The organism is Microbacterium sp. NPDC059771, assembly GCF_042732495.1.
Lineage (GTDB): Bacteria > Actinomycetota > Actinomycetes > Actinomycetales > Microbacteriaceae > Microbacterium > Microbacterium sufflavum.
The window spans coordinates 220,131-269,280 of record NZ_JBHWHK010000002.1; the positions used below are offsets into that span (position 1 = coordinate 220,131).

Here is a 49,150-nt window from a genome sequence, read left to right on the forward strand (position 1 = left end):
CGCGGCCCGTGAAAACTCGAAATCGGCGCGGAGCGGGGTGACGCGCGGGTGAACGGCCTGGAGGAACCGCACAATGATATTCACGGTTCGTGCGCCGCTGGCTACGATCGTCCCTCGTGAACGTGATCTGGCGGACCCTCCTCGTGATCCTCGGCGCGCGGCGTCGCGTGCGGCAGGGGAAGACCCTCGACCCGACCGCGGTGAGCAGCGTCACCGTCACGACCCTCCCCACCGACCTCGACATCCTCCGGCACATGAACAACGGCCGCTATCTGTCGCTGTTCGACCTCGGCCGCTGGGATCACCTGATCCGCACCGGGCTGTTCGACGTGATGAAGCAGCGCGGCTGGTACGCGGTCGTCTCGAGCGAGACCATCACGTTCCGCAAGTCGCTGCAGCTGTGGCAGCGCTTCGAGGTGCAGTCGCGGTTCATCGGCCACGACGACAGGGCGCTGTTCCTGGAGCACCGGGCCGTGGTCGACGGCGAGGTGTACGCCAGGGCCATCGTGCGGGCGCGCGTGCTGCGGCGCACGGGCGGCACCGTGAGCAACGAGGAGCTGTTCGCCGCGGTTGGCAAGCCGGAGGGCGTGCCGGAGATCGACGCCTGGGTGCACGACTGGGCGGCGGCGTCCGCCCTCCCGCCCGTGCGCACGCCCGCCCCCAGCGTCTGGAACTGATCAGGCGCGCGGCGGGCGCACTGCCGATATATTGACGCTGTGCTGGCCATCCTGACGACCGCCGGGCGCGTGCTGCTGCGGCACTGGCCCGCGCTCATGGCGTGGTACCTGGCCGGGGTCCTCGTGCACTACGTGATCACCGAGATCGCCGGTTTCATGGGTGCCACCTCGGCCACGCTGGGCTTCCTGGTGCTGCCCATCGCGATCCTCGCCCGGCTCGTCAGCCTGGTGGCCATGTTCCTGGTGCTGCGCGACGGGCTGCGCAACCTGCAGGAGGTCGCCCCGCTCCCGGAGTCCGCCGCTGACCGGCGCCGGACGTTCCTCACCGCGCTGCTCGCCGGGATCCTCCCCTTCTTCGCCGTGTACTGGGCGCAGGGCCTGCTCGGCGAGGACGTGCGCACCTACTCGGCCCGTGCCCTCGAGGTGCGCTCCGGGATCATCTGGACGGCGAGCGTCAACGGCGAACCGGCCGTCGGCTCCGAGGACACGGTGCTCAACCTGCCCCTCAACGTCTGGACGATCGCGATCATCGTCGTCGCGTTCGCCGGGCGATGGGCGTGGTCGAAGTGGTCGCCGAAACTCGCCGCCTGGCTCTCGCCCGTGGCGGTGTACTTCGAGGTCGTCTGGGTGTTCTTCTCGGTCATGGTGCTCGGCGACGTGTTCGACGCGATCAAGGCCTGGGTAGACAGCCGAGCCGCGATGGCGGTCCTGGAAGACGTGCGCGAGGGACTGCTGGACGCGGTCGCGCCGCTGCGGTGGCTGTGGGACGGGGTCGGCTGGGTGCTGTCGGAGGCCGGTCCGGTGCTGCTGGCGCCGCTGGCGTGGCTCACGATCGCCGGCGTCGTGTTCGGGCAGGCGATCGTGGCCGAGAAGCTGCGCGTCGAGAGCCGGTTCCTGTCGCGGTTCCGTCAGCACGCCGAGGCCATCCCCAACCCGCTCGTGCGCCGGCTCAGAGACCTCGGCGACGAACTCGGCGCCCGGTTCCGCCCGATCGGTCGCGCGCTGCTGCTGATGTGGCGGGCCGGCCCGCTCCTGGTCGCGTCCTACGCCCTGCTGTACGTGGTGGTGAAGGCGCTCGAGTCGTACCTGGCCTTCGGTCTCACCCGCCTGATCGGTCCGCACGACTTCGTCTTCTGGGCGGTCGCGACGCCCCTCGTGTCCCTCGTCCCGATGCTGCTGATCGAGCCCGTGCGCATCGCCGTGATCAGCGGCGCGTACGACGCCACGCTCGGGCGACTGCGACGCAAGCAGCAGGAGCGCTCCGACACCACCACCGGTTCCGCGGCCGAGGCGGAGATGCGCGCCGTCGCCGATGCCGCGGGGCTGCTGCCCTCCTCGGTCGACGCGGTCGCCGCGGCCGTCGTCGCCGCCCCGCCGCGCGATGCCGTGGGGGGTCAGAGCTCGAACGCGAACCTGAGGAACGAGCCGCCCGCGTCGTAGGGTCGCACGTCCACCCAGAACGGGCCCTCCGCGTCGTCCGGCACCACGAACGGCACGACCAGCTCGTACTCCCCGGCCTCTGCGCTCAGGCACGTCTCCGGCTCGTCCGGGTCGGACAGCAGCCCGATCTCCAGACGCACGGGGCGCCACTCGCGGCCCGTCGCCCGCTCCACCAGCTTCGGGGTCTCGCAGCCGATGCCCGCGGTGCTCGCGTCGACCGGCACCGCCACGGCGATCAGCCGCGTGCCGTCGGGGACGTCGAGGCCGCTCACGTCGTCGATCTCGCCCCCGCGCACCGGACCCCACTCGGCTCCGGCGAGGTCGGCCGAGGCGTCTTCGTCGACCGTGATCGCGGTGACCGCCCTGGCTCCGAACCCGAAGTACTGATACCACTCCTGCCAGCCGACGGCCGCGGCGGTGACCGGGGCGAGCACCGCGAGGGCGACGAGCGCGACGGCGTTGCGACGCCACCACGACGGCCGACGCGGCGCCGGTGCGGGCTCGACCGTGGGCGCGGGCGGGAGCGGCGGAGGCGGGATCGTCATCGGCGGGCCCACCCGTTCTCGTCGAGGAGGATCGCGGACTCGACCGGGAGGTCGGCGAGGTCGAGCGGCAGGTCGACGACCCCGTCGAGCAGCACCTTGCCGATGCCGGCGCCCGCGACCCCGAGGCGCAGGGTGGCGCGGGCGTCCGTGACGTCGTCTGGCAGCTCGAAGGCCAGGCTCCCCGCGCGGGGGACGCCGGTCACCAGCCGCTGCTGCGAGAACGTCGTCCCGCGATCGGTGGCGCTGAACGTGCGGTCGCCGATGGTGAGCTGCGCGAGCGAGAGGGTGCTGAGGTCCTGCGTCACGGCGGACGCGGCCTCCAGGTCGACCACCAGCCAGGTGCCGTCGGCCGACCAGCCGTCCGCGTCTTCGACCCGGTCGGCCAGGCGCACGTCGGTGATCGTCACGACGAGGTTGCGCACGGCGGCCTCCTCGCCGATCCGCGTGACCCGGGGGAACGCGGCCGTCGCGGCGTCGTCCGGAAGCGTGACCTTCGACACCACCCACGCGCCGGCGAGCAGCGCCGCGGTGAGCAGCCACACGAGGACGTGCTTCTTCACGGTGCCGTCCCCTCGCCGATCCGCGCCGTGAGGGTCGCGCCGACCCGCACGTCGGTCCAGTAGTCCCCGCGGATCACCCGCGAGCCGACCGCGTGCGTGGAGTCCGGCAGGGTGAGCGTGAGCTCCTCGCCCTCCCGGTAGTCGTCCGGCCCCACGAGCCAGGCGAGCAGCAGTCGTGCGGGGACGTCGGGCTGCAGCGTCGGGGCCCCGCGTCCGTCGTCGGCCCGCGACACCTGCCCCTTCTCGTCGAGGCCCTCGATGCGGATGCCGTCGACCACCGCCGACTCGGGGACGCCCGAGGTCGAGCCGCGCGGGGCGTGGAAGGTGTTCACCGCGTCGACCGTGACCACCAGCACGCGCTCGCCCTTCTCCTCGTCGGGGAACACCCACGTCTGCCCGCGGTCGTCGCGCAGCTCCACCGCCACGACCGTCAGCTCCAGGTCGGACCCCGCGTACGTCTCACCCACCGCGACCTCGGGGATCGGGTCGACCGCGGCCGCCTCCAGCCCGCCGAACACCGCGGTGCCGGCGAGGAGCAGCGCCCCCGCGCCGGTGAGCAGCCACGGGGTCGGGATCAGGTCGATGCTGCGCCGCGCCCACCCCAGCACCCTGGCCCGGGCGGCGGACGCGTCGCTGCGGCCCTGCGGCGCCGTCCCCTCCGGCGGTGTCGTGGTCACGGCAACAGCATAGGGGCGAGGTCGTGCGGCCCGGGCTCCCGCCGAAACAGGGGCCCGGTCATAGGCTGAGGATCATGGCCGAGCTCCCGCCAGATGCCGCGTCGTCCGCCCCCCTCTCCGACCGTGCGATCGACCTCGCGCGCCGCTGGGTGATCGAGGCCGCGGCGGCCGACGTCGACCCCGCGGCCGCACGCCTGGCCGGGGTGCTGCGCGACGCGAACGGCCTGCCCTTCACGCTCGGCTTCGTCGACGGTGTGATGCGCCCGGAGAGCCTGACCGCGGCCGCCGCCCGCCTGCACCGCATCGCGCCGATCGTGCCCGAGTTCCTGCCCTGGTACCTGCGCTCGGCCGTGCGTCTGGGCGGGGGTGTCGCGCCCGTGCTGCCGACCCCGGTCGTGCCGATCGCGCGGCGGGCGCTGCGCGACATGGTCGGGCACCTCGTGGTCGACGCGCGTCCCGCCAAGCTCGGCCCCGCGATCGAGCGGCTGCGTGCCTCGGGCTCGCGGCTCAACCTCAACCTGCTGGGCGAGGCGGTGCTGGGCGAGGCCGAGGCGCAGCGCCGGCTCGACGGCATCCACGAGCTCATCCGCCGCGCCGACGTGGACTACGTGTCGGTCAAGGTGTCGGCCATCATGAGCCGCATCTCGATGTGGGGGTTCGACGCCGTCGTCGACCGCGTGGTGCAGCGTCTGCTGCCGCTGTACCTGACCGCGGCGGACGACGGCACCTTCATCAACCTCGACATGGAGGAGTACCGCGACCTCGACCTCACGATCGCGGTGTTCACGCGGCTGCTGGAGGATCCGCGGCTGGCGCGGCTGGAGGCCGGCATCGTGCTGCAGGCCTACCTGCCCGACGCGCTGCCCGCGCTGCAGGAGCTGACCGCGTGGGCGCAGGACCGCGTGGCCCACGGGGGTGCCCGCATCAAGGTGCGGCTCGTGAAGGGCGCGAACCTCGCCATGGAGCACGTCGAGGCGCGGCTGCACGGCTGGACCCCCGCGACCTACGACACCAAGCTCGACACCGACGCGAACTACCTCCGCTGCCTGGACTGGGCGCTCACGCCCGCGCACACCTCCGCCGTGAAGCTGGGGATCGCCGGGCACAACCTGTTCGGCATCGCCTACGCCTGGCTGCTCGCGGGCGAGCGCGGCGTGCGCGATGCGATCGAGTTCGAGATGCTGCTCGGGATGGCGCAGGGCCAGGTGCGGGCCGTGTCGCGCGAGGTCGGGCCGGTGCTGCTGTACGTGCCCGTGGTCGCCCCGGCCGAGTTCGACGTGGCCATCAGCTACCTGGTGCGGCGGCTGGAGGAGAACGCGTCGTCCGACAACTTCCTGTCCGCGGCCTTCCGGCTGCACGAGGACGAGGGGCTGTTCGCCCGGGAGCGCGACCGGTTCCTCGACGCCCTCGACCGCTCCACGGACGCGACCCTGCTCCGCGGACCGCGCCGCACGCAGGACCGGCTCGCACCCGTGCACGAGTCGGTCCGCCCGACCGCCGCGGCCCCGATCCCCGAGGCCGACCTGACGCAGGCGGTGCTGGGCATCGCCCGCGGCACCGACGGCGCGGACACCGGGGCTTTCCTGGAGACGGCGGTGTACGCGGCCCGCGAGCGCGGTGAGGACACGGGCGGCGCTCCGGGCTTCGCCAACGCGCAGGACACCGACCTCGCGCTGCCCGCCAACCGGGAGTGGGCCGACGGGATCCGTGGTCGCCTGGCCGACTCGACCGTGGGGGAGGCCGTGCTCGCCGCCGCCCGCGTGGACGACGCCGACGAGCTCGGGCGCCTCGTGCGGGGCGTGCGCGCCGCGGCCGCGTCGTGGGGCTCGCGTCCGGCGGCGGAGCGCGCGGAGGTGCTGCTGCGGGCCGCCGCCGCGCTCGACGGTCGGCGCGGGGAGCTGATCGAGGTGGCCGCGGCGGAGACCGGAAAGGTGCTCGCCGAGGCCGACGTGGAGGTCAGCGAGGCCGTCGACTTCGCCCGCTACTACGCCTCCACGTGCCGCGAGCTCGACGCGATCTCCGGTGCCGTGTTCGTGCCGGCGCGCGTGACCGTGGTCGCGCCGCCCTGGAACTTCCCGCTCGCGATCCCGGCCGGAGGGGTGCTCGCCGCGCTCGCCGCCGGCTCGGGGGTCGTGCTCAAGCCCGCCCCGCAGGCGCGACGCTGCGCCGCCGCGCTCGCCGAGGCCCTGTGGGAGGGCGGCGTGCCGCGCGAGGTGCTCGCCCTGGTCGACATCGAGGAGGGCGAGCTCGGACGGGCGCTGATCACCGACGAGGCCGTGGACCGCGTGATCCTCACCGGCTCGTGGGAGACGGCGGCGTTGTTCCGCTCGTGGCGCCCCGACCTGCCGCTGCTCGCCGAGACCAGCGGCAAGAACGCCATGATCATCACGCCGTCCGCCGACCTCGATCTGGCCGTCGCCGACCTGGTCAAGAGCGCCTTCGGGCACGCGGGGCAGAAGTGCTCCGCCGCCTCCCTCGCGATCCTCGTCGGCCCGGTCGGCCGTTCGCAGCGCTTCGCCCGGCAGCTCGCCGACGCGGTCCGCTCCCTGCGCGTGGGCTGGCCGGCGGATCCGTCGGCCGAGGTGGGCCCCGTGATCGAGCAGCCGCAGGGCAAGCTCGCCTGGGCGCTCACCGAGCTGGAGGGCGACGAGCGGTGGCTGATCGAGCCCGCCCCCGTGGACGGCGACGAGAGCGGACGACTGTGGCGGCCCGGCGTGCGCGTGGGCGTGCAGCCGGGGTCGCGCTTCCACCTCGAGGAGTTCTTCGGCCCGGTGCTCGGCATCATGCACGCGCCCACGCTCGCGCGCGCGATCGAGCTGCAGAACGCGGTCGCGTACGGCCTCACGGCCGGGCTCCACACGCAGGACCCCGACGACCTGTCGCTCTGGCTCGACCGGGTGCAGGCGGGCAACCTCTACGTCAACCGCGGCACCACGGGGGCGATCGTGCAGCGGCAGCCCTTCGGCGGCTGGAAGCGGTCGTCGGTCGGCCCCGGTGCGAAGCCGGGCGGCCCGAACCACCTGATCGGCCTCGGCACGTGGCGCTCGCAGCCCGGGGGCGCGGCATCGAGCACCCTGCACCTGCGGGGACTCGACTCGCGCATCACGGCGCTCATCGAGTCGGCGCAGCCGTCGCTGGCGTACGAGGCCTTCGAGTGGCTGCGGCGCGCGGCCCTGTCGGATGCCCTGGCCTGGGACCGAGAGTTCGGGCGGGTGCGCGACGTGTCGCGGCTGGAGGTGGAGCGCAACCTGTTCCGCTACCGCCCGGGGCACGTGGAGATCAGGGCGACCGAGGACGCACGGCTGCAGGACGTGCTGCGGGTCGTGATCGCGGGGGTCCGCGCGGGGGCGGGCTTCGTGCTCTCCACCCCGGTGGGGCTGCCGGCCGGGGTGCGGCACGCGCTGGGCGACCTCGACGCGGTGGTCTTCCTGGAGTCGGACGAGGAGTGGATGCAGCGCCTGCTGTCCGCGGAGGAGGAGCCGGCGGAGGGCGCGAGCGCGGGCGCGCGGTACGACCGGGTGCGTCTGGTGGGCGGCCGGGAGGCGGTCGCGACGCTGCGGGCGTCGCTGGCGGCGGCGACCGCGGGCGACCCCGACCTGGCGGTGTACGACGCGGAGGTGACCGCGGCCGCCCGCATCGAGCTGCTCCCGTTCGTGCACGAGCAGTCGATCTCCATCACGGCGCACCGCTACGGCAACCTCGACCCCTGGAGTGCTCCCGTCATCTGACCCCGGGTGTGTAAAAGATTCTTGACACGGTGATCCGCCGCGCGTAGCCTCATGTCAAGAATCCTTTACATTCGGAGGGCGTCATGGTCTACGAGGAACGCAATGTCTGGGCGGGGCTCATCATCAGCCCGATCGTGCTCGTCGCCTACGTGGTGCTCGTGCTGCAGCAGGCGGCGGGCGGGCCGCTCACCGCGGTCGACTGGTTCCCGCTCATGCTCTGGAGCATCGGCGGCGGCATCGTCGGCACCATCCTGCTCAGCGTCGCCTGGGGCATCCTGGCCGGGATGCGCGACCCCGACGGCGTCGGCCGCTCCGACATCCGCGACCGCGACATCGGCCGCATGGGCGCCCGCGTGGAGCAGGCGTTCGTGGCGATCGCCGGACTCGGCGTGATCGTGCTGTGCGGGATCGGAGCCGACGTCTTCTGGATCGCGAACACGATGTTCCTCGGGTTCTTCGTGGCCGCGGTGGTCGGCGGCATCGCCCGGGTGATCGCCTACCGGCGGGGGCTCGTGTGATGGTCAAGCCCACCCTCGTCTCCAACAGCATCCGCGCCCACCGCGAGCGGGCAGGGCTCACCCAGGCCGAGCTCGCCAAGACCGTCGGCGTGACGCGCCAGACGCTCATCGCGATCGAGCAGCAGAAATACTCGCCCACGCTCGAGCTCGCGTTCCAGATCGCTCGCGCCTTCGGCGTCGGGCTCGACGAGCTGTTCTCCTATCCGAGCGCCCCCGGAGGTGCCGCATGACCGCCCGCATGGCTGCCTGGCGTCGCGAGACCTACGGCCCCGCCGACGGAGTCGCGCTCGAACGCCTCCCCCTGCCGCAGCCGCACCACGGCGAGGTGCTGCTCCGCGTGCGGGCCACCGCGCTCAATGCGGGCGACGTGCGGCTGCTGCTCGGCGATCCGCTGCTCGTGCGACCGGCGTTCGGGCTCACCCGGCCGAAGCATCCTGTGCGCGGCATGGAGGTCGTCGGCACGGTCGTGGGCGTCGGGCCCGACGTGGTGGGCGCCGAGCTCGACGAGCACGTGGTCGGGGAGCTCGTGGGCGGCGGAGGTCTCGCGGAGTACGTGCGGGTGCCGGCCGCCCGGCTCGTGCCGCTGCCGCCGGGCGTGGAGCCCGAGGTCGCCGCCACGCTCCCGGTCGCCGGGGGCACGGCGTGGCAGGCGCTCGACCTCGGCGGGGTCGGACTGCACGGCGGCACCCCGCGGGTGCTGGTGATCGGGGCGTCGGGCGGGGTCGGCACGTTCGCGGTGCAGCTCGCCGCGCTGCGCGGGGCCGAGGTGTGGGCGTCGTGCCGCGACCGCAACCAGCCGCTGATCGAACGCCTCGGGGCCGTGCGCACGTTCGACCACCGGGTCACGCCCCTGCGCGAGCTGCCCGCGGGGCACTTCGACGCGATCATCGACGTCGCGGGCGGCATCCCGCTGCGGCAGCTGCAGCGACTGGTGGTGCCCGGCGGTCGCGTGGTGCTGGTCACCGGCGACGGCGGGCCCGTGCTGGGTCCGATCCCGCGCATGCTGAGGGCGGTCGTGCTGTCGCTCGGGTCGCGGCGCATCCGCCCGCTCGCGGCGACGCCCCGGCCCGAGGTGCTCGCCCGGCTGCTCGAGCTCGTGGCGGATGGCAGCCTCGTGCCGGTGATCGCCGAGACCTACGACTTCGCCGGGGCCGGGGCCGCGCTCGCCCGGCTGCAGGAGGGGCACGTGGTCGGAAAGCTGGTCGTGCGCGGCACCTGAGCGCGGCGGCGCGGGATCTGGCGGGCGGTCAGGCGCGGGTGGCACAATGGTCACCGGCGTGCCCGAGTCGCATCTTCCCCGCACCCGCTCCCGCGCGAGCGACGGGTCGAAGGACCGCCGGGCCCCTGGACAGCGTCCGCCGCGCCCGTTCACACGAGGAGCATCCATGTCGACGCCGGAGACCGCCGTCACCACCGCCCCTGCGCGCACCGCGCACCGCCGCCACTACCTGATGTGCCGTCCAGAGCACTTCACGGTGAACTACTCGATCAACCCGTGGATGGAGCCGGCCAAGCCGACCGACACGGCCCGTGCGGTCGAGCAGTGGCAGAAGCTGTACGACCTGTACGTCGAGCTGGGCCACGAGGTCGAGCTGATCGAGCCGCTCGCCGGATACCCCGACATGGTCTACACGGCCAACGGCGGCTTCCTGATCGACGGCCGCGCGTACGTGCCCGAGTTCCGCTTCGTCGAGCGTCAGGGCGAGGCCCCGGCGTTCGCCGACTGGTTCCGCGCCAACGGCTACGACACGGTGCTGCCCGAAGAGGTCAACGAGGGTGAGGGCGACTTCCTGCTGGTGGGTGACGTGATCCTCGCCGGCACCGGTTTCCGCTCCACGGGCGACAGCCACCGCGAGGTGGGTGAGGTGTTCGGCCGCGAGGTCGTGTCGCTCAACCTCGTCGACCCGCGCTTCTACCACCTCGACACCGCCATCGCGGTGCTCGACCCGGTGCAGGGCGTGGAGAACGGCGGCCCGGAGCGCGCCAACATCGCCTACCTGCCCGGTGCCTTCGACGACGCCAGCCGGGCCGAGCTCGAGCGGCGCTTCCCGGACGCGATCCTGGTGTCCGACGAGGACGGCGCGGTGTTCGGCCTCAACTCGTCCAGCGACGGCTACAACGTGATCATCTCGCCGCGCGCGAAGGGCTTCGAGCAGCAGCTGCGCGAGCGCGGGTACAACCCGATCACGGTCGACCTGTCCGAGCTGCTGCTCGGCGGCGGCGGCATCAAGTGCTGCACGCTCGAACTGCGCGGTGCGAAGTGACCGCGGTCGAGCCGGTGACCGCGGCGGCCGCTGAGGCCACGGCGCACGCGGAGCCGCACGTCGCGCACAACTACCACCCGCTGCCGGTCATGATCGCGCGGGGCGAGGGCGCGTGGGTCACCGACGTGGAGGGCAAGCGCTACCTCGACCTGCTCGCCGCCTACTCGGCCGTGAACTTCGGTCACCGCCACCCCGCCCTGGTCGCCGCCCTCACGGAGCAGCTCGGCCGCGTGACCCTGGTGAGCCGGGCGTTCCAGAGCGACACGCTCGAGCCCTTCGCCGCGGCGCTCGCCGAGCTGTGCGGTAAGGAGCTCGTGCTCCCGATGAACACCGGCGCCGAGGCCGTGGAGACCGGCATCAAGGTCGCCCGCGCCTGGGGCTACCGCGTGAAGGGCATCCCCGAGGGTGAGGCGCGCATCGTGGTGGCCAACGGCAACTTCCACGGGCGCACCACCACCATCGTGAGCTTCAGCGACGACGAGACCGCGCACGACGACTTCGGCCCCTACACGCCGGGCTTCGATCGGGTGCCGTTCGCCGACGCCGAGGCCATCGAGGCCGCGATCACGGAGAACACCGCGGCCGTGCTGGTCGAGCCGATCCAGGGCGAGGCCGGGGTCGTGATCCCGCCGGAGGGCTACCTGCGCCGCATCCGCGAGATCTGCGACGCGAAGAACGTGCTGTTCATCGCCGACGAGATCCAGGCGGGACTGGGCCGGGTGGGCGAGACGTTCGCGTGCGACCGCGAGGGCGTCGTGCCCGACCTGTACCTGCTCGGCAAGGCGCTCGGCGGCGGCATCCTCCCGGTGTCGGCCGTGGTGGGCGACCGCGACGTGCTGGGCGTGATCCGCCCGGGCGAGCACGGGTCGACGTTCGGCGGCAACCCGCTCGCGGCGGCGGTCGGGCTGCGCGTGGTGGAGATGATGCAGACGGGCGAGTTCCAGGAGCGCGCACGGGCTCTGGGTGCGCACCTGGAGGCCGCGCTGCAGCCGCTCATCGGCCACGGCGTGACCGCGGTGCGCATCGCGGGGCTGTGGGCCGGCGTCGACATCGACCCGGCGATCGGGACGGGCCGGGCGGTCGCGGAGAAGCTGTCCGAGCGGGGTGTGCTCGTGAAGGACACGCACGGCCAGACCATCCGCATCGCCCCGCCGCTCGTGATCCGCGCGACCGAGCTCGACTGGGCGGTCGAGCAGCTCAAGCTCGTGCTGGCGGGCTGAGCCCCTCATACGCACGCGAAGGATCCGCGGACGGGCACCGGTCTCCGGTCGTCCCGTCCGCGGTTCCGTCTGCGGGAGCGCTCAGGCCGGCGGGTTGTCCGGGTCGAGCGTCTTCAGGGTGTCCTCCTCGGCGGGGTTGTCCGCGTCGAGGCCGTCCTCCGTGTTCTCCGAGCCGCCGAGCGGGGCGTGACCGGGGCCGGAGCTGCCCTGGATCGCGCCGCCGGTCGACTCGCCGCGGGAGCTGTCGCCCTGGATCGCGCCGCCGGTGCCGTCGCCCTGGCCGTCCTCCTGGGGCACGTCGACGTCGGGCGCGCCCTCGGCCGGGTCCTGGGGATGGGGGGTGCTCATGTTGTCGTCCATGGCCCGACCGTACGGCGTGGGGCGGGTGACACGGAGGGCGTTGACAAAACGCCGCGGTCGTCACTCGCCGTCGTCGCGGCGCACCGTGCGGATCGGCGTGGTCACGGTCGCCTTCTCGGTGAAGTCGACCGGTTCGACGGGCTGCACGACCCGCAGCGGCCGCGTCTCGTCGAGGGTGAGCAGGAAGCGGCTGGTCTCGTGCCGGTGCAGGCGCCCGGAGGTGAGCACCCACAGCACGCCGATCGCGCACGCGACGAAGCCCGCCGTGCCGCCCAGCATGATCGCGGCGCGCGGGCCGAACGTGTCGGCGACCCACCCGGCGATCGGCGCGCCGACCGGGGTCGAACCCATGATCACGGCCATGTACAGCGCCAGCACGCGTCCGCGCAGCGCCGGGTCGGTCGTGATCTGCACGTACCCGTTCGCCGTGGTCAGCAGCGTCACGATCATGAAGCCCGTGAAGGTGAGGGTCACGGCGTAGGCGAGGTAGCTCGGCATGGCGGCCGACACGAACGCGGCGATGCCGAACCCGCCCGCGGCGAGGATCACGACCCGCACGCGCGCGGTGTCGCGGCGGGCGGCGAGCAGCGCGCCGATCAGCGAGCCGATCGCGAGCACCGAGCTGAGCACCCCGTAGCCGTCGGCTCCCGCACCGAACTCGAGGGCCATGGTGGAGGCGAAGATCGGGAAGTTCATGCCGAACGCGCCGATCAGGAACACCGTCACGAACACGACCTTGAGGTCGCTGCGCGCCCACACGTAGCGGAAGCCCTCGGCCAGCCCGCCCCGGTTGCGGTGCTTGGGCCGCGGGGCGAGCAGGTTCGCGCGCATCAGCAGCAGGGCCAGGATCATCGCGAGGAAGGTGGCGGCGTTGGCGATGAACACCCACCCGGAGCCGATCGCGACGATGAGGAGTCCGCCCACGGCCGGGCCCACCATGCGGGCGAGGTTGAACGAGGCGGAGTTGAGGGCGACCGCGTTCGAGGTGTCGGCGGCGGAGACCATGTCGGACACGAAGGCCTGGCGGGCCGGGGCGTCGAACGCGTTGACGATGCCGAAGCCGAGCGCGAAGGCGAACATCATCGGCAGTGTCATGACGCCGGCCAGCAGCAGCGAGCCGACGGCGATCGCGAGCGCGAGCAGCGAGCCCTGCGTGGCGAGCAGGATGCGGCGGCGGTCGAAGCGGTCGGCCACCCAGCCGGTGAGGCTCACGAGCACGAGGGGTGGCCCGAACTGGAGGGCCATCGTGATGCCCATCGCGGTCGCGTCGTTGTCGGTGAGCTCGGTCAGCACGACCCAGTCCTGCGCGGTGGCCTGCATCCAGCCGCCGACGTTGGAGACCAGGGCGCCCGCGAACCAGATGCGGTAGTTGATGTTCGCGAACGAGCGGAACATGGCGCTCATCGTTCGACCACCCTCCGCATCAGGGCGCTCGCATCGCGCAGGATCGCGAGCTCGGCCTCGGTGTAGTCGACCTCGCGGAGCATGTCGGCCAGCAGTTCGTCGCGGCGGCGGATGGTCTCGACCACGATCTCGGCGCCGGCGGGCGTGATGTCGACCTGCACGCGCCGGCGGTCGTCCTCGTCGGGCGTGCGGGCGACGTAGCCCTGCTCCTCGAGCCCGTTGACGATGCTGGTCATGGAGGGGGCGGTCACGCGCTCGCGCTCGGCGAGGGTGGAGATCGTGCGCCGGCCGTTCATGCGCAGATCGGCGAGCACGGCGAGCTGGGTGTCGCTCATGGTGTCTGCGGCGCGGGCGCAGCGGAGGCGGCGGGCGAGCCGGAACGTGGCCAGGCGCAGGTCTGTGGCGGTGAGGGCGAGGAGATCATCGGGCGCAGACATACTTAGTTAGTCTATCTAATATTCGGGCGTCGTGGGCGGGCCGTCGCGCATCCACCCGGCAGAATGGACGGGTGACCCGTACCCTCGCTCTCGAACTCGCCGTCCAGGACCCCGCCGGAGTGCGCATCGCCGCAGAGATCGGCGCCGCCCGTGTCGAGCTCGCCACGGCCCTCGCGCTCGGCGGCCTCACCCCCTCGCCCGGGACCGTGGAGCTCGCGCTCGCCGCCGCCGCCGACGGCCCCGAGGTGCACGTGCTGATCCGTCCGCGCGCCGGCGACTTCCACTATGACGCCGACGAGCTCGCGGTCGCCGAGCGCGACGTGCGCCACGCGATCGCCGCGGGGGCCGCGGGCGTCGTGATTGGCGTGCTCGACGCCGCCGGCCGCCTCGATCGCGAGGCCGTCGCCCGTCTCCGCGACGCCGCCGGGGGAGCACCCGTCACGCTGCACCGCGCCATCGACGTGACCGCCGACCCGGTCGCCACGCTCCGCACCGCGCGCGAGCTCGGGCTGCGCCGGGTGCTCACCTCGGGCGGAGCGTCCGCCGCGATCGACGGCATCGACACGCTGCGCGCCCTGGTCGCCGCGGCCGAGGGCGCGATCGAGGTCATGGCCGGCAGCGGCGTCGACGTCGCGAGTGCCCCCGTGCTCGCCGAGACCGGCATCGACGCGCTCCACTTCTCCGCCAAGCGCACGGTCGTCGCCGCGGGCGGCGTGCGCATGGGCTCGGCGTCCGACGGCGTGGGCGGCTACGAGGTCACCGACCGCGACATCGCGGTCGCGATCAGGGACGCGCTCGCGGGGCGCGACCGGTAGGGTCGCAGCGTGACCGACACCCGCGAGTTCACCGATTCCCACGGCATCGCCATCGTCTACGACGTCCACCCGGCTGCGGGCGAGCCCCGCGGCGTCGTGCAACTGTTGCACGGCGTGGGCGAGCACGCCGGCCGCTATCCCGCGCTGATCGCCGCGCTCACCGGCGCGGGCTTCCACGTGTACGCCGACGACCACCGCGGCCACGGGCGCACCGGTCTGCGTCAGCACGGCGACCCCGAGAAGCTGGGGCGGCTCGGCCCCGGCGGACTCCGGGCGGCGAAGGACGCGATCTGGCAGCTCACCGGCATCATCCGCGACGAGAACCCCGGCCTGCCGCTCGTGCTCCTCGGGCACTCGTGGGGGTCGTTCCTGGCGCAGATGCTCGTGAACGAGCACGCCGAGGCGTACGACGCGGTGATCCTCTCCGGCTCGGCCCTGCGGACCCCGCGGTCGCTGAACCCCGCGCCGCTGAACGCCGCGTGGGCCGCCGACGACGCGACCGGATACGAGTGGCTGAGCCGCGACCCCGCGGTGTGGAAGTCCTTCGAGGAGGACCCGCTCACCACGGGCGTGCCCCTGCTGAAGCTCTTCGGTCCGCTCGACGCGGCGCGGCTCTACGGGCGTCCGGCGAAGCACCTCGCCCGCGACCTGCCGATGCTCCTCCTGGTCGGCCGCGACGACCCGGTCGGCGGTCCGCGCAGCGTCCACAAGCTCGCCGACGAGTATCGCCGCCGCTCGGGCCTCACCGACGTCACGACCCTCGTGTACCCCGACGCCCGCCACGAGATCTTCAACGAGCAGCAGCAGGACGAGGTGCGCGCCGACGTGCTCGCGTGGCTCGACGCGCACATCCCCGCCCGCTGACATCCCCGCTGCCGGGCGGCGACCCCGGTGCGAGGTCGTTATCGGCCCTCCGCCCGGCCTCGTGGGCCCCTTTTCGCACCCGCACCGGCCCGTCCGCACCCACACCCGCACGCGACCGAGGCGGACTGTGACGCGGGATGACGCGCGGTGAAGGAGTGTGACGCGAGCGCGCCGCGCCCGGCGTCGGCGACCTAGATTCGGCTCATCCGCAGCAGGGACGGGAGGGCGCGCGGCGATGGGTTTCCGGAGCGACTGGCACGAATGGCATGCGGCGCGCGAGCGCTACGCCGGCGCGGAGTACGGGCCGTCCGCGCTCGAGTCCACGAACTGGCTCATCAGCGAGCCCGCGGCCGTCGACGGCATCCCCGGGCTCTGGGCCCTCGCCGGCGACGATGGCATCCGCGGCACCGAGCTCGGTCAGGCGGGGTCGAGCGTCACCCTCCGTGGCGCGCAGACCCTGCGTCTCGGTCGCCGCGAGCTGCGCGTGTTCGACCGCAACGGAGCGATCGCGCTGCGCGTGTGGAACCCCGCGCGCCCGCAGCGGGAGTGGTTCACGGCGATCGACGCCTACGCCCCGGACGAGCGGTGGCGGCTGCCCGCTACGTTCGAGCCGACGCCGGGCGAGCGGATCCTGGTGACCTCGGTCGACGGCGCCTCGCGCGAGACGGACGTGGCGGGGCGCCTGCACTTCACGCTCGCCGGAGCCCCGCACACCCTCACGGTCACCCGCACCGGCCAGGGCACGCTGAGCGCGGTGTTCTCCGACGGCACCAGCGGCCTGGAGACGTACCGGTTCCGTTTCCTCCCGGTCGACGAGCCCGCCGAGGACGGGACGGCGGTGCTCGACTTCACGCGCGCCTACCTGCCGCCGTGCGCGTTCTCCGACCAGTTCGTGTGCCCGCTGCCGCCACCGGGCAACCGCTACTCCACGCCCATCCGCGCGGGGGAGCGCGTGGTGGTGCTCGGCGGCTGACCCGCGCGGCACGGCGCGCCTTAAGCTGGAGTCGTGCACGGTGAATACAAGGTCCCTGGGGGCAAGCTCGTCGTCGTCGACCTCGAGGTGGAGAACGACCGGATCGCGCGGTTCCGGCTCGCCGGCGACTTCTTCCTGGAACCGGACTCGGCGCTCGACGACATCAACGCGGCGGTCGAGGGGCTGCCCGTGGAGTCCGACGCCTCCGCGATCGCGGCCGCCGTCCGCGGGGCCCTCCCCGAGGGGGCGCAGCTGCTCGGCTTCACGCCGGAGGCGGTCGGCACCGCCGTGCGACGCGCCCTGGTCACCGCGCCGGGCTGGCGCGACTTCGACTGGGAGATCGTGCACGACAGGGCCGTCTCCCCGCGCATGAACCTCGCGCTCGACGAGGTGCTCACGTCGCGCGTGGGCGAGGGGCGTCGTCGTCCCACGCTGCGCATCTGGGAGTGGGACGAGTCGGCGGTCGTGATCGGCTCGTTCCAGTCGTACCGCAACGAGGTCGACCCGGAGGGCGCGGCCCGGCACGGGTTCGACGTGGTGCGCCGCATCTCCGGCGGCGGGGCCATGCTCATGGCGGCCGGCCAGATCATCACCTACTCGCTGTACGTGCCGGCGTCGCTCGTGGCGGGCATGACCTTCGCCGACTCCTACGCGTTCCTGGACGACTGGGTGCTGCAGGCGCTGCGCTCGCTCGGCATCGACGCGGTGTACCAGCCGCTCAACGACATCGCGAGCCCCACCGGCAAGATCGGCGGCGCCGCGCAGAAGCGTCTCGCCAACGGCGGGGTGCTGCACCACGCGACGCTGTCGTACGACATCGACGGTCAGGTGATGACCGAGGTGCTGCGCATCGGCCGCGAGAAGCTGAGCGACAAGGGCACCACCTCGGCGACGAAGCGCGTCGACCCGCTGCGCAGCCAGACCGGGCTCGAGCGGGCGGAGATCATCGACCGGTTCGTGGAGACGTTCCGCTCGCTCACGTCCGCCGAAGACGGCACGATCACGCCGGAGGAGTACGCCGACGCCGAGGCTCTGGTGGAGTCGAAGTTCTCCACCGACGCGTGGCTGCACCGGGTGCCGTGACGACCTCGGACGCGGGCGCGGGCCGTCCCGTCGCCGCGGAGGGGGCGCCGCGGGGTGCGGTCGAGATCGTGGAGGGCGACAACCTCGCCGTCGCCGCGACGCTGCCGTCCGGATCGTTCACGCTGGTGTACCTCGATCCGCCGTTCAACACCGGGCGGGCGCGCGAGCGGCAGGTCGTGACCGCACGGCGGACGTTCACGACTCCTCACGACCTCGCCGATCCGGTGGCCCCCGGCGCCGACACGCGGGATTCGCCGGCGGATCTCCGGAGTTCCGAACCCGCGGCGGCGGAGGCCGAGGTGCGGCACGGGTTCCACGGCCACGCGTACGAGCGGGTGCGGGGCATGCTCCGCGCGTACGACGACAGCTTCGACGACTACGGCGCCTTCCTGATGCCGCGGCTGGAGGAGGCGTGGCGGCTCCTGGGCGACGACGGCACGCTGTATCTGCACCTCGACTACCGGGAGGCGCACTACGCCAAGGTGATGCTCGACGCGGTGTTCGGGCGCGACTGCTTCCTCAACGAGCTGATCTGGGCCTACGACTACGGGGCGAAGTCGCGGCGGCGCTGGCCCACCAAGCACGACACGATCCTGGTGTACGTGAAGAACCCGCGCGCGTACGTGTTCAACTCCGACGACGTCGACCGCGAGCCGTACATGGCTCCCGGTCTGGTCACGGCGGAGAAGGCGGCGCGCGGCAAGCTCCCCACCGACGTGTGGTGGCACACCATCGTCCCCACCACGGGTCGCGAGAAGACGGGCTATCCGACGCAGAAGCCCGAGGGGATCCTGCGGCGCATCGTCACGGCGTCGAGCCGTCCGGGCGATCGCGTGCTCGACCTCTTCGCCGGCAGCGGCACGACCGGGGCGGTGGCGTCGGCGCTGGGCCGTGACGCGGTGCTGGTCGACGACAACCCCGAGGCGGTGCGGATCATGGCCGAGCGCATGCCGCACGCCGAGGTCCGTCGCGGCTGAGGCTCAGACCGCGAGGGAGACCTTGCGCAGCGTCTCGGTCACCGTCCACACCGTGCGCATGCCGGCCGACAGGCGCATCACCGACCCGGGCCCGACCTCGACAGACGGCAGCGCGGGCTCGGTGAACTCGATGGTCGCGCGGCCCGACAGCACCACGAACACCTCGTCCTCCTCGGTGTCGCTCGCGGCGCCCGGCGTCATCTCCCAGACGCCGATCTCCGTCCCGCCCGCGGCGTCGAGCACGGCATACGCCGCGGTCGGCGCTCCGTCGCGCACCTCGTCCGCGGGCAGGGGCTCGTGCGCGAGGGCGACGGCGCGCGCGTCCACGGGCGTGCCCGGTGTCAGCGCGGTCACGAGTCGAACCCCATGCCGAGGGCGTCGAGCGTCTTCAGGAACGGGCCGCGTCGTCCCCCGTCGTGGTCGGCGCGGTCCATCGCGGCGCGTACCAGGTTGATGCCGATCGAGGCGGCGGGCTCGGGCGGGAAGGGGATCGGCTTCTCGCGCACCATGCGCAGCTCCGTGCGCTCGGTCTCCTCCCCGGCGAGCTTGTCGAGCATCACATCAGCGGCGAACCGGGCGGCGCCCACCCCGAGCCCGGTGAATCCCGTGGCGTAGGCCACGCGTCCGCGGCGGGCCGTGCCGAAGAACGCGCAGAACCGGCTGGAGGAGTCGATCGCCCCCGCCCAGCGGTGCGAGAAGCGGAGCCCGGCGAGCTGCGGGAACGTGGTGAAGAAGTGGGAGGCGAGGCGGCGGTGGCTCTCCATCCGGTCCTCGTACGCGGGGCGCACCTTCCCGCCGAAGTGGTAGACCGCGTCGTAGCCGCCGAACAGGATCCGGTCGTCGGCGGTGAGCCGGTAGTAGTGGAACTGGTTGGCGCTGTCGGCGAGGCCCTGGCGGTTGCGCCAGGCGATCGCGTCGAGCTGCTCCGCCGACAGCGGCTCGGTCATCAGCACGTAGTCGTACACGGGCACCGTCATGAGCCGGTTGCGCTTCAGCAGCGAAGGGAACACGTTCGTGGCGAGGGCGATGTTCTCCGCGGTCACCCGTCCGCCGTCGGTCACGAGGGCGACCGGGCCGGCGTCGGGTCCCTCGATGCGGCGCACCATCGTGTGCTCGTGGATCTGCACGCCGAGCTCGACGGCCAGGCGCGCGAGCTCCAGGCCGAGCTTGGCGGGGTGCACGAGGGCCGTGCCCTCCCGGTCCCAGGCGCCGGCGAGGAACGTGGGGGAGTGCACCTCGGCCTGCACGGCGTCGCGGTCGAGGAAGCCCTCCTCCTCGCGCAGCCACTCCACCTGGTGCGGCTCCACGGCCACGGCCAGCTGGCCCGTGCGCTCGAACTCGGCGTCGAGGGCGTACCGGCGCACGGTGTCCTCGATGCCGTCGAGGTTCTGCCGCCCCAGCTCCTCGAGCCGGTCGATCTCCTCCGGCCACCGGTTCACGCCGTTCTCGTGGCCGTGCGTGATGCTGGCCTCGCAGAAGCCGCCGTTGCGCCCCGACGCGGCCCAGGCCACGCGCGAGGCCTCCAGCAGCACGACCGTGCGGCCGGGGTCGCGCTCCTTCGCCCTGATCGCGGTCCACAGCCCGGTGTAGCCGCCGCCGACGATCGCGAGGTCGGCGTGCGCCGCCCCGCGCAGCGGCGGATGCGTCGGGCGGTCGACGTCGTCGAGCCAGAAGACCGACAGGGCGGTGTCGCGCAGGGACTCGTCGATGACGGACGGCGCGGGACGCCGGCGTTCGAAGACCGTGGTGCCCATGTTCACTCCCGGGTGCGGGGACGCGTCAGCGCGTTCCCCAGTTGTAGAGGTCTTTGTACAGTCCGGCGTAGAGCAGGCTCTCGGTCTGCACGATGCCGGGGATGGTGCGGATGCGGGTGGCGATGAGGTCGATCAGGTGGTCGTCGTCCTCGCACACCGCCTCGACGAGGATGTCGAAGGTGCCGAGCGTGACGACGACGTACGCGAGCTCGGTGATCGCGGTCAGCTCCTCGGCGATCGCGCGGGGGTCGCCGGAGACGCGGATGCCGATCATCGACATGCGCCGGAAGCCGAGCTGGAGCGGATCGGTGACGGCGACGATCTGGATGATCCCGGCCTCGGTCATGCGCTGCACCCGCTGGCGGGCGGCGGCCTCGCTGAGTCCGACCTCGCGCGCGATCTCGGAGTAGGGACGGCGGCCGTCCTCCTGCAGCAGCTCGACGATGCGCTTGGAGATGTCGTCGAGGGGCGGCTGCGGCGTCGGAGTCATGTACCGATAGTGACATTCTCAGGGGGCTGTCGCAACTGATTCCGTCGTTCGACCCTCGTCATCCTTCAGATTCCGCGTTCGAGTGGCTACCATGGCGCCATGCACACCCCGTCGACGACGACCGAGCCCCTGCACAACTTCCTCGGCGGCCGCGCCGTGCCCGCGCACGGACCGGGACGGCTGCCGCTGATCGACCCGGCGACCGAGGAGCCGTACGGCGAGATCCCCCTGTCCGACGCCGCCGACGTGGACGCGGCCGTCGCCGCCGCGGCCGCCGCGTTCCCCGAGTGGCGCGACACCACGCCCGCGCAGCGCCAGCTCGCCCTGTTCCGCATCGCCGACGAGATGGCCGAGCGAGCGGAGGAGTTCGCCGACCTGGAGTCCCGCGACACCGGCAAGCCCCGCGCCACGCTGGTCGCCGACGAGATCGAGCAGTCCATCGACCAGCTGCGCTTCTTCGCGGGTGCCGCGCGCAGCCTCGAGGGGCGCGCCGCCGCGGAGTACGTCGCCGGGCACACGTCGTTCGTGCGCCGCGAGCCGATCGGGGTCATCGCGCAGGTCACCCCGTGGAACTATCCGCTCAACATGGCGGTGTGGAAGATCGCGCCGGCGCTCGCCGCGGGCAACACCGTGGTGCTCAAGCCCGCGGAGGCGACGCCGCTCACCACGCTGCTGCTCGCCGAGATCGTCGCGCGGCACACTCCGCCCGGAGTGTTCAACGTGGTGCTGGGCGACCGCGACACCGGCGCTGCGCTGATCGCCCACCCGGTGCCGCAGATGGTCGCGATCACCGGCTCGGTGCGCGCGGGCATGGCGGTCGCCCGATCGGCCGCCGACGACGTGAAGCGCGTGCACCTGGAGCTCGGCGGCAAGGCGCCCGCCCTGGTGTTCGCCGACGCGGCGCTCGACCGCGCCGTGGAGGGAATCGTCGCCGGGGCGTTCTTCAACGCGGGACAGGACTGCACGGCCGCCACCCGGGTGCTCGTGCACGCGTCCAAGCACGACGAGCTCGTGGCGGCCCTGGTCGCCCGCGCCCGCACGCACGCGCGCACCGGCGGCCCGCACGACCGGGGCGTGCTCTACGGACCGCTCAGCAGCGCCGCCCAGCTCGCCCAGGTGCAGGGCTTCATCGACCGCCTCCCCGCGCACGCCACCGTGGCCACCGGCGGCCGCCGGCAGGGCGACCGCGGCTACTTCTGGGAGGCGACGATCGTGACCGGTGTGCGGCAGGACGACGAGGTCGTGCAGGGCGAGATCTTCGGACCCGTGCTCACCGTGCAGTCGTTCGAGACCGAGGAGGAGGCGCTGGCCCTCGCCAACGGCGTGCCGTACGCGCTCGCGGCGTCGGTGTGGACCACGGATCACGCCAGGGCGATGCGCTTCTCGCGCGACCTCGACTTCGGGTGCGTGTGGATCAACACCCACCTGCCGTTCGTTTCGGACATGCCGCACGGCGGCTTCAAGCACTCCGGCTACGGCAAGGACCTGTCCCAGTACGGCTTCGACGACTACACCCGCCTCAAGCACGTCATGAGCGCGATCGACTGACGGGCGGCCCCGGGCCGTCCGGGCTCAGCGCGGGCCGAGCAGCTTGACGCGGCGGTGCTCGCGGAGCGTGAACTGCGGGCGCTGGTCGATCTTGGTCGCCCCGTCGAGCTCCCACCCGTGCCGGGCGTAGAACCCGTCGGCGCGGTCGTTGCCGTCGAGCACCCACAGGTAGCCGCGCGTGTGCCCGGCCTCGATCATGCGCGCCTCCGCGGCTTCGAGCAGCGCATGACCCGCGCCCGTCGACCACGTGTCCGGGTCGGCGTAGATGCCGTACAGCTCGGCGTCGTCGAGACCGTCGGGGTCGCGCCCCGAGCCGAACGACGCCCACGCGATCACCGCACCGTCGCGCACCGCCACCAGGGTGCCCAGGCTCGTGGGCAGCGGGTCGGCGAAGATCCGCCGCCACCCCTCGGCGCGCTCCGAGACCGAGAGCCCGTCGAGCACCTCCTGGTCGATCAGGCCGCGGTAGGCGGTCTGCCACGAGCGCACGTGCACTCGGGCCACGGCATCGGCGTCGTCGGCGCGGGCGTCGCGGATCACGAAGGACGTCATCCCTCCACCCTAGGTGCGCGCGGCGACGGCGGAATCGGGGTGGACGCACGCGGCCGGATGTAGCATGCTGGCCGGGCACCCGAGCCGAACCACGAGCATCGACACCTCCGAGGATCAGCCGCATGTCACGACCCCTTGCCGGACCGCAGAGCCTGCTCCGGTCGCTCAACGGCCGCGCGATCCTGGAGCGGCTCGCCGACAGCGGTCCGCAGACGCGCGCGGAGCTGATGGCGGCGACCGGGCTGTCGCGCACGGCCGTGACCCAGGTGCTGCGGATGCTGGAGGCGGGCGGTGCGGTGGCGGCCGCCGGCGTCGACCGCGGTGCGCGGGGTCCCGCCGCGGGGCGCGTGGCCCTGCACCCGCTGCTCGGCGTCGCCGCCGCGGTGCACGTGGACCATCATGCCGCCCACGTCGTGCTGGTCGATGCGACCGGGACCGTGCGGGCCGAGCAGCACGCGCCGTTCCCCTCGTCCGGGGACCGGGTCGGGCACATCGCCGGGCTCGTGGCGTCGTGCCGGGAGTCCACGCGCGGCCCGCTGCATCTCGCGGTGGTCGGGGTGCCCGGCATCGTGACGGCCGACGGAGGCATCCGCGACGACCAGGGCCCGGACGGCGGTGCGTTCCGCTCGGCGCTGCAGACGGCGCTCGGGTGCCCGGTGCAGGTGGAGAACGACGTGAACCTGGCCGCGCTCGCGGAGCTGACGGCGGGGGCGGGGGCCGAGCTGAGCAGCTTCGCCCTGTTCCTGCTCGACGACGACCTCGGCGCGGGCATCGTGATCGAGGGGCTGCTGCACCGGGGCTTCTCGGGTGTCGCGGGCGAGATCATGTACCTGCCGCAGTCGCCGCTGCCGATCGGCGCCCCCGTCGTGGGGGAGGAGGTGGTGCACGACCTCGCGCTCGGTCTGGGCCTCGACGTGCGGGCGCCGCTGCTGGCCCACCTCGAAGCCGCGCAGCAGGGCGACGAGAAGGCGCGCGAGCTGGTGGCCGAGATCGGCCGGCGCCTGGTGGTGGCGGCGGGCACCGTGGCGCTCGTGCTCGACCCCGAGGCGTTCATCCTCGGCGGCGAGGCCGCGCACCCCGCGCTCGTGGAGGCGGTCGACCGCGTCGCGGAGGAGTTCGCCGCGCAGCTGCCGCTCCGGTTCCTCGTCTCGGCGTTCGGCCCGGAGGCTCCGCTCGTCGGGGTCGTGGGCGAGGCCGCCTCCGCCCTGCGCGCGCTCGTCTTCTCCCGTCTCCTCACCCCCGCGGCCGCCACCCCCCGACCCGGCCGCTGACCCCGACAGGACCCGCCATGACCACTCCGCCCCCGCTCGCCGACCGGCTCGGTCTCCCGTCCGGTGCCAGGGCGATCATCCTCAACGCCGACGACTTCGGCATGTGCCACGCGGCGAACACGGCGATCGGGAGCCTACTCGAGCGGGGCCGCATCGACAGCGCGACCGTCATGGTCCCGTGCGCCTGGGCGCCCGAGGCGCTCGCGTTCGCCGCCGGTCGACGCGACCTCGATGTGGGCGTGCACCTCGTGCTCACCAGCGAGTGGCGGCGCTACCGGTGGCGTCCGCTCACCGGACCCGGCACCACCCTGGTCGACGGCGACGGCTTCTTCCCGAACGAGGTCGCCGCGGTCGAGCAGGGGGCATCCGAGGCCGACGTGGCCGCCGAGCTGGCGGCGCAGGTGCAGGCCGCGCTCGACGCCGGAGTCGACGTCACACACCTCGACAACCACATGGGCTCGGTCTATGGACTGCAGAGCGGGCGCGACTTCCTGCGGCCGGTGTTCGAGCTCGCCGCCCGGCTCGGCCTGCCGTTCCGGCTTCCGCGGTACCGGGAGGGCGCGGAGGCCGACCAGGAGCTGCAGGCGAAGCTCGCGGAGGCCACGGCCGCCGCCGATGCGCTCGGCGTGGAGATCATCGACCGGCTGTGGACGCACCCGTTCGAGCTGGCCGGTGAGGGCACGGCGCAGGAGGAGACGTACGAGCGGGTGCGCGACGGGTTCCTCGACGTGCTGCGGGCCGTGCCGCCCGGCGTGACCGAGATCTACCTGCACCCGATGACCGACGGCGCCGAGCTGCGCGCCGCCGTCGACTTCGGGGCGGCCAAGCGCGGCTACGAGCTGCGGCTGCTCGACGACCCGCTCGTGGAGCAGACGATCGACGACGAGGGCCTGGTGCGGGTCGGCTGGCGCGACCTGCGCGACCTGCAGCGCGGGGCGGCCCGGTGACGGCGCTCGCGGACCGGCTGCGCGACCGTCGCCTCGACGCGGCCCCGACGCGGGCGCAGTCGATCGCGTTCGGGGCGTCCGGGTTCCCCACGCAGCTGATGACGCAGACGTTCTCCGCGTTCGTCGTCTACTTCTACGTGTCGCACCTCGTGGTGCCCGCCACCTGGGTGGCCGTCGCGATGGTCGCGCACGGCATCCTGAACGCGGCGCTCAACCCGCTGGTGGGCGCGCTGTCCGACCGGATCCGCACGCCGTGGGGCCGCCGCATCCCGTGGATCGGCCTCGGCATCGTGCCGCTGGTGGTGGCGTTCGCGCTGGTGTGGATGCCGCCCGACCTGCCCGCGGACGGCCTCATCGCCTGGTTCCTGGTGGTGGTCGCGGTCTACGACATCGCGTTCGTGGTGGTGGTGCTCAACATCTCGGCGCTGTTCCCGGAGATCTTCCGCACGACGGAGGAGCGCGCGCGGGGCAACGTGCCGCGGCAGATCTTCGCGATCCTCGGCATGGTGCTCGGCACGGCGGGCGCCCCGGCACTGTACGACGCGATCGGCTGGCCGGGCATGGCGCTCGTGCTGTCCGGCGTGTGCCTCGTGCTGCTGGCGTGGTCGTTCTTCGGCGGCATGATCGAGCGGCGCGTGCCGGAGGCGGCGTCCGAGGCGATGCGCTGGCGCGACCAGCTCACCTACACGTTTCGCAATCGGGCGTTCGTGCCGTACGTGCTGGGGTCGCTGTGCGTGCAGACCTCGATCGCGGTGATCCTCGCGTCGGTCCCGTTCTACGTGCGGTACTCGCTGGGTGCGGCGGAGGGGGAGGGCAGCCTGCTGCTCGGTGCGATCTTCGTGACCGCGATCCCGTCGATCGTGCTGTGGAGCACGGTGGTCCGCCGCACCTCCCCCCGCACGGCCCTGCTGTGGAGCGTGGCGGTGTTCGGGGTCGCGGTGCTCGGGTATCTGATCCCCACGTCGGTGCTCGGAGCGGCTCTCGTCGGCGTCGCGGTGGGCGTGGGCGTGGGCGGGCTGCTGCAACTGCTCGAGGTCGTGCTGGCGCAGATCATCGACGACGACGCGACGCGCACGGGGCATCGGCGGGAGGGCGCGTACTTCGGCGTCAACGGCTTCGTCGTCCGCGGCTCCGTCGTGCTGCAGGCGATCGTCGCGGCGGTCGTGCTCACGGCGTCGGGGTTCGACGCGACGCTCGGCGAGGCGCAGCCCGACACGGTCGACGGCGGCATCCGGCTCATGCTGGCGGTGATCCCGCTGGGGTTCACCGCGCTCGCGTGGCTGTGCTTCTGGCTCTACCCCATCCGCACCCGCGACGTGTGAGGCTCAGGCGCCGGCGGCCCGCCGTGCTTCCCAGCCCGTGCGCACCATCTCGTCGACCGTGTACCGCATGCGCCAGTCGAGGTCGCGCGCTGCGAGCTCGCCGGTGGCCACGATGCGGTCGGGGTCGCCCGGGCGCCGGGGGCCGACCTCGGGCGTGAAGTCGATGCCCGTGACCCGGGCGACCGCGTCCATGATCTGCGCCACGCTGAGGCCGTCGCCCGAGCCGAGGTTGTACGCCGGCTCGATGGGCTCGCCCGCCGCGAGGCGCTGCGCGGCGGCCACGTGCGCGGCGGCGATGTCTCCCACGTGCACGTAGTCGCGCACGTTCGTGCCGTCGGGGGTGTCGTAGTCGTCGCCGAAGATCTTCGGGGTGCGGCCCTCCAGCAGCGCCTCGAACACGATCGGGAAGAGGTTGTGCGGGCTCACGTCGTACACCGCGGGGTCGGCCGAGCCGACGACGTTGAAGTAGCGCAGCGAGGTGTGCCGGAGCGGCCGCTCGCTGGCGGCGGTGGCGATGGCCTGGTCGCGCAGCAGCCACTCGCCGATCAGCTTCGACTCCCCGTAGGGGCTCGCCGGCTTCTTGGCGGTGTCCTCCACCACGAGCGGCACGTCGGGCGTGCCGAACACGGCGGCCGAGGAGGAGAACACGATGTTCGCGACGCCGGCGGCCTGCATGGCCTCCAGGATCACGCGGGTGCCCTCGACGTTCTGCGCGTAGGTGTGCAGCGGGCGCTGCACGGAGACCCCGGCGTACTTGTACCCGGCCACGTGGATCACGCCGTCGGCGTCGTGGTCGCGCAGGGCCTTCTCGACCAGGTCGCGGTCGAGGATGCTGCCCTGCACGAACGGCACGCCCTCCGGCACGAACGAGGCGACGCCGCTGGACAGGTCGTCGAGCACGACCGGGGTGAGACCCGCCTCCGCGAGAGCGCGGACCACGTGGGCACCGATGTAGCCGGCGCCGCCGGTGACGATCCAGGACATGCGTTCCTCTCCTGCCGCGACCGTGGCGGCTCGACCACTCATTGTGTCAGGCGTCGCGGTGCGGACCTGCGGACGGGCTGACGGTGAACACGTGCGGCTCGGCGTATCCGGCCTCGGCGAACCGGGCGCGCACGGCGGTCGTCACCGCCTCGACCTCGTCCTGCGGCACGAGCGCGATCGCCGCGCCCCCGAAGCCGCCGCCGGTCATGCGCGCCCCCAGGGCACCGGCGGCGAGCGCGGCGTCGACCGCGGTGTCGAGCTCGGGGGTGGAGATCTCGAAGTCGTCGCGCATCGAGGCGTGCGAGGCGACGAGCAGGCCGCCGATGGCCCGCGCGCCCTCCGCCCGCAGCACGGTGACGGTGTCGCGCACGCGCTGGTTCTCGGTGACGATGTGGCGCACGCGGCGGAAGGTCTCGTCGTCGAGCAGCTCCTGCGCGCGGGCGAGGTCCGCCACCGCGACGTCGCGCAGCGCGGGCACCCCGAGCGCCGCGGCGCCGCGCTCGCACGACTCGCGGCGCGCGCGGTAGCCGCCGGTCGAGTGGGCGTGCTTCACGCGGGTGTCGATCACCAGCACGGACAGCCCGGCCGCGGCCATGCCCAGAGGCACGACCTCGGCCTCCAGCGAGCGGCAGTCGAGGAAGATCGCGGCGTCGGGCTCGCCGAGCATCGACGACATCTGGTCCATGATCCCGGTGGGGGCGCCGACCGCCTCGTTCTCGGCCGTGCGACCGATGCGCGCGAGGGCCACCGCGTCGAGCCCGGTGCCCCACAGCTCGTTCAGCGCGGACGACGTGGCGCCCTCGATCGCGGCGGACGACGACAGTCCGGCGCCCACCGGCACGGTCGACGCGATCGCGATGTCGGCGCCGTGGCCCGGCACCCCCGTCGCCCGGCGCAGCGCCCACGCCACCCCGAGCGGGTACGCGGCCCACTCCGGCACCGCGGGGCGGCTCCCGGGCGCGGTGGGGAACAGGCGGTCGAGGTCGTCGAGGGCGACCTCCACGGGCTCGTCCGCGAACGTGGAGGTGACGCGGAGCCGACCGTCGTCGCGCCCGCCGACCGCCGCGGCCGTGCGCTGCGGGATCGCGAACGGCAGCACGAAGCCGTCGTTGTAGTCGGTGTGCTCGCCGATCAGGTTCACGCGACCGGGAGCCGACCACACGCCGTCCGGCCCGTGCCCGGTCAGGGTCGCGAACAGGGCCTCGGCCTCCCGCACCGCGGTCATGCGGAGACTCCGTCCACGGCGTCCGTGCGGGCGATGGCGTCGCGGAGGCGCTCGGCCCCCTGCTCCGGCGTGACCTCGGCGGCCCACGCCCACATCGCCGCCTCGGAGCCGGCGAGGTACTTGAGCCGGTCGGCGGCGCGGCGGGGGCTCGTCAGCTGCAGGTGCAGGCGCACGCTGTCGCGGCCCACGCGCACGGGAGCCTGATGCCACGCGGCGATGTAGGGCGTCGGGGTGTCGTACAGCGCGTCGACCCCGCGCAGCAGGCGCAGGTAGAGCGGGGCGAGCTCGTCGCGCTCGGCGTCGGTGGTCGCGGCGAGGTCGGGCACGTGGCGGTGGGGCATCAGATGCACCTCCAGCGGCCAGCGGGCGGCGAAGGGCACGAACGCGGTCCAGTGCTCGCCGCGGAGCACGACGCGCTCGGACCGCTGCTCGGTGTCGAGGATGCGGGCGAACAGGTCGGGCGCGGTGCGGTCGATCATGTCGAGCGTGCGGGTCGTGCGCGGCGTCACGTACGGGTAGGCGTAGATCTGGCCGTGCGGGTGGGGCAGCGTGACCCCGATCTCGGCGCCGCGGTTCTCGAACGGGAACACCTGCTGGATACCGGGCAGCGCGGAGAGGGCTTCGGTGCGGTCGGCCCACGCCTCGATCACGGTGCGGGCGCGCGTGACGGTCTGGGTGCCGAACGATCCCGCGGGCTCGGGGCTGAAGCACACGACCTCGCAGCGTCCGACCGCGGTGCGGGTGCGACCGAGGCCCGGGGCGTCGAGGTCGTCGAGCCCGCGCGGGGCGTCGGCGGCGGCGGGGGCGGCGCCCACGGCCTCGGCGAGCGCGGGGCCGAACGCCGGGGAGCGGTTCTCGAACACGGCGACGTCGTAGCGCGACGGCACCTCGGACGGGTTGCCCGGGGTCTGCGGGGCGAGCGGGTCGGCGTCGGCGCTCGGCATCATCACGCGGTTCTGCCGATTCGCGGCGACCGTGATCCAGTCGCCCGTCAGCACGTCGAGCCGCATGGTCGCGGTGTCGGGTCGCGGGGCGAGGGTGCGGGCGTCGACGGCTCGCTCCGCGCCGAGGGCGGTGCCGGGGTCGTCGTAGTAGAAGAGGTCGCGGCCGTCGGCGAGGGTCGTGGCGCGGCGGACGACGCCGGCACCGAGGACCTGCGTCCGCATCTCAGGGGAATCGGGCGTGTTCACGTCAACATGGTAGGTCTCCGCGCGTGATAACGTCAACATGACGGAGTTGTGAACGGAGGACGCGTGGCACGAGACACCCCCGCCTCCGCATCCGCCGCGCCGGACGCCCGCGTCTCCATGGCCCAGGTCGCCGCGCGCGCCGGAGTCTCGGGCCAGACGGTGTCGCGCGTCGTCAACGGCAGCCCGCGGGTCGATCCGGCCACGCGTGCCCGCGTCGAGGCGGCGATGGCGGAGCTCGGCTACCGGCCGCACCGCGCCGCGCGAGCCCTGCGCACGGGCCGCTCGCACACGATCGGCCTCGTCGTCACCACCCTCGCGACGATCGGCAACTCCCGCATGCTGCAGGCGACGGCCGAGGCGGCGGCCGAACGCGGCTACGCCCTCACCGTGGTCACCGCGTCCGAGGGCGTCGAGGCGGCGTTCGCCCAGCTCGCGGACCAGGGCGTCGACGGCGCGGTCGTGCTCAACGAGGCCTCCGCGCTCGTGCCGTCCGCCCCGAGGCCTCCGGGTCTGCGGCTCGTGGTGGTCGACGCGCCCGCCGAGACCGGGGCGATCGTCGTGCACAGCGATCACGCGGGAGGGGCGGCCGCGGCCACGGCGCACCTGCTGAGCCTCGGACACGCCACCGTGCACCATCTCGCCGGGCCCGCCGACTCCTTCGCCGCCGCCGAGCGCGAGCGGGGATGGCGGGAGGCGCTCGCCGCGGGCGGGATCGCGGCGCCCGCGGTGGTCCGCGGCGACTGGACCTCGCGGTCGGGATTCGCGGCAGGTGCCGCGCTGGCTCCCGCGACGGCCGTGTTCTGCGCGAACGACCAGATGGCCCTCGGTCTGCTGCGGGCCCTGGCGGAGTCCGGACGCCGTGTTCCCGCGGACGTGAGCGTGGTGGGGTTCGACGACGTGCCGGATGCCGCGGACTACCTGCCGCCCCTCACCACCATCCGCCAGGACTTCTCCGCTCTCGCACAGCGGGCGGTGGGGGCCCTCGTCGCGGCGATCGAGGGAGCGGACCCGGCGGCGGACGGCGACCGTGCGATCGTGCCCACCCGGCTGCTCGTGCGCGACAGCACCGCGCACCGCTGAGGTCAGCCGGACGGCAGCAGCTCCTCCGCGTCGCACGCGGTCGTCGACCCGTCCGCCCACACGATCAGCCACCCGCCCTCCTGCGGGGTGAGCTGCGGCGACGCCGAGGCCACGCCGAGCAGCGCCCCCACCGCCACCCAGGCCCCCGGGCGCGCCGGAACGGTGAGCCACGGTGTCGCCGTCCGCGGGGCCAGGGGCGTCACGTCGGACTCGACCCGCACGCCCGAGGCCGCCCCGTCCGTGCCGTGCAGCTCCACGAGGCGGCTGTGCCGCGCGGGCGCGCGACCGCCGGGCCGCCCGCTGCCGTGCGACGCGTTCCCCGCCTCGGCTCCGGCGGACACGCTCCCCGGGCCGTCCTCGACGAGATCCTCTCCCGACAGCGCCCATCCCCCGACGCGCAGCTGGTCGCCCTCCCGCACCCGCGTCGCGGCCGCCTCCCCCTCCGCGTCGCGGACACGCACCAGCCGCACCTCCCAGGCGCCGCGCACGACCGACACGACGTCGAGCACCGGCCCCGTCTCGGTGACGCGCGCCGCCGCACCGCCGCCCACGTCGAACGCCGACACGAACTCCCGGTGCCAGTGCACCCGCCCCGACGACCCGCCGAGCAGCGTGCCCTCGTGCTGGCAGAGCGTCCCGGTCGCGAAGCCGGAGCGGTGACTCGGGCGACCGTCCCGCACCAGGGCGGCGGTGCCGTCGAGCGGCTCCGTCAGTCCGGGCGTGCGGAGCACGGGCGCGGTCGCCGTCGAGTAGCCGAGCTTGGCGTAGAGCGGCGCGTCCGGATGGCGCTCTCCCGGAACGCCGTGGTCGGTGCCGTGGTTGACGATGCGCACGACACCGTCCTCCTGGGTGCCGCTCGCGAGCCACCCGGGCGCGGCGAGCACCCGCGCGAACGACCCCGCATCGATGGGCAACGGTTCTTCCACGGCCGTCCATACCGGATGGGCGGCGGGCAGCGCGAGCGCGAACAGCCCCTTCGCCGCCCAGGACGGCGACCCCGGGCCCGAGTAATCCTGCGCGAGCGCCCGCCACGCGCCGTGCCAGCCCAGCGGGAGCACGCCGGACGCGTCCGGGATCCCGCGGTCGACGAAGTGCCGCACCTGGCCGCTGATCGCGCGGCGCAGCAGGCCAGGGCCGTGCCGCGATCCGCCCGTGAAGGCCGCAGCGCCCGCCGCCGCCGCTGACGCGAACCGGTATGTGAGGCTGCGGCCCTGGATCAGCGGTCCGCCGTCGGCGCCGATGAGGTGCAGGGCATCGTCGAGGTAGTCGTCGAGGCGGGCGCGGGAGCGGGCGATCCGGGCGGTGTGCCGCGGATCGTCGGCGACCATGTCGGCCCAGATCGCGGGATAGAAGGACAGCGCCCAGCCCGCGTAGTGGTCGAACGAGCGCGCGGCGCCGTCGGAGGTCCAGCCGTGGGCCCGCTCGAACCCGTCGAGCAGGGCGAAGTCGACCTCGCGGTCCTCCGTCGAGAACGGGCCGCCCACGCTCTCCAGGAACTGCTCGACGAGGATGCGGAACCAGGCCCAGTTGTTCGGCGGGTACGAGCCTCCGATGAACCCGGCGAGGTAGTCGATCGTGCGGGTGCGTGCCGTGTCGTCGAGTCGAGCCCAGACGGTGTCCCGCGTGAGGTGGAGCCCGACGGCGAGGGCTGCGGCCTCCACCTTCGCCTGATCGACCTCGTCGGGCCGGGGCCAGCGCTCCGGGTTCCCCCGGTCCACTCCGGCGGCGAGTCCGCGCGCATACCGCGCGGCCAGGTCGCCGGTGCCGTCGGGGTCTCCGGCGATGCGGAACGCGGCGAGCAGGAAGGTGCGGCTGAAGCCCTCCAGGGCGTCGACCGCGGGGCCGAATCCGCCAGGGCGGCCCGGATAGCGCACACCGGCGCCCGTGGGGCTCGCGTGCCGGGCGGCCCCGTCGAGGATGGCGTCGGCGACCGCCTGGAGGTGCGCGCGACCCCAGCCGGTGTACGGCGACAGGTCGCGGTCCTCCGGAGGGAGGGCGAGAGTGCTCACGCGCCGTGCTCCAGGTCGGCCGGGCGCACGGGGTGGAGCGGGGGAGCCCCGGCGATCCAGGCCTCCAGCTCGTCGAGGGCCGCATCGGCGAGCCGCCGCGTCTCGCTGCCGAGCGAGCCGGCGAGGTGCGGGGTGACCGCGACGTTCGGCAGCTGCAGCAACCGCGAGTCCAAGGGCAGGGGCTCGGGTTCCGTCACGTCGAGCACGGCGTCGAGTCGTCCGTCCGCGCACTCGTCGGCGAGGGCGTCGTGGTCGAGGAGCGCTCCGCGGGCCGTGTTGATGATGGTCGTGCCATCGCGGAGGGCGGCGAGCTGTGCGCGTCCGATCATGCCGCGGGTCGCCGGGAGCGCCGGAGCGTGCAGCGACAGCACGTCCACGCGGGGGAGCAGTGTCGCCAGCGGCACGAGCTCGGCGCCCGCGGCCCTGACCTCGGCCGCATCGGCGAACGGATCCGCGACGAGCGCCTCGATGCCGGGGAACGGCCGGAGCAGCTCCACCACGCGCCGGCCGATGCGCGAGAACCCGACGATGCCGACCGTCCGGTCGAGGTTGCCGATGCGACCGCCGACGCGGGCGCCTGTGCGGAGGTCGTGCTGCGGGTCGGCCGTCCGCAGGGGCACGAGGGCTCGCTTGCCGGCGAGGAGGATCATCGCGAGGGTGTACTCGGCGACGGGGGCCGCGTTGGCGTCGGCGGCGGAGGTGACGAGGATGCCGCGGTGCCACAGTGCCTCGGACACGAGGCCGCGGACGCTCCCGGCGGCATGGAACACCGCGCGCAGCCGGGGGAGCCGGGCCAGGGCCGCCTCGTCGAGCGCGGGCGCGCCCCACCCCGTGACGAGCGCCTCCACCCGAGCGAGGCGCTCCTGCGGGGCGGCGGCGTCGACGGCGGTGACGGGAACGGGGTCGTCGATCAGGGCGAGAGCCGCGAGCCGGTTGCGACGGGGGCCGTCGAACAGGAGGTCCCAGGCATCGGGGGACATCGCGACGAGGACGGTGGGACGGGCGGACATGGTCTCCTCGGGGCCTGCGCGACGGACGTCGGCGCCGCTCCAGTGAAGGACGGCGGAGCGGTGCGCGCAACGGAGACGAACACGGTCTGTCATGATCGAACACACTCGAACAAGGAGTCCCGATGCCGATCCCACACCGCGCCCGCTCGGCCGAGCGGTGCCGTGCATCCACGACACACGGGGAGGCCGCGGCGTGAGCGGCGGGGAGGAGGCGCCGCGCTTCGGCATCTCCCGCCGCGAGCGGATCCTCGACGAGCTGCGGCGCGCGGGGGCCGTGCGGGTGTCCGCGCTCGCGCGCGAGCTGGGCGTGGCCGAGCTGACGATCCGCCGCGATATCGCCGACCTCGCGGAGCGGGGGCTCCTCACGCGCGTGCACGGCGGCGCCACGCTCCGCAGCACCCTCGACCCGGCCGCGTCTCGGCCGCTGTCCGCTCCGCGACGGTTCGGCATGGTGGTGCCGTCGCTGAGCTACTACTGGCCGCAGGTGGTGGAGGGCGCCCGCGTGGCGGGGATCGAGACCGACACGCAGATCGTGCTCCGGGGGGCGAGCTATGCGGCCGCCGACCAGCGCCGACAGATCTCCGCCCTGGTCGCGTCGGGGACGGTCCACGGGCTGATCGTGGCTCCCGAGACCGCGGGCGCGGACGGTCATGCCCTCCTCGCCTGGCTGGATGCGCTGCCCCTGCCCGTCGTGCTCGTCGAGCGTCGCGCGCCCGACGTGCTCGCGCTGACGCGTCTCGAGAGCGTCGTCACCGATCATGCGTTCGGGGGCGCGCTCGCCGCGAGTCATCTCGCCGGCCTCGGCCATCGGCGGGTCGGCATCCTCACCTCGCCCCAGTCGCCGACCTCCGCCGCCCTGCGCCGCGGGTGGGGCCGTGCGGTCGAGGAGCTCGGTCTCGAGCCGGGGGTCGACCGCGAGGTGGCCCTCGACCGCATGGGTCGGTCGGCGGTGGGGCCCTTCGTCGCCGCGCTCCTCGACGAGATCCGGGCGACGGCGACGACCGCGCTGCTCGTGCACTCCGACCCGCAGGCGCTCCTGCTGCAGCAGCACCTGGTGGATGCGGGGTGGCGGGTGCCGGGCGACGTGTCGCTCCTCGCCTACGACGATGAGATCGCGATGAACGGGGCCCCGCCCCTCACCACGCTGCGCCCGCCGAAGCCGCAGCTGGGCCGCCGCGCCGTGGAGCTGCTCCGCGAACGCCTGCGCGACGGCATCGATCGCCCGGCGGAGCGGGTGGCGCTGGCCCCGGCTCTGCACGTGCGCGCCAGCACGGGGTCGCCGCCGGAAGCGTGACCCGGCGGGCGGCGCGGTGATGCGGCCGGCCGTGCGCGCCCGAGGTCCGCCGCGGTTGCGGGGTGGACGTTCTCGTGCCATGATCTCGGAAAGCGCTTACCCGCATCCTCGAATCCGGGCCGCGCATCCCCCTCCACCGAAAGGAACGGACCGAGATGGCACAGGCCACGACCCGCGAGATCGGGATCATCATGAACGGCGTCTCCGGGCGCATGGGGTACCGGCAGCACCTGGTGCGCTCGATCCTCGCGATCCGCGACCAGGGCGGCATCGAGCTCGCGGACGGCACGCGGGTCACCGTGAAGCCGATCCTCGTGGGCCGCAGCGAGGCCAAGCTGGCGGAACTCGCCGCGGCCCACGGCATCGCCGACTGGACGACCGACCTCGACGCCGCGCTCGCCGACCCGCAGTGGGAGATCTACGCCGACTTCCTCGTGACGAAGGCCAGGGCCTCCGCGATCCGCAAAGCCATCGCCGCGGGCAAGGCGATCTACACCGAGAAGCCCACGGCCGAGTCGCTGGAGGAGGCGCTGGAGCTGGCCCGGCTCGCCCGCGACGCCGGCGTGAAGACCGGCGTCGTGCACGACAAGCTCTACCTCCCCGGCCTGCAGAAGCTCAAGCGCCTCATCGACTCCGGATTCTTCGGGCGCATCCTGTCGGTGCGCGGCGAGTTCGGCTACTGGGTGTTCGAGGGCGACTGGCAGCCCGCGCAGCGACCGAGCTGGAACTACCGCACGGAAGACGGCGGCGGCATCATCACCGACATGTTCCCGCACTGGAACTACGTGCTCGAGAACCTCTTCGGCGAGGTCACGAGCGTCTACGCCCAGGCGGCCGTGCACATCGCCGACCGCTGGGACGAGAAGGGCGAGCACTACACCGCGACGGCCGAGGATGCGGCGTACGGCATCTTCGAGCTGGCGGGCGGCGTCGTCGCCGAGATCAACTCCTCGTGGACGGTCCGCGTCAACCGCGACGAGCTCGTGGAGTTCCAGGTCGACGGCACGCACGGCTCCGCGGTGGTCGGGCTCTTCGGCGCGAAGATCCAGCCCCGCAACGCCACCCCCAAGCCGGTGTGGAACCCCGACCTGGAGGACGACCACGACTACGACGCCGACTGGCAGCAGGTGCCCGCCAACCAGGTCTTCCAGAACGGCTTCCGGCAGCAGTGGGAGGAGTACCTGGTGTCCTACGTCGAAGGCACCGACTACCCGTTCGACCTGCTGGCGGGGGCCCGCGGCGTGCAGTTCGCGGAAGCCGGCCTGGCGTCCAGCGCCGAGGGCCGCAAGATCGTGCTCGAACCGCTGACGCTGGACCGGGCATGAGCGCCCTCCGTCTGCTCGCCGCCGACGGGCGCACCTCCGGCGTCGAGCTGCGTGCGCCCGACGCCGTGACCCGGCCGGACGGACCACTGCGCAGCCGGGTGGCGTACGCGGCGGCCCACGTGGTGCCGAAGCCGCACGCCGACAACACCCCCGGACGCCCCGCCGACATCGACTGGGACGCGACGCTCGCGTTCCGCCGCAACGTGTACTCGTGGGGGCTCGGCGTCGCGGATGCGATGGACACCGCGCAGCGCAACATGGGGCTCGACGCGGTCGCGACGCGCGAGCTCATCGCCCGCAGCGCCGAGGTCGCCCGCGAGGAGGGCGGGTCGGTCGTGGTCGGGGTCAACACCGATCAGGTCGACGACGCGCACATCCCGCTCGATCGCATCGTCGACGCGTACGTCGAGCAGCTGCACTTCGCCGAGGAGCAGAGAGCGGGGCCGGTGCTCATGGCGTCGCGACACCTCGCCAGGGCGGCCGAGAGCGCCGACGACTACCGCCGCGTGTACCGGGATGTGCTGTCCCGCGCGTCCGCGCCCGTGGTGCTGCACTGGCTCGGCACCGCGTTCGACCCCGAGCTGGCCGGGTACTTCGCGCCGACGGCGGCCGCGGACGGCTCGGCCGGATGGGAAGAAGCGGCACGAGTGCTGCTCGACATCATCGCCGAGCACCCCGACGCGATCGCCGGGGTGAAGATGAGCCTGCTCGACGCCGACTCCGAGGTCTGGGTGCGCGACCGGCTCCCCGCGGGCGTGCGGATGTTCACGGGCGACGACTTCCACTACGTCGGCCTCATCGGCGGCGACAGCCTGGGCTCCGGCAGTGCGACGCCGGCCTCGCACGGGCACTCGGATGCGCTGCTCGGGGCCTTCGCCGCGATCGCCCCCGTGGCGTCGGCGGCGATCCAGGCGCTGGATGCGGACGACCCCGACCGCTACCTCGCACTGCTCGGGCCCACCGAGGAGCTCAGCCGGCAGGTGTTCGCCGCGCCGACCTACTACTACAAGACGGGCGTGGCCTTCCTGTCGTGGCTCAACGGCCATCAGCCGGCGTTCCAGATGGTGGGCGGACTCCACTCCGCCCGGAGCCTCCCGCACCTCAGTCGCGTCGTGGAGCTCGCGAACGCGGCGCTCGCCCTGGAGCGGCCGGAGCTCGCCCGTGAGCGGTGGCACGGCCTCCTCCGGCTGAACGGCGTCGACGCATGACCGCCCCGTTCCCCGACCCGCGTCTCTCCCTCAACCAGGCCACGATCAAGCACGCCGACCTCGCCACGGCGCTGCAGGTCACGGCCGAGGCCGGGCTCCCGGCGATCGGCCTCTGGCGGGAGCCCGTGCAGGACGTGGGCCTCGCGGGGGCGGCGCGCATGCTCGCCGACTCCGGGCTGCGTTTTAGCACGCACTGCCGGGGCGGCTTCTTCACGCTCCCGGCAGGCCCCGCGCGCGAGGCCGCGCTCGACGACAACCGGCGGGCGATCGAGGAGACCGCGACGCTCGCGGCGGCGGGGGCCGAGGGGTCGACGGCGGTCCTGGTGCTCGTCGCGGGAGGGCTGCCCGAGGGGTCGCGCGACCTCGTCGGCGCCAGGGAGCGCGTGCGTGACGCGATCGGAGCTCTCGCCGACGATGCCCGCGGCGCCGGCGTGACCCTGGCGATCGAGCCGCTGCATCCCCTCTACGCGTCGGACCGCGCCGTGGTGTCGACGCTCGGACAGGCGCTCGACATCGCCGCCGACTTCGACCCGGCCGTGGTGGGGGTCGCCGTGGACACCTTCCACATCTGGTGGGACCCGCAGGTGCTCGATCAGATCGCGCGCGCCGGGCGCGAGGGCCGCATCGCCACGTACCAGGTGTGCGACTGGAAGACGCCGCTCGCCGCCGACCCGCTGCTGTCGCGGCACTATCCGGGCGAGGGGGTGATCGACTTCGGCGTGCTCACCCGCGCGGTGCGGGCGACCGGCTACGACCGGGACATCGAGGTCGAGATCTTCCGCGCGGACGTCTGGGCCGCCGATCCGCGCGCCGTGGTCCGGCGCACGGCCGAGTCGTTCGCCGCGACCGTCTCCCCGCACCTGCGATGACCGCCGGTCGTGCCACCGTGACCGGGTCCCGTCGACGAGGGGGATTGAGATGATGAGGCCATGACGGGGATGCGCCCAGGGTTGTGCTCGGTGACGTTCCGCGCGCTCGAGCCCGCCCGGATCGTCGCCCTCGCGGCAGCCGCGGGCCTGGAGGTGATCGAGTGGGGCGGTGACGTGCACGTGCCGCCCGGCGATGTCGCGCGTGCCGAAGAGGTGGCGCGGCTCACGGCCGACGCCGGGCTCGCGGTCGCGTCCTACGGGTCGTACTTCCGTGCGGGGTCGGCCGAGCCTCTCACGGCCGTGCTCGACAGCGCCGCCGCGCTCGGGGCCGACCGTGTGCGCGTGTGGGCGGGCTCGACCGGAGCCGCCGCGGCGACGCCTCGCGAGCGCGCCGAGGTGGTCACGCGCCTCCGCGCCGCCGCGGTCGAGGCGGCCGCCCGCGGGATCGGGCTCGCCCTCGAGTTCCACTCCGGCACCCTCGCCGACACGGCCGAGGCCGCCCTCCGGGTGCTCGCCGAGGTCGGCCATCCGGCGCTGTCGAGCTACTGGCAGCCGACGGTCGGGGCTCCCGATGCCGAGGCGCTCGAGGAGTACCGGCGGCTCGCCGCCCACGTGAGCGCCGTGCACGTGTTCTCCTGGTGGCCGCGGACCGAGCGGCACCCGCTGCGCACCCGGGAGGCGCTGTGGACGCGCGTCGCCGCGGAGGCGGCTGCGGCGGAGCGACCGCCCCGCGACGCCCTGCTCGAGTTCGTCCCGGACGACGATCCCGCGCACCTCGCGGGGGAGGCCGCCGCCCTCCGCGCCTACCTCGGCCGGCCCGCATGACCCCGGCCGAGGGGCCCGAGGCGCCCGCCGGTAGGCTCTGGGCATGACCACGCCAGCCGCCCCGGCGGAGCCGCCGACCGCGCGTCGTCCTCGCCACGCCCGCGGTCCGGCGCCCACCCTGCACGACGTCGCCCTCGAGGCCGGCGTTTCGCTCGCGACGGCCTCGCGGGTGCTCAACGGGTCAGAGCGCAAGGTCGCTGCCGCGTTCCGCGAGAGGGTGGAGGCCGCCGCCGCGACCCTCGGCTACACGGCCAACGTCTCGGCCCAGGCGACCGCACGAGGGCGCTCGCCGGTGATCGCCCTCCTCGTGGCCGACATCGCCGATCCCTACTTCGGTCTCATCGCCTCGGGCGTCGCGCGCGGCGCCGACGAGCAGGGTCTCGTCGTCACCGTGGCGATCACGGAGCGCGATCCCGCCCGCGAGGCGCGGATCGTGCGGGCTCTGCGCGGGCAGCGGCCGCAGGGCCTCATCCTCGCCGCGTCGCGCACGCAGGAGGAGGGTCAGGCCGAGACGGCCCGAGAGCTCGCGGAGTTCACCCGACTCGGCGGACGTGTCGTGGCCTTCGGCGCGGAGGCCGAGGGAGCGCGCCGCGTCGAGATCGACAACCGCGCCGGTGCCACGGCCCTCGGCCGCCGGGTGGCACAGCTCGGGTACCGCTCGGCCGTTCTCGTGGGGGCGGCGGAGGGCGTGCGCACCTCGGACGACCGCCTCGCCGGGTTCCGCGCGGGCTTCGAGGAGGGCGGCGGCGCGGTGGCGCAGACCGTCCGCGGCGACTTCCGACGCGAGTCCGCCGCGGCGGCGATGACCGCGGCCCTCGATGCGGGCGTGCCGACGGGCACGGTCGTGTTCGGGATCAGCGACGTGGTGGCCATCGGTGCGATGGCGGCGATCCGTGCGGCGCAGCGCGAGGTCGGCGCGGACATCGCGGTGTGCGGCTTCGACGACGTGCCGTCCAGCCGGGATGTGACCCCCGCGCTCACCACGGTCCGGGTGCCGCTCAGCGACGCCGGGTACGAGGCCTTCCGGGCGATCGTCGACGACGACTGGACCCAGCCGCCGCTCGCGCTCGAGGTGGTCGTGCGCGACAGCACCCCGGGAGCGGCGTGACCCGGGTCGTCCTCGCGCCCGACAGCTTCAAGGGCAGCATCACCGCGGCTGCGGCGGCGCAGGCACTCGCCGAGGGGTGGGCGGAGGTCGAGCCCGGCGCTGAGTTCGTGCATCGCCCGATGGCCGATGGCGGGGAGGGCACGGTGGCGGCGTTCGCGGCGGCCGTCCCCGGGGCGCGGCGCATGCCCGTGCGCGTCACCGGTCCCGCCGGCGACGCGCACGACACGTCCTGGCTCCTCCTGCCGCCCGACGACGGTGCACCGCACGGCACCGGAGTGGTCGACATCGCCTCCACGTCGGGCATCGAGCTGCTCGCCGCACCGCGTCCGTGGGACGCGGACACCACGGGCTTCGGGCAGGCCATCGTCGCCGCGCTCGACCACGGCGTCTCGCGGCTGGTGCTCGGCATCGGCTCCAGCGCGTCGACCGACGGCGGCATCGGCATGCTCACCGCTCTGGGCGCCCGCTTCCTCGACGGCGCGGGACGCCCGGTCGCGCCCGGAGCCCGGGGCCTGGACGACGTCGCGGCCGTCGACCTCGACGGCCTGCGGGCGGCCCCCGAGGTGCGGGTGCTCACCGATGTGACGAATCCGCTCACGGGCGCACGCGGCGCCGCGGCGGTCTTCGGTCCGCAGAAGGGCCTGGCCGATCCGGGCGACATCTCCCGTGTCGACGCGGCGCTCGCCCGGCTCGCGTCGCTGCTGGACGTGGACGCGGAGCACCAGGGCGCCGGAGCGGCGGGCGGCACCGGGGCGGCCCTCGTGCGCTGGGGTGCTGTCCTCGCCCCGGGGGCTGCCGAGGTGGCGGAGCTCATCGGCCTCGCCGACGCCGTCCGGGGCGCCGACGTGGTGGTCACGGGCGAGGGGTCGTACGACGGCCAGTCCGGCGACGGGAAGGTGCCGTCGTTCCTCGCGGGGATGGCGGCCGCGGCGGGCGCACGCCCCCTGCTCGCGGCGGGGCGCATCACGCCCGACGCCGACGTCGGGATCTTCGCCGCGACCGTCTCCCTCACGGTCCTCGCCGGCTCGGGGGAGAGCGCCCTCGAGGACCCCGCCCGCTGGCTCCGCGTCGCCGGCGCCGCCCTCGCGCGCTCCCGGTGACCCGCGTGCCCGTCGGGGATCCCCGAGCCCGCGCGCCTCGACGAACCGCGCGCGTTGACACGAGGGAACCGGCGGCATAGACTCGCAACACCGCTCGGGAATGCGCTTTCCCGAATCCTTCACGAAGATGTCGAGGACCACATGTCGTCTGCCCCCAACGCGACCATGACCCTGGCGCTGGCCGCCGACCGACCCGAGCCCGCGGGCATCGTCCGCTGGTGGAGCCGCCACTGGCACCCGCTCGTCTTCGTGCTCGCGGTCATCGCCCTGTGGTGGGTCTCGACGAGCCTCGGGTGGGTGCCGGCGTTCATCATCCCGTCGCCCGCCGACACCTGGGCGGCCTTCACCGACAACGCGGCCTACCTGGCGCAGAACACCTGGGTCACGACCTACGAGACCGTGATCGGATTCGTCATCGCGGTCGTCGTCGGCGTCCTCGTGGCGGTGCTCATGGTCTACTCCCGCGGTCTGGAGCAGACGCTCTACCCGGTGATCCTGTTCGCCCAGGTCATCCCGAAGATCGCGATCGCGCCGCTGTTCGTCGTGTGGCTCGGGTTCGGCGCCGAGCCCAAGATCCTCGTCGCCGTGCTCATGGCGTTCTTCCCCGTCGTCATCTCGGGCCTCGCAGGTCTGCGCACCGTCGATCCCGAGATCCTCCAGCTCACGTCGACCATGGGAGCGAGCCGCTTCAAGACCTTCCTCAAGGTGCGGCTGCCCGCCGCTCTTCCCGAGCTCCTGTCCGGACTGAAGGTCGCCGCCACGCTCGCGGTGACCGGCGCGGTGGTCGGCGAGTTCGTCGGCGCGAACGAGGGGCTCGGCTACGTCATCCTGCAGGCCAACGGCAACCTCGACACCGCGATGCTCTTCGCGGCGCTGATCATCATGTCGCTTCTCGGCGTGATCCTCTTCGGCATCATCCAGGTCGCCGAGCGCTTCCTCATCCCGTGGCACGCGTCCAAGCGCGACGTCGCCGCGGCCACCGTCCGACTCTGACCCCCCTCGCACCCACGAAAGAAGGCACTGATGAAGAAGTCAGGCACCATCCTCAGCTCCATCGCCCTCGCGTCCGCGGCGGTGCTCGCCCTCTCCGGGTGCGGCGGCTCCTCGGCCCCGGCGGGCGAGGGCGGCGACGACGCCGACGCGCTCACCCCGGTCACGCTCATGCTCAACTGGTACCCCTACGGCGAGCACGCCGCGTTCTACTACGGGGTCGACCAGGGCATCTTCGAGGAGCACGGGATCGACCTCACGATCAAGGCGGGGCAGGGCTCGACCAAGACCGCCCAGGCCGTGGGACAGGGCCAGGTCGACTTCGGCTGGGCCGACACCCCCGCCGTCCTCGCGAACATCGACAAGGGCGTCGGGATCAAGAGCGTCGGCGTCTTCCTCCAGACGACGCCGTCGGCCGTGCAGGTCTTCGCTGACTCCGGCATCTCCGGCCCGGAGGACCTGAAGGGCAAGACCATCGCGGTCTCCGCCGGCGACGCTCCGACCACGACGTTCCCGATGTACCTCGAGGCGGTCGGGCTCGACGAGGGCGACGTGACCCAGCAGAACCTCGACGCCGCGGGCAAGATCGCCGCGATGCTCTCCGGCCAGGTGGACGGGCTCATCGGGTTCGCCCACGACCAGGGACCGACCATCGCCGACAAGAGCGGCAAGGACGTCGAGTACCTGCGCTACTCCGACGCGGGGCTGAACTTCTTCAGCAACGGCCTCATCGCCCCGAACGACACGATCGAGAACGACCCGGAACTCGTCGAGGCGCTGGTCGCCGCGACCTCGGAGGCGTTCGAGGCCGCGCAGGAGGACCCGGAGGCCGCGGTCGCCGCGATGGAGGGCAAGGACCCGCAGATGCCGGCCCAGAAGGTGCTGCTGCACCAGTGGGAGGAGACCATCGAGCTGCTGCACACCGACGCCACCGAGGGCCAGGCTCCCGGAGCGAATGCCGCCGAGGACTGGGAGGCCACGCTCGAGGTGCTGTCGAAGGCGGGCCTCATCTCCGGCGACGGTGACGTCGAGACCTACTACGACGACGCGTTCACCCCCGGGAAGTGAGGTCGGATCTCATGCTCACCCACGATCAGCAGGCGCGCGCCACGGCGGCCACGCCCACCGGCCCCGCGCTGGAGGTCTCCGACCTGGCGATCACGTTCGCCTCCAAGCGCCGTCAGGTCACCGCGCTCGAGGGGGTCGACCTGCGCGTGGAGGAGGGCGAGTTCCTCTCCATCGCCGGCCCGTCCGGATGCGGCAAGTCGACGCTGCTCAAAGCCGTGGCAGGACTCACCGCTCCCAGCCGCGGCAGCATCCGCCTCCGCGGGGACGAGGTCCGCGGTCCCCGGCAGGACATCGGGTACGTCTTCCAGCGCGCGGCGCTCCTCGAATGGCGCAGCGTCCGCGGCAACATCCTCCTCCAGGCCGAGATGCGCGGGATGGACATGCGCAAGGCCCAGGCCCGTGCCGACGAGCTCATCGAGATGACCGGTCTCACCGGCTTCGAGAAGTCGCTGCCGCACGAGCTCTCGGGCGGGATGCAGCAGCGCGTCTCGCTGTGCCGCGCGCTGCTGCACGAGCCGCGGGTGCTGCTCATGGATGAGCCGTTCGGTGCCCTCGACGCCCTGACGCGCGAGCGCATGAACGTGGAGCTGAACCGCATCTGGAGCGCCACCGGGACCACCGTCCTGCTCGTGACGCACTCGGTCGCCGAGGCGGTCTACCTCGCGAGCCGCGTCATCGTGATGAGTCCGCGTCCCGGCCGGATCCTGGAGGAGCACCGGGTCGACCTCCCGGCCCGCCGCGGGTACGCCGAGGTACTGGAGACGCCGGAGTTCCACCGGGTGTCGAGTCGCGTGCGCGAGCTGCTCGGCTCCTCCACCGACGCGGACTGAACCGCCCCGGCCTCCGGTCCCACCCCTGTGCGGGATCGCGAACGTCCCCACCCGCTCCGGGGTCGTTCCGATCCCGCCGGGGTCGCCCGGGTGTCAGTCGCCGAGGGCGGCGGACACCACGGCGCGGGCCTCCTCCTGCACCTCGGCGAGGTGCTCCGGGCCGCGCAGGCTCTCGGCGTAGAGCTTGTAGACGTCTTCCGTGCCCGACGGGCGGGCGGCGAACCACGCGTGCTCGGTCTGCACCTTGAGCCCGCCGATCGCCGCACCGTTGCCGGGGGCGTGCGACAGCTTCGCCGTGATGTCCTCGCCGGCCAGCGTGGTCGCGGTGACCGACTCCGGCGCCAGCTTGCCCAGCGTGGCCTTCTGCTCCGGCGTCGCGGGGGCGTCGACGCGCTGATACGCCGAGGCGCCGAACGCCTGCTCCAGCTCGGCGTAGCGCTCCGACGGGGTCTTGCCCGTGACCGCGATGATCTCCGCCGCGAGCAGGCACAGCAGGATGCCGTCCTTGTCGGTCGACCACACGGAGCCGTCGCGGCGCAGGAACGACGCACCGGCCGACTCCTCGCCGCCGAACGCGACCGTGCCGTCGAGCAGCCCGGGCACGAACCACTTGAACCCGACCGGCACCTCCAGCAGGCGGCGGCCCAGCGACTCCGCCACCCGGTCGATGATCATTGACGACACGAGGGTCTTGCCGACTGCGGCGTCGCGCGGCCACTGCTCGCGGTGGGAGAAGAGGTAGTCGATCGCGACGGCGAGGTAGTGGTTGGGGTTCATGAGCCCCGCATCCGGGGTCACGATGCCGTGCCGGTCGGCATCGGCGTCGTTCCCGGTGAGCACGTCGTAGTCGCCCTTGCGGGCGACCAGGGACGCCATCGCCGACGGAGACGACGGATCCATCCGGATCTTCTCGTCCCAGTCGAGGGTCATGAAACGCCAGGTCGGGTCGACCTCGGGGTTCACCACGTCGAGGTCGAGGTCGTGCATCTCGGCGATCAGCGCCCAGTACTCCACCGACGCCCCGCCGAGGGGGTCGGCCCCGATGCGCACGCCCGCGCTGCGGATCGCGTCGAGGTCGATGATCGACGGCAGGTCGCGCACGTACGCGTCGCGGAAGTCGTACCCGGTGATCGCGTCCCAGTCGACGTCGGCGAACCGCTCGCGCTTCACCTCGGTGAGGCCGTCGGCGATGAGCTGGTTCGCGCGGTCGGCGATCCAGCCCGTGGCGTCGGTGTCGGCGGGACCACCGTGCGGCGGGTTGTACTTGAAGCCGCCGTCGCGGGGCGGGTTGTGCGACGGGGTGACCACGATGCCGTCGGCCCGGCCGGGGTCGTCGGTCGCGCGACCCCTGTTGTACGTGAGGATCGCGTGGCTCAGGGCGGGCGTCGGCACCCAGGAGTCGCGGGCGTCGACGCGCACGTCCACGCCGTTCGCGAGCAGCACCTCGATCGCGCTGCGCTCGGCGGGCAGCGACAGGGCGTGCGTGTCGCGGCCGAGGAACAGCGGCCCGGTGATGCCCTGCGCGGCGCGGTAGTCGACGATCGCCTGCGTCGTGGCGAGGATGTGGTTCTCGTTGAAGCTCTTCGTCAGCGAGGAGCCGCGGTGGCCGCTGGTGCCGAACACGACCCGTTCGGCCGGGACCGTCGGGTCGGGCACGCGGTCGTAGTAGGCGGCGATCAGCTCGTCGACGTCGATCAGGTCACTTTCCTCCGCGGGGAGGCCGGCACGACTGCTCATCCTCTCAGTCTGCCCCGTGATCCGGATGCGCGCATCCGCTTGACATCCGGGAGGCCGGTGCGCGAGCGAGGGCTAGGCTGAACGCCGTGACCGATCGCCGCACCTACAGCTATCTCGGACCAGCCGGAACCTTCACTGAGGCGGCACTCGACCAGGTGGCGGAGGCCAGGGGGCAGGTGTGGCGTCCCGTGCACAACGTCGGCGAGGCGCTCGACGACGTGCTGGAGGGCCGCAGCGACGCCGCGATGATCGCGATCGAGAACTCGATCGAGGGCGGCGTCTCCACCACGCAGGACGCGTTGGCGACGCTCCCCGGGCTGCGCATCATCGGCGAGTACCTGGTGCGGGTCAACTTCGTCCTGGTCGCCCCGCGCGGCACCACGCTCGACCAGGTGGAGGTGATCGCGGCGCACCCCGTGGCGTACGCGCAGTGCCACGGCTGGCTCGGCGAGCACCTGCCGCGGCACTCACACGTGCCGGCGGCGAGCAACGTGGCCTCGGCGATCGGCGTGCTCGACGGTTCGCTGCCCGCCCAGGCGGCGATCGCGGCCCCCGGCATCGTGCAGCACTACGACGTGGACGTGCTCGCAGAGGGCATCGGCGACAACGCGGCCGCCGTCACGCGCTTCGTGCTGGTCACCCGCACGACGCGCTCCCCGGAGCCGACCGGGGCCGACAAGACCTCCCTCATCGTGGAGCTGCCCCACGACCACCCCGGCTCGCTGCTGGAGATGCTGGAGCAGTTCTCCACCCGCGGCATCAACCTCTCGCTCATCGAGTCCCGCCCGATCGGCGACGAGCTCGGCCGCTACCGCTTTGTGATCGACGCCGACGGTCACATCGAGCACGAGCGCATGGCCGACGCCCTGCTCGGCATCCGCCGCTTCAGCCCGCGCGTGGTGTTCCTCGGGTCGTACCCGCGTGCCGACCGGCAGATCGTGCAGTACCCCGACCGCTACTCCGACGACGTGTTCATCGAGGCACGCGACTGGCTGCGCGGCATCCTCTCCGGCGAGCCCGAGTCCTGACACCCGTCCCCGGGCTTCGGGGCTCGAGCACGTGCCGGGACCGAGGGCCCCGGCGCGTCTCGAGCGACGGTCGCGGTGGTCAGTGCTCCTGGAACAGCGGCCACGCGCTGCCGGGAGCCATGCGCGCATGCAGTGCCCCCTTCGCCGACGCGAGGCTCGGGTAGGTCCCGGCCACGGCGTCCGCCCCGGCCATCGTGACCGCGTACCCCTCGTCGTCATGGCGGATGCTGCCGACCACGCCGTTCGGGCCGTAGGCGACCCACAGTGCGAGTGTCCTGGTGCTCATCGTCGAACCCCTCTCTCTGCCGCTGAGGCTACGCCTCGGAGTCGGTCGGGGCCAGCCCCTCGCGCCGGGTTCAGGCGGTCGCGATGAGCTCGAGCGTCTGCGTGCGTCCGGGCGAGGTGTCGGCGGGCTCGGCCTCGAACGCTCCGGCGACGGGCGAGAGCATGACCTCGTCCACGCCGTGCTGCGTGGCGAAGGCCCGCACCTCTGCGGCGACGGACTCGCCCGTGCCGACGAACCACCGCGACCGGGCGGCCTGCACGACCTGGTCGGTCGCGGCGTCGGAGGTCGCGGCGAGTGCCTGCTCCACGGTCTCCAGCGCCACCAGGGGCTGGTTGAGCCGCAGCCGGGCCATCATCCGCAGCTGGGGGAGGGCGCGCTGCTCGGCCTCGTCCGCGGTGGGGGCGGCGACCGCGTTGACGGTGAGGAACGTGCGCGGCTCCGGGTGCTCCTCGCTGGGGCGGTAGTTCGTGCGGTACAGGTCGAGCGCCCGCTCCAGCCCCTGGCCGGAGAAGTGGTTGGCGAACACGTAGGGCAGCCCGTGCGAGGCGGCGAGCTGCGCGGAGTAGTCGCTCGACCCGAGCAGCCACACCTCGGGCACGCCGGTCGCGGCGGGGGTGGCCCGCACGGTGTACTCGCCGCCCGACGTGAAGCGCACCGTGGCACCGTCGGCGGAGAAGAGCGCCGCGATGTCCTGCACGTGACGCGGGAACTGCTCGACGTCGCTGGTGGTGCCGCTGCCGCGCAGCAGCTGCGTGATGACGGGGTCGCTGCCGGGCGCGCGGCCGAGACCGAGGTCGATGCGTCCCGGCGCGATGGCCTCGAGCGCCGCGAACTGCTCGGCGACGATGAGGGGTGCGTGGTTCGGCAGCATCACGCCACCCGAGCCCAGGCGCAGCCGCCGGGTGCGCGCGGCCGCCGCGGCGATCAGCACCGGGGGCGTGGTCGAGGCCACCGCGGGCATGTTGTGGTGCTCCGCGAACCAGTAGCGGCGGTAGCCGAGTCGGTCGGCGGTCTCGGCGAGCGAGAGGGAGGCGGCGATGGCCTCGGCGCTGGTCTGGCCGGAGCGGACCGGCACGAGGTCGAGGACGGAGAGGGCGACGTCGTTCATCCCCGGATGCAACCCGAGACGTCGCGCGCGCATTCCCGGCCTCGCACCGGTGCGTCCGTGACGCGACCGCGCGGGTGCGGGCTCAGGCGGCCCGGGCGGCGGGGGTCAGCGACTCGCGGAGCGCGGCGCGGGCCAGGCGGTAGCGGATGTGCCAGGCGGCGCTGTAGCTCTGCTCGGGGAGGGTGCGCAGCACGGCACGGTCGTCGGCGTCGAGTCCGTCGCGGGTGGCCTCGCGCAGCAGGTCGTCGCGCGTCGCCGGGTACTCCATGCCGGCGAGGAAGCGATCGAGGGTGGGGGAGAGGGCCATGGTCGTCCTTTCTACGGGGAGGAGGAAAGGGGAGGGGGGGCAGGGGGGGGGCGGGTGTGCCCCCCCCCCGCGGGTCCGGCGTCCACGGCCTTGCGCTTCTCCCCGGACCCCCCAACAACCTTTCGCCGGTTTGCGCTACCCCT

Annotated in this window: 48 protein-coding genes; 29 read left to right on the top strand and 19 right to left on the bottom strand. The window is 73.5% G+C overall.

Annotation, left to right across the window (positions count from 1 at the left end):
* Positions 1-116 precede the first annotated feature (116 nt).
* Positions 117-677: an acyl-CoA thioesterase gene (locus ACFV3I_RS14815; RefSeq protein ID WP_136034130.1), complete on the top strand. Its 561-nt coding sequence runs from the start codon at positions 117-119 to the stop codon at positions 675-677.
* Between the two features lie 39 nt (positions 678-716).
* Positions 717-2,117 (top strand): hypothetical protein, encoded by a 1,401-nt coding sequence (locus ACFV3I_RS14820; protein WP_378823407.1) that lies wholly within the window; start codon positions 717-719, stop codon positions 2,115-2,117.
* On the opposite strand, the gene ACFV3I_RS14825 is transcribed toward ACFV3I_RS14820, so the two are convergent.
* The 3 genes from ACFV3I_RS14825 to ACFV3I_RS14835 are packed head-to-tail and all read right to left on the bottom strand — an operon-like array spanning position 2,072 to position 3,899.
* Positions 2,072-2,662: a hypothetical protein gene (locus tag ACFV3I_RS14825; RefSeq protein WP_247637793.1), complete on the bottom strand. Its 591-nt coding sequence runs from the start codon at positions 2,660-2,662 to the stop codon at positions 2,072-2,074. The two genes, ACFV3I_RS14820 and ACFV3I_RS14825, sit on opposite strands and share 46 nt — an antisense overlap.
* Entirely contained in the window at positions 2,659-3,222 is a 564-nt protein-coding gene (locus ACFV3I_RS14830) for a hypothetical protein (protein ID WP_378823409.1), read from the bottom strand. Before ACFV3I_RS14830 ends, ACFV3I_RS14825 begins: the two co-directional genes overlap by 4 nt.
* Entirely contained in the window at positions 3,219-3,899 is a 681-nt protein-coding gene (locus tag ACFV3I_RS14835) for a hypothetical protein (protein WP_136044621.1), read from the bottom strand. Before ACFV3I_RS14835 ends, ACFV3I_RS14830 begins: the two co-directional genes overlap by 4 nt.
* 74 nt (positions 3,900-3,973) lie before the next feature.
* Between ACFV3I_RS14835 and ACFV3I_RS14840 the strand changes: the two genes are divergently transcribed.
* The 6 genes from ACFV3I_RS14840 to rocD all read left to right on the top strand — a co-directional run bounded on the left by ACFV3I_RS14840 (position 3,974) and on the right by rocD (position 11,629).
* Complete coding sequence (locus tag ACFV3I_RS14840; protein WP_378823412.1) at positions 3,974-7,627, top strand: proline dehydrogenase family protein; 3,654 nt, start codon at positions 3,974-3,976, stop codon at positions 7,625-7,627.
* Between the two features lie 83 nt (positions 7,628-7,710).
* Complete coding sequence (locus tag ACFV3I_RS14845; protein WP_136034142.1) at positions 7,711-8,145, top strand: hypothetical protein; 435 nt, start codon at positions 7,711-7,713, stop codon at positions 8,143-8,145.
* Positions 8,145-8,375, top strand: coding sequence for a helix-turn-helix transcriptional regulator (locus ACFV3I_RS14850; protein WP_136034144.1), 231 nt, complete (start codon positions 8,145-8,147; stop codon positions 8,373-8,375). The genes ACFV3I_RS14845 and ACFV3I_RS14850 overlap by 1 nt, the downstream gene beginning before the upstream one ends.
* Positions 8,372-9,364, top strand: a complete 993-nt coding sequence (locus ACFV3I_RS14855; protein WP_206252632.1) for an NAD(P)-dependent alcohol dehydrogenase — start codon at positions 8,372-8,374, stop codon at positions 9,362-9,364. Before ACFV3I_RS14850 ends, ACFV3I_RS14855 begins: the two co-directional genes overlap by 4 nt.
* A gap of 166 nt (positions 9,365-9,530) precedes the next feature.
* Positions 9,531-10,409, top strand: a complete 879-nt coding sequence (ddaH, locus tag ACFV3I_RS14860) for a dimethylargininase (RefSeq protein WP_136034148.1) — start codon at positions 9,531-9,533, stop codon at positions 10,407-10,409.
* A complete protein-coding gene (gene rocD, locus ACFV3I_RS14865) occupies positions 10,406-11,629 on the top strand; it encodes an ornithine--oxo-acid transaminase (protein ID WP_378823414.1) in 1,224 nt (407 codons plus the stop codon). Before ddaH ends, rocD begins: the two co-directional genes overlap by 4 nt.
* 81 nt (positions 11,630-11,710) lie before the next feature.
* Here the strand turns inward: rocD and ACFV3I_RS14870 are convergent, their stop codons facing one another.
* From ACFV3I_RS14870 to ACFV3I_RS14880, 3 genes are all read right to left on the bottom strand, one after another.
* Positions 11,711-11,977 carry a hypothetical protein gene (locus ACFV3I_RS14870; RefSeq protein ID WP_378823415.1) on the bottom strand — a complete coding sequence of 89 codons (267 nt, stop codon included), beginning with the start codon at positions 11,975-11,977 and terminating at the stop codon, positions 11,711-11,713.
* Positions 11,978-12,049: 72 nt separating this feature from the next.
* Entirely contained in the window at positions 12,050-13,384 is a 1,335-nt protein-coding gene (locus ACFV3I_RS14875; protein WP_136034163.1) for an MFS transporter, read from the bottom strand.
* Between the two features lie 5 nt (positions 13,385-13,389).
* Positions 13,390-13,830 carry a MarR family winged helix-turn-helix transcriptional regulator gene (locus tag ACFV3I_RS14880; protein ID WP_136034152.1) on the bottom strand — a complete coding sequence of 147 codons (441 nt, stop codon included), beginning with the start codon at positions 13,828-13,830 and terminating at the stop codon, positions 13,390-13,392.
* Positions 13,831-13,901: 71 nt separating this feature from the next.
* On the opposite strand from ACFV3I_RS14880, the gene ACFV3I_RS14885 reads away from it, so the two are divergent.
* From ACFV3I_RS14885 to ACFV3I_RS14905, 5 genes are all read left to right on the top strand, one after another.
* Positions 13,902-14,645, top strand: coding sequence for a copper homeostasis protein CutC (locus ACFV3I_RS14885; RefSeq protein ID WP_378823417.1), 744 nt, complete (start codon positions 13,902-13,904; stop codon positions 14,643-14,645).
* Between the two features lie 9 nt (positions 14,646-14,654).
* Positions 14,655-15,509 (top strand): alpha/beta fold hydrolase, encoded by an 855-nt coding sequence (locus ACFV3I_RS14890; protein ID WP_136028536.1) that lies wholly within the window; start codon positions 14,655-14,657, stop codon positions 15,507-15,509.
* A 235-nt stretch (positions 15,510-15,744) separates the two neighbouring features.
* Positions 15,745-16,482: a DUF1684 domain-containing protein gene (locus tag ACFV3I_RS14895; protein WP_136036951.1), complete on the top strand. Its 738-nt coding sequence runs from the start codon at positions 15,745-15,747 to the stop codon at positions 16,480-16,482.
* Between the two features lie 33 nt (positions 16,483-16,515).
* A complete protein-coding gene (locus tag ACFV3I_RS14900) occupies positions 16,516-17,565 on the top strand; it encodes a biotin/lipoate A/B protein ligase family protein (protein WP_378823419.1) in 1,050 nt (349 codons plus the stop codon).
* Positions 17,544-18,542: a DNA-methyltransferase gene (locus ACFV3I_RS14905; protein WP_378823420.1), complete on the top strand. Its 999-nt coding sequence runs from the start codon at positions 17,544-17,546 to the stop codon at positions 18,540-18,542. Before ACFV3I_RS14900 ends, ACFV3I_RS14905 begins: the two co-directional genes overlap by 22 nt.
* A 3-nt stretch (positions 18,543-18,545) precedes the next feature.
* Here the strand turns inward: ACFV3I_RS14905 and ACFV3I_RS14910 are convergent, their stop codons facing one another.
* Genes ACFV3I_RS14910 through ACFV3I_RS14920 form a run of 3 tightly spaced genes read right to left on the bottom strand, consistent with a single transcriptional unit; the run spans position 18,546 to position 20,786 of the window.
* Positions 18,546-18,896, bottom strand: a complete 351-nt coding sequence (locus ACFV3I_RS14910) for a cupin domain-containing protein (protein ID WP_378823422.1) — start codon at positions 18,894-18,896, stop codon at positions 18,546-18,548.
* Complete coding sequence (locus tag ACFV3I_RS14915) at positions 18,893-20,296, bottom strand: NAD(P)/FAD-dependent oxidoreductase (protein ID WP_378823424.1); 1,404 nt, start codon at positions 20,294-20,296, stop codon at positions 18,893-18,895. Before ACFV3I_RS14915 ends, ACFV3I_RS14910 begins: the two co-directional genes overlap by 4 nt.
* A 25-nt stretch (positions 20,297-20,321) precedes the next feature.
* Positions 20,322-20,786: an Lrp/AsnC family transcriptional regulator gene (locus ACFV3I_RS14920; RefSeq protein ID WP_136036948.1), complete on the bottom strand. Its 465-nt coding sequence runs from the start codon at positions 20,784-20,786 to the stop codon at positions 20,322-20,324.
* A gap of 99 nt (positions 20,787-20,885) precedes the next feature.
* Between ACFV3I_RS14920 and ACFV3I_RS14925 the strand changes: the two genes are divergently transcribed.
* The gene (locus ACFV3I_RS14925) at positions 20,886-22,334 is read left to right on the top strand and encodes a gamma-aminobutyraldehyde dehydrogenase (RefSeq protein WP_136028542.1); all 1,449 of its coding nucleotides are present in this window, start codon (positions 20,886-20,888) and stop codon (positions 22,332-22,334) included.
* Between the two features lie 24 nt (positions 22,335-22,358).
* On the opposite strand, the gene ACFV3I_RS14930 is transcribed toward ACFV3I_RS14925, so the two are convergent.
* Positions 22,359-22,886, bottom strand: coding sequence for a GNAT family N-acetyltransferase (locus tag ACFV3I_RS14930; protein ID WP_136028543.1), 528 nt, complete (start codon positions 22,884-22,886; stop codon positions 22,359-22,361).
* Positions 22,887-23,008: 122 nt separating this feature from the next.
* Between ACFV3I_RS14930 and ACFV3I_RS14935 the strand changes: the two genes are divergently transcribed.
* Genes ACFV3I_RS14935 through ACFV3I_RS14945 form a run of 3 tightly spaced genes read left to right on the top strand, consistent with a single transcriptional unit; the run spans position 23,009 to position 26,426 of the window.
* Positions 23,009-24,157 (top strand): ROK family protein, encoded by a 1,149-nt coding sequence (locus ACFV3I_RS14935; protein ID WP_247637787.1) that lies wholly within the window; start codon positions 23,009-23,011, stop codon positions 24,155-24,157.
* Between the two features lie 17 nt (positions 24,158-24,174).
* Complete coding sequence (locus ACFV3I_RS14940; protein ID WP_378802829.1) at positions 24,175-25,104, top strand: polysaccharide deacetylase family protein; 930 nt, start codon at positions 24,175-24,177, stop codon at positions 25,102-25,104.
* The gene (locus ACFV3I_RS14945) at positions 25,101-26,426 is read left to right on the top strand and encodes an MFS transporter (RefSeq protein ID WP_378823427.1); all 1,326 of its coding nucleotides are present in this window, start codon (positions 25,101-25,103) and stop codon (positions 26,424-26,426) included. Before ACFV3I_RS14940 ends, ACFV3I_RS14945 begins: the two co-directional genes overlap by 4 nt.
* Before the next feature lie 3 nt (positions 26,427-26,429).
* On the opposite strand, the gene galE is transcribed toward ACFV3I_RS14945, so the two are convergent.
* The 3 genes from galE to galT are packed head-to-tail and all read right to left on the bottom strand — an operon-like array spanning position 26,430 to position 29,801.
* Positions 26,430-27,410 (bottom strand): UDP-glucose 4-epimerase GalE, encoded by a 981-nt coding sequence (galE, locus tag ACFV3I_RS14950; protein ID WP_378823429.1) that lies wholly within the window; start codon positions 27,408-27,410, stop codon positions 26,430-26,432.
* A 46-nt stretch (positions 27,411-27,456) separates the two neighbouring features.
* On the bottom strand, positions 27,457-28,635 hold the full coding sequence (gene galK, locus ACFV3I_RS14955; RefSeq protein WP_206252647.1) for a galactokinase: 1,179 nt from the start codon (positions 28,633-28,635) through the stop codon (positions 27,457-27,459).
* Positions 28,632-29,801 carry a galactose-1-phosphate uridylyltransferase gene (galT, locus tag ACFV3I_RS14960; RefSeq protein WP_378803837.1) on the bottom strand — a complete coding sequence of 390 codons (1,170 nt, stop codon included), beginning with the start codon at positions 29,799-29,801 and terminating at the stop codon, positions 28,632-28,634. Before galT ends, galK begins: the two co-directional genes overlap by 4 nt.
* A 141-nt stretch (positions 29,802-29,942) precedes the next feature.
* Between galT and ACFV3I_RS14965 the strand changes: the two genes are divergently transcribed.
* Positions 29,943-30,905 carry a LacI family DNA-binding transcriptional regulator gene (locus tag ACFV3I_RS14965; protein ID WP_378803836.1) on the top strand — a complete coding sequence of 321 codons (963 nt, stop codon included), beginning with the start codon at positions 29,943-29,945 and terminating at the stop codon, positions 30,903-30,905.
* 2 nt (positions 30,906-30,907) lie between these two features.
* Here the strand turns inward: ACFV3I_RS14965 and ACFV3I_RS14970 are convergent, their stop codons facing one another.
* The gene (locus ACFV3I_RS14970; RefSeq protein WP_378823431.1) at positions 30,908-32,914 is read right to left on the bottom strand and encodes a DUF2264 domain-containing protein; all 2,007 of its coding nucleotides are present in this window, start codon (positions 32,912-32,914) and stop codon (positions 30,908-30,910) included.
* Complete coding sequence (locus ACFV3I_RS14975; protein WP_378823433.1) at positions 32,911-33,924, bottom strand: hydroxyacid dehydrogenase; 1,014 nt, start codon at positions 33,922-33,924, stop codon at positions 32,911-32,913. Before ACFV3I_RS14975 ends, ACFV3I_RS14970 begins: the two co-directional genes overlap by 4 nt.
* Positions 33,925-34,117: 193 nt before the next feature.
* On the opposite strand from ACFV3I_RS14975, the gene ACFV3I_RS14980 reads away from it, so the two are divergent.
* From ACFV3I_RS14980 to ACFV3I_RS15025, 10 genes are all read left to right on the top strand, one after another.
* Positions 34,118-35,218, top strand: a complete 1,101-nt coding sequence (locus ACFV3I_RS14980) for a substrate-binding domain-containing protein (RefSeq protein ID WP_378823434.1) — start codon at positions 34,118-34,120, stop codon at positions 35,216-35,218.
* Positions 35,219-35,373: 155 nt separating this feature from the next.
* Positions 35,374-36,543 (top strand): Gfo/Idh/MocA family protein, encoded by a 1,170-nt coding sequence (locus ACFV3I_RS14985; RefSeq protein WP_136034629.1) that lies wholly within the window; start codon positions 35,374-35,376, stop codon positions 36,541-36,543.
* Complete coding sequence (locus ACFV3I_RS14990) at positions 36,540-37,751, top strand: DUF993 family protein (protein ID WP_378823436.1); 1,212 nt, start codon at positions 36,540-36,542, stop codon at positions 37,749-37,751. The genes ACFV3I_RS14985 and ACFV3I_RS14990 overlap by 4 nt, the downstream gene beginning before the upstream one ends.
* The gene (locus ACFV3I_RS14995; RefSeq protein ID WP_206252664.1) at positions 37,748-38,620 is read left to right on the top strand and encodes a sugar phosphate isomerase/epimerase family protein; all 873 of its coding nucleotides are present in this window, start codon (positions 37,748-37,750) and stop codon (positions 38,618-38,620) included. Before ACFV3I_RS14990 ends, ACFV3I_RS14995 begins: the two co-directional genes overlap by 4 nt.
* A gap of 60 nt (positions 38,621-38,680) precedes the next feature.
* Positions 38,681-39,445: a sugar phosphate isomerase/epimerase family protein gene (locus ACFV3I_RS15000; RefSeq protein ID WP_378802821.1), complete on the top strand. Its 765-nt coding sequence runs from the start codon at positions 38,681-38,683 to the stop codon at positions 39,443-39,445.
* A 43-nt stretch (positions 39,446-39,488) separates the two neighbouring features.
* Complete coding sequence (locus ACFV3I_RS15005; protein ID WP_247637778.1) at positions 39,489-40,553, top strand: LacI family DNA-binding transcriptional regulator; 1,065 nt, start codon at positions 39,489-39,491, stop codon at positions 40,551-40,553.
* Positions 40,550-41,653 carry a glycerate kinase gene (locus ACFV3I_RS15010; protein WP_378823438.1) on the top strand — a complete coding sequence of 368 codons (1,104 nt, stop codon included), beginning with the start codon at positions 40,550-40,552 and terminating at the stop codon, positions 41,651-41,653. The genes ACFV3I_RS15005 and ACFV3I_RS15010 overlap by 4 nt, the downstream gene beginning before the upstream one ends.
* Before the next feature lie 141 nt (positions 41,654-41,794).
* The gene (locus ACFV3I_RS15015) at positions 41,795-42,646 is read left to right on the top strand and encodes an ABC transporter permease (RefSeq protein WP_136034641.1); all 852 of its coding nucleotides are present in this window, start codon (positions 41,795-41,797) and stop codon (positions 42,644-42,646) included.
* Positions 42,647-42,676: 30 nt separating this feature from the next.
* Positions 42,677-43,711: an ABC transporter substrate-binding protein gene (locus tag ACFV3I_RS15020; RefSeq protein WP_247637776.1), complete on the top strand. Its 1,035-nt coding sequence runs from the start codon at positions 42,677-42,679 to the stop codon at positions 43,709-43,711.
* Positions 43,712-43,722: 11 nt separating this feature from the next.
* Positions 43,723-44,541, top strand: a complete 819-nt coding sequence (locus ACFV3I_RS15025) for an ABC transporter ATP-binding protein (protein WP_136045508.1) — start codon at positions 43,723-43,725, stop codon at positions 44,539-44,541.
* Between the two features lie 93 nt (positions 44,542-44,634).
* Here the strand turns inward: ACFV3I_RS15025 and pgm are convergent, their stop codons facing one another.
* Positions 44,635-46,278 (bottom strand): phosphoglucomutase (alpha-D-glucose-1,6-bisphosphate-dependent), encoded by a 1,644-nt coding sequence (pgm, locus tag ACFV3I_RS15030; protein ID WP_136034647.1) that lies wholly within the window; start codon positions 46,276-46,278, stop codon positions 44,635-44,637.
* A gap of 77 nt (positions 46,279-46,355) precedes the next feature.
* Here pgm and pheA point away from each other — a divergent pair, with 77 nt between their 5' ends.
* A complete protein-coding gene (gene pheA / locus ACFV3I_RS15035) occupies positions 46,356-47,306 on the top strand; it encodes a prephenate dehydratase (RefSeq protein ID WP_136034649.1) in 951 nt (316 codons plus the stop codon).
* A gap of 79 nt (positions 47,307-47,385) precedes the next feature.
* On the opposite strand, the gene ACFV3I_RS15040 is transcribed toward pheA, so the two are convergent.
* The 3 genes from ACFV3I_RS15040 to ACFV3I_RS15050 all read right to left on the bottom strand — a co-directional run bounded on the left by ACFV3I_RS15040 (position 47,386) and on the right by ACFV3I_RS15050 (position 49,007).
* Entirely contained in the window at positions 47,386-47,592 is a 207-nt protein-coding gene (locus ACFV3I_RS15040; RefSeq protein WP_136035692.1) for a methyltransferase, read from the bottom strand.
* Between the two features lie 70 nt (positions 47,593-47,662).
* Positions 47,663-48,700 (bottom strand): LLM class flavin-dependent oxidoreductase, encoded by a 1,038-nt coding sequence (locus ACFV3I_RS15045; protein WP_247982217.1) that lies wholly within the window; start codon positions 48,698-48,700, stop codon positions 47,663-47,665.
* Between the two features lie 82 nt (positions 48,701-48,782).
* On the bottom strand, positions 48,783-49,007 hold the full coding sequence (locus ACFV3I_RS15050; protein WP_136034658.1) for a DUF2795 domain-containing protein: 225 nt from the start codon (positions 49,005-49,007) through the stop codon (positions 48,783-48,785).
* Positions 49,008-49,150 lie beyond the last annotated feature (143 nt).

What these genes read in the sequence shown, in the direction of transcription:
- ACFV3I_RS14825 (WP_247637793.1), bottom strand. Translation starts at nt 2,662, where the DNA reads ATGACGATCCCGCCTCCGCCGCTCCCGCCCGCGCCCACGGTCGAGCCC.
- ACFV3I_RS14840 (WP_378823412.1), top strand. Translation starts at nt 3,974, where the DNA reads ATGGCCGAGCTCCCGCCAGATGCCGCGTCGTCCGCCCCCCTCTCCGAC.
- ACFV3I_RS14845 (WP_136034142.1), top strand. Translation starts at nt 7,711, where the DNA reads ATGGTCTACGAGGAACGCAATGTCTGGGCGGGGCTCATCATCAGCCCG.
- ACFV3I_RS14850 (WP_136034144.1), top strand. Translation starts at nt 8,145, where the DNA reads ATGGTCAAGCCCACCCTCGTCTCCAACAGCATCCGCGCCCACCGCGAG.
- ACFV3I_RS14855 (WP_206252632.1), top strand. Translation starts at nt 8,372, where the DNA reads ATGACCGCCCGCATGGCTGCCTGGCGTCGCGAGACCTACGGCCCCGCC.
- ddaH (WP_136034148.1), top strand. Translation starts at nt 9,531, where the DNA reads ATGTCGACGCCGGAGACCGCCGTCACCACCGCCCCTGCGCGCACCGCG.
- ACFV3I_RS14870 (WP_378823415.1), bottom strand. Translation starts at nt 11,977, where the DNA reads ATGAGCACCCCCCATCCCCAGGACCCGGCCGAGGGCGCGCCCGACGTC.
- ACFV3I_RS14875 (WP_136034163.1), bottom strand. Translation starts at nt 13,384, where the DNA reads ATGTTCCGCTCGTTCGCGAACATCAACTACCGCATCTGGTTCGCGGGC.
- ACFV3I_RS14880 (WP_136034152.1), bottom strand. Translation starts at nt 13,830, where the DNA reads ATGTCTGCGCCCGATGATCTCCTCGCCCTCACCGCCACAGACCTGCGC.
- ACFV3I_RS14895 (WP_136036951.1), top strand. Translation starts at nt 15,745, where the DNA reads ATGGGTTTCCGGAGCGACTGGCACGAATGGCATGCGGCGCGCGAGCGC.
- ACFV3I_RS14915 (WP_378823424.1), bottom strand. Translation starts at nt 20,296, where the DNA reads ATGGGCACCACGGTCTTCGAACGCCGGCGTCCCGCGCCGTCCGTCATC.
- ACFV3I_RS14920 (WP_136036948.1), bottom strand. Translation starts at nt 20,786, where the DNA reads ATGACTCCGACGCCGCAGCCGCCCCTCGACGACATCTCCAAGCGCATC.
- ACFV3I_RS14925 (WP_136028542.1), top strand. Translation starts at nt 20,886, where the DNA reads ATGCACACCCCGTCGACGACGACCGAGCCCCTGCACAACTTCCTCGGC.
- ACFV3I_RS14930 (WP_136028543.1), bottom strand. Translation starts at nt 22,886, where the DNA reads ATGACGTCCTTCGTGATCCGCGACGCCCGCGCCGACGACGCCGATGCC.
- ACFV3I_RS14935 (WP_247637787.1), top strand. Translation starts at nt 23,009, where the DNA reads ATGTCACGACCCCTTGCCGGACCGCAGAGCCTGCTCCGGTCGCTCAAC.
- ACFV3I_RS14940 (WP_378802829.1), top strand. Translation starts at nt 24,175, where the DNA reads ATGACCACTCCGCCCCCGCTCGCCGACCGGCTCGGTCTCCCGTCCGGT.
- galE (WP_378823429.1), bottom strand. Translation starts at nt 27,410, where the DNA reads ATGTCCTGGATCGTCACCGGCGGCGCCGGCTACATCGGTGCCCACGTG.
- galK (WP_206252647.1), bottom strand. Translation starts at nt 28,635, where the DNA reads ATGACCGCGGTGCGGGAGGCCGAGGCCCTGTTCGCGACCCTGACCGGG.
- galT (WP_378803837.1), bottom strand. Translation starts at nt 29,801, where the DNA reads ATGCGGACGCAGGTCCTCGGTGCCGGCGTCGTCCGCCGCGCCACGACC.
- ACFV3I_RS14965 (WP_378803836.1), top strand. Translation starts at nt 29,943, where the DNA reads ATGGCCCAGGTCGCCGCGCGCGCCGGAGTCTCGGGCCAGACGGTGTCG.
- ACFV3I_RS14975 (WP_378823433.1), bottom strand. Translation starts at nt 33,924, where the DNA reads ATGTCCGCCCGTCCCACCGTCCTCGTCGCGATGTCCCCCGATGCCTGG.
- ACFV3I_RS14985 (WP_136034629.1), top strand. Translation starts at nt 35,374, where the DNA reads ATGGCACAGGCCACGACCCGCGAGATCGGGATCATCATGAACGGCGTC.
- ACFV3I_RS14990 (WP_378823436.1), top strand. Translation starts at nt 36,540, where the DNA reads ATGAGCGCCCTCCGTCTGCTCGCCGCCGACGGGCGCACCTCCGGCGTC.
- ACFV3I_RS14995 (WP_206252664.1), top strand. Translation starts at nt 37,748, where the DNA reads ATGACCGCCCCGTTCCCCGACCCGCGTCTCTCCCTCAACCAGGCCACG.
- ACFV3I_RS15000 (WP_378802821.1), top strand. Translation starts at nt 38,681, where the DNA reads ATGACGGGGATGCGCCCAGGGTTGTGCTCGGTGACGTTCCGCGCGCTC.
- ACFV3I_RS15005 (WP_247637778.1), top strand. Translation starts at nt 39,489, where the DNA reads ATGACCACGCCAGCCGCCCCGGCGGAGCCGCCGACCGCGCGTCGTCCT.
- ACFV3I_RS15015 (WP_136034641.1), top strand. Translation starts at nt 41,795, where the DNA reads ATGTCGTCTGCCCCCAACGCGACCATGACCCTGGCGCTGGCCGCCGAC.
- ACFV3I_RS15020 (WP_247637776.1), top strand. Translation starts at nt 42,677, where the DNA reads ATGAAGAAGTCAGGCACCATCCTCAGCTCCATCGCCCTCGCGTCCGCG.
- ACFV3I_RS15025 (WP_136045508.1), top strand. Translation starts at nt 43,723, where the DNA reads ATGCTCACCCACGATCAGCAGGCGCGCGCCACGGCGGCCACGCCCACC.
- pgm (WP_136034647.1), bottom strand. Translation starts at nt 46,278, where the DNA reads ATGAGCAGTCGTGCCGGCCTCCCCGCGGAGGAAAGTGACCTGATCGAC.
- ACFV3I_RS15040 (WP_136035692.1), bottom strand. Translation starts at nt 47,592, where the DNA reads ATGAGCACCAGGACACTCGCACTGTGGGTCGCCTACGGCCCGAACGGC.
- ACFV3I_RS15045 (WP_247982217.1), bottom strand. Translation starts at nt 48,700, where the DNA reads ATGAACGACGTCGCCCTCTCCGTCCTCGACCTCGTGCCGGTCCGCTCC.
- ACFV3I_RS15050 (WP_136034658.1), bottom strand. Translation starts at nt 49,007, where the DNA reads ATGGCCCTCTCCCCCACCCTCGATCGCTTCCTCGCCGGCATGGAGTAC.